The 55,954-nt window shown below is 71.6% G+C and carries 52 protein-coding genes, 1 tRNA gene and 1 pseudogene (2 of these 54 only partly in view); 21 read left to right on the forward strand and 33 right to left on the reverse strand.

The features are described 5' to 3' along the window. A protein-coding gene (locus IO30_RS0117490; protein WP_031144061.1) for a hypothetical protein crosses the window boundary here: on the reverse strand, nucleotides 1-1,625 show its 5' portion. It extends 739 nt beyond the left edge of the window; 1,625 of the gene's 2,364 nt are visible here — the first part of the coding sequence; its start codon is at nucleotides 1,623-1,625; the stop codon falls past the left edge of the window. A gap of 243 nt (nucleotides 1,626-1,868) precedes the next feature. On the opposite strand from IO30_RS0117490, the gene gabT reads away from it, so the two are divergent. Further along, nucleotides 1,869-3,203 carry a 4-aminobutyrate--2-oxoglutarate transaminase gene (gene gabT / locus IO30_RS0117495; RefSeq protein ID WP_031144063.1) on the forward strand — a complete coding sequence of 445 codons (1,335 nt, stop codon included), beginning with the start codon at nucleotides 1,869-1,871 and terminating at the stop codon, nucleotides 3,201-3,203. Nucleotides 3,204-3,613: 410 nt separating this feature from the next. Beyond that, nucleotides 3,614-4,135: a phosphatase PAP2 family protein gene (locus IO30_RS0117500; protein ID WP_308443093.1), complete on the forward strand. Its 522-nt coding sequence runs from the start codon at nucleotides 3,614-3,616 to the stop codon at nucleotides 4,133-4,135. Here IO30_RS0117500 and IO30_RS0117505 read toward each other — a convergent pair. The 8 genes from IO30_RS0117505 to IO30_RS0117540 all read right to left on the reverse strand — a co-directional run bounded on the left by IO30_RS0117505 (nucleotide 4,101) and on the right by IO30_RS0117540 (nucleotide 13,936). Beyond that, nucleotides 4,101-5,915: a chitinase gene (locus tag IO30_RS0117505; RefSeq protein ID WP_031144067.1), complete on the reverse strand. Its 1,815-nt coding sequence runs from the start codon at nucleotides 5,913-5,915 to the stop codon at nucleotides 4,101-4,103. The two genes, IO30_RS0117500 and IO30_RS0117505, sit on opposite strands and share 35 nt — an antisense overlap. 109 nt (nucleotides 5,916-6,024) lie before the next feature. Further along, a complete protein-coding gene (locus IO30_RS0117510; RefSeq protein WP_031144070.1) occupies nucleotides 6,025-6,489 on the reverse strand; it encodes a hypothetical protein in 465 nt (154 codons plus the stop codon). Between the two features lie 198 nt (nucleotides 6,490-6,687). Continuing rightward, nucleotides 6,688-8,106 (reverse strand): NAD(P)/FAD-dependent oxidoreductase, encoded by a 1,419-nt coding sequence (locus IO30_RS0117515; protein WP_031144071.1) that lies wholly within the window; start codon nucleotides 8,104-8,106, stop codon nucleotides 6,688-6,690. 40 nt (nucleotides 8,107-8,146) lie between these two features. Then, the gene (locus tag IO30_RS0117520) at nucleotides 8,147-8,953 is read right to left on the reverse strand and encodes an ABC transporter permease (RefSeq protein ID WP_031144073.1); all 807 of its coding nucleotides are present in this window, start codon (nucleotides 8,951-8,953) and stop codon (nucleotides 8,147-8,149) included. Continuing rightward, entirely contained in the window at nucleotides 8,953-9,861 is a 909-nt protein-coding gene (locus IO30_RS0117525) for an ABC transporter permease (RefSeq protein WP_031144075.1), read from the reverse strand. Before IO30_RS0117525 ends, IO30_RS0117520 begins: the two co-directional genes overlap by 1 nt. Nucleotides 9,862-9,887: 26 nt before the next feature. Continuing rightward, nucleotides 9,888-11,036 carry an ABC transporter ATP-binding protein gene (locus IO30_RS0117530; RefSeq protein WP_031144076.1) on the reverse strand — a complete coding sequence of 383 codons (1,149 nt, stop codon included), beginning with the start codon at nucleotides 11,034-11,036 and terminating at the stop codon, nucleotides 9,888-9,890. An 85-nt stretch (nucleotides 11,037-11,121) separates the two neighbouring features. Beyond that, on the reverse strand, nucleotides 11,122-12,369 hold the full coding sequence (locus IO30_RS0117535) for a polyamine ABC transporter substrate-binding protein (protein WP_031144077.1): 1,248 nt from the start codon (nucleotides 12,367-12,369) through the stop codon (nucleotides 11,122-11,124). A gap of 52 nt (nucleotides 12,370-12,421) precedes the next feature. Next, nucleotides 12,422-13,936 (reverse strand): gamma-aminobutyraldehyde dehydrogenase, encoded by a 1,515-nt coding sequence (locus tag IO30_RS0117540; protein ID WP_031144078.1) that lies wholly within the window; start codon nucleotides 13,934-13,936, stop codon nucleotides 12,422-12,424. 194 nt (nucleotides 13,937-14,130) lie between these two features. Here IO30_RS0117540 and IO30_RS0117545 point away from each other — a divergent pair, with 194 nt between their 5' ends. From IO30_RS0117545 to IO30_RS0117550, 3 genes are all read left to right on the forward strand, one after another. Beyond that, the gene (locus IO30_RS0117545) at nucleotides 14,131-14,709 is read left to right on the forward strand and encodes a riboflavin biosynthesis intermediates N-glycosidase (protein WP_037894381.1); all 579 of its coding nucleotides are present in this window, start codon (nucleotides 14,131-14,133) and stop codon (nucleotides 14,707-14,709) included. Between the two features lie 58 nt (nucleotides 14,710-14,767). Beyond that, nucleotides 14,768-14,829 (forward strand) — tRNA-Ser (locus IO30_RS45480). Nucleotides 14,830-15,168: 339 nt separating this feature from the next. Further along, nucleotides 15,169-16,776 carry a TROVE domain-containing protein gene (locus tag IO30_RS0117550; RefSeq protein WP_031144080.1) on the forward strand — a complete coding sequence of 536 codons (1,608 nt, stop codon included), beginning with the start codon at nucleotides 15,169-15,171 and terminating at the stop codon, nucleotides 16,774-16,776. Between the two features lie 66 nt (nucleotides 16,777-16,842). Here the strand turns inward: IO30_RS0117550 and IO30_RS0117555 are convergent, their stop codons facing one another. Continuing rightward, on the reverse strand, nucleotides 16,843-17,532 hold the full coding sequence (locus IO30_RS0117555) for a DUF4190 domain-containing protein (protein ID WP_037894383.1): 690 nt from the start codon (nucleotides 17,530-17,532) through the stop codon (nucleotides 16,843-16,845). Between the two features lie 107 nt (nucleotides 17,533-17,639). On the opposite strand from IO30_RS0117555, the gene IO30_RS0117560 reads away from it, so the two are divergent. The 5 genes from IO30_RS0117560 to IO30_RS0117580 all read left to right on the forward strand — a co-directional run bounded on the left by IO30_RS0117560 (nucleotide 17,640) and on the right by IO30_RS0117580 (nucleotide 22,614). Beyond that, nucleotides 17,640-18,665 (forward strand): adenosine deaminase, encoded by a 1,026-nt coding sequence (locus tag IO30_RS0117560; RefSeq protein WP_031144089.1) that lies wholly within the window; start codon nucleotides 17,640-17,642, stop codon nucleotides 18,663-18,665. A gap of 21 nt (nucleotides 18,666-18,686) precedes the next feature. Beyond that, nucleotides 18,687-19,376: a glycerophosphodiester phosphodiesterase gene (locus tag IO30_RS0117565; protein ID WP_031144091.1), complete on the forward strand. Its 690-nt coding sequence runs from the start codon at nucleotides 18,687-18,689 to the stop codon at nucleotides 19,374-19,376. Beyond that, nucleotides 19,373-20,587, forward strand: coding sequence for an ATP-binding protein (locus tag IO30_RS0117570; RefSeq protein WP_425338109.1), 1,215 nt, complete (start codon nucleotides 19,373-19,375; stop codon nucleotides 20,585-20,587). The genes IO30_RS0117565 and IO30_RS0117570 overlap by 4 nt, the downstream gene beginning before the upstream one ends. Continuing rightward, nucleotides 20,584-21,258: a response regulator transcription factor gene (locus tag IO30_RS0117575; protein ID WP_031144095.1), complete on the forward strand. Its 675-nt coding sequence runs from the start codon at nucleotides 20,584-20,586 to the stop codon at nucleotides 21,256-21,258. Before IO30_RS0117570 ends, IO30_RS0117575 begins: the two co-directional genes overlap by 4 nt. A 147-nt stretch (nucleotides 21,259-21,405) precedes the next feature. Further along, nucleotides 21,406-22,614 carry a serine hydrolase domain-containing protein gene (locus IO30_RS0117580; RefSeq protein ID WP_031144097.1) on the forward strand — a complete coding sequence of 403 codons (1,209 nt, stop codon included), beginning with the start codon at nucleotides 21,406-21,408 and terminating at the stop codon, nucleotides 22,612-22,614. 3 nt (nucleotides 22,615-22,617) lie between these two features. On the opposite strand, the gene IO30_RS0117585 is transcribed toward IO30_RS0117580, so the two are convergent. The 3 genes from IO30_RS0117585 to IO30_RS0117595 form a co-directional block, all read right to left on the reverse strand. Beyond that, nucleotides 22,618-23,133 carry a hypothetical protein gene (locus IO30_RS0117585; protein WP_031144098.1) on the reverse strand — a complete coding sequence of 172 codons (516 nt, stop codon included), beginning with the start codon at nucleotides 23,131-23,133 and terminating at the stop codon, nucleotides 22,618-22,620. Nucleotides 23,134-23,217: 84 nt separating this feature from the next. Then, nucleotides 23,218-24,396: an ABC transporter substrate-binding protein gene (locus IO30_RS0117590; RefSeq protein WP_031144100.1), complete on the reverse strand. Its 1,179-nt coding sequence runs from the start codon at nucleotides 24,394-24,396 to the stop codon at nucleotides 23,218-23,220. A gap of 92 nt (nucleotides 24,397-24,488) precedes the next feature. After that, nucleotides 24,489-25,928, reverse strand: a complete 1,440-nt coding sequence (locus IO30_RS0117595; protein ID WP_031144102.1) for a gamma-aminobutyraldehyde dehydrogenase — start codon at nucleotides 25,926-25,928, stop codon at nucleotides 24,489-24,491. Nucleotides 25,929-26,097: 169 nt separating this feature from the next. Here IO30_RS0117595 and IO30_RS0117600 point away from each other — a divergent pair, with 169 nt between their 5' ends. From IO30_RS0117600 to IO30_RS0117645, 10 genes are all read left to right on the forward strand, one after another. Then, a complete protein-coding gene (locus tag IO30_RS0117600) occupies nucleotides 26,098-26,601 on the forward strand; it encodes an Lrp/AsnC family transcriptional regulator (protein ID WP_031144106.1) in 504 nt (167 codons plus the stop codon). Next, on the forward strand, nucleotides 26,586-27,965 hold the full coding sequence (locus IO30_RS0117605; RefSeq protein WP_031144108.1) for an aspartate aminotransferase family protein: 1,380 nt from the start codon (nucleotides 26,586-26,588) through the stop codon (nucleotides 27,963-27,965). Before IO30_RS0117600 ends, IO30_RS0117605 begins: the two co-directional genes overlap by 16 nt. Before the next feature lie 180 nt (nucleotides 27,966-28,145). After that, nucleotides 28,146-28,910 carry an ABC transporter ATP-binding protein gene (locus IO30_RS0117610; protein ID WP_031144110.1) on the forward strand — a complete coding sequence of 255 codons (765 nt, stop codon included), beginning with the start codon at nucleotides 28,146-28,148 and terminating at the stop codon, nucleotides 28,908-28,910. Further along, on the forward strand, nucleotides 28,892-29,971 hold the full coding sequence (locus tag IO30_RS0117615) for a hypothetical protein (RefSeq protein ID WP_031144112.1): 1,080 nt from the start codon (nucleotides 28,892-28,894) through the stop codon (nucleotides 29,969-29,971). Before IO30_RS0117610 ends, IO30_RS0117615 begins: the two co-directional genes overlap by 19 nt. Before the next feature lie 26 nt (nucleotides 29,972-29,997). Continuing rightward, complete coding sequence (locus IO30_RS0117620; RefSeq protein WP_031144114.1) at nucleotides 29,998-31,095, forward strand: LOG family protein; 1,098 nt, start codon at nucleotides 29,998-30,000, stop codon at nucleotides 31,093-31,095. 80 nt (nucleotides 31,096-31,175) lie between these two features. After that, complete coding sequence (locus IO30_RS0117625; protein WP_031144116.1) at nucleotides 31,176-32,081, forward strand: DMT family protein; 906 nt, start codon at nucleotides 31,176-31,178, stop codon at nucleotides 32,079-32,081. Nucleotides 32,082-32,180: 99 nt separating this feature from the next. After that, a complete protein-coding gene (locus IO30_RS0117630) occupies nucleotides 32,181-32,837 on the forward strand; it encodes a hypothetical protein (RefSeq protein ID WP_031144118.1) in 657 nt (218 codons plus the stop codon). 121 nt (nucleotides 32,838-32,958) lie between these two features. Beyond that, nucleotides 32,959-33,219 (forward strand): ferredoxin, encoded by a 261-nt coding sequence (locus IO30_RS0117635; RefSeq protein WP_031144120.1) that lies wholly within the window; start codon nucleotides 32,959-32,961, stop codon nucleotides 33,217-33,219. After that, a complete protein-coding gene (locus tag IO30_RS0117640; RefSeq protein WP_031144122.1) occupies nucleotides 33,216-34,622 on the forward strand; it encodes an NAD(P)/FAD-dependent oxidoreductase in 1,407 nt (468 codons plus the stop codon). The genes IO30_RS0117635 and IO30_RS0117640 overlap by 4 nt, the downstream gene beginning before the upstream one ends. 51 nt (nucleotides 34,623-34,673) lie before the next feature. Further along, nucleotides 34,674-35,918: a cytochrome P450 gene (locus IO30_RS0117645; protein WP_031144124.1), complete on the forward strand. Its 1,245-nt coding sequence runs from the start codon at nucleotides 34,674-34,676 to the stop codon at nucleotides 35,916-35,918. A 21-nt stretch (nucleotides 35,919-35,939) separates the two neighbouring features. On the opposite strand, the gene IO30_RS0117650 is transcribed toward IO30_RS0117645, so the two are convergent. From IO30_RS0117650 to rpsB, 9 genes are all read right to left on the reverse strand, one after another. Further along, nucleotides 35,940-36,977 carry an ABC transporter ATP-binding protein gene (locus tag IO30_RS0117650; protein WP_031144125.1) on the reverse strand — a complete coding sequence of 346 codons (1,038 nt, stop codon included), beginning with the start codon at nucleotides 36,975-36,977 and terminating at the stop codon, nucleotides 35,940-35,942. Further along, nucleotides 36,977-38,593 carry an ABC transporter permease gene (locus tag IO30_RS0117655; protein ID WP_031144126.1) on the reverse strand — a complete coding sequence of 539 codons (1,617 nt, stop codon included), beginning with the start codon at nucleotides 38,591-38,593 and terminating at the stop codon, nucleotides 36,977-36,979. Before IO30_RS0117655 ends, IO30_RS0117650 begins: the two co-directional genes overlap by 1 nt. Nucleotides 38,594-38,693: 100 nt before the next feature. After that, complete coding sequence (locus IO30_RS0117660) at nucleotides 38,694-39,791, reverse strand: thiamine ABC transporter substrate-binding protein (protein WP_031144127.1); 1,098 nt, start codon at nucleotides 39,789-39,791, stop codon at nucleotides 38,694-38,696. A gap of 253 nt (nucleotides 39,792-40,044) precedes the next feature. Continuing rightward, entirely contained in the window at nucleotides 40,045-41,157 is a 1,113-nt protein-coding gene (gene rlmN / locus IO30_RS0117665; protein WP_031144129.1) for a dual-specificity RNA methyltransferase RlmN, read from the reverse strand. 101 nt (nucleotides 41,158-41,258) lie between these two features. Next, complete coding sequence (locus IO30_RS0117670) at nucleotides 41,259-42,335, reverse strand: phosphatidate cytidylyltransferase (RefSeq protein ID WP_031144131.1); 1,077 nt, start codon at nucleotides 42,333-42,335, stop codon at nucleotides 41,259-41,261. Continuing rightward, nucleotides 42,335-42,892 (reverse strand): ribosome recycling factor, encoded by a 558-nt coding sequence (frr, locus tag IO30_RS0117675; RefSeq protein ID WP_031144133.1) that lies wholly within the window; start codon nucleotides 42,890-42,892, stop codon nucleotides 42,335-42,337. The genes IO30_RS0117670 and frr overlap by 1 nt, the downstream gene beginning before the upstream one ends. 85 nt (nucleotides 42,893-42,977) lie before the next feature. Further along, on the reverse strand, nucleotides 42,978-43,757 hold the full coding sequence (gene pyrH, locus IO30_RS0117680) for a UMP kinase (protein WP_031144135.1): 780 nt from the start codon (nucleotides 43,755-43,757) through the stop codon (nucleotides 42,978-42,980). A gap of 162 nt (nucleotides 43,758-43,919) precedes the next feature. Then, entirely contained in the window at nucleotides 43,920-44,756 is an 837-nt protein-coding gene (gene tsf / locus IO30_RS0117685) for a translation elongation factor Ts (protein WP_031144136.1), read from the reverse strand. A 135-nt stretch (nucleotides 44,757-44,891) separates the two neighbouring features. Continuing rightward, on the reverse strand, nucleotides 44,892-45,830 hold the full coding sequence (rpsB, locus tag IO30_RS0117690; RefSeq protein WP_031144138.1) for a 30S ribosomal protein S2: 939 nt from the start codon (nucleotides 45,828-45,830) through the stop codon (nucleotides 44,892-44,894). 251 nt (nucleotides 45,831-46,081) lie between these two features. On the opposite strand from rpsB, the gene IO30_RS0117695 reads away from it, so the two are divergent. Beyond that, on the forward strand, nucleotides 46,082-46,558 hold the full coding sequence (locus IO30_RS0117695) for a murein hydrolase activator EnvC family protein (RefSeq protein WP_031144140.1): 477 nt from the start codon (nucleotides 46,082-46,084) through the stop codon (nucleotides 46,556-46,558). A gap of 18 nt (nucleotides 46,559-46,576) precedes the next feature. Here the strand turns inward: IO30_RS0117695 and IO30_RS0117700 are convergent, their stop codons facing one another. The 11 genes and pseudogenes from IO30_RS0117700 to lepB (IO30_RS0117750) form a co-directional block, all read right to left on the reverse strand. Next, nucleotides 46,577-47,134 (reverse strand): TetR/AcrR family transcriptional regulator, encoded by a 558-nt coding sequence (locus tag IO30_RS0117700; RefSeq protein WP_031144142.1) that lies wholly within the window; start codon nucleotides 47,132-47,134, stop codon nucleotides 46,577-46,579. 52 nt (nucleotides 47,135-47,186) lie between these two features. After that, nucleotides 47,187-48,023, reverse strand: a complete 837-nt coding sequence (whiG, locus tag IO30_RS0117705; RefSeq protein WP_031144143.1) for an RNA polymerase sigma factor WhiG — start codon at nucleotides 48,021-48,023, stop codon at nucleotides 47,187-47,189. A 209-nt stretch (nucleotides 48,024-48,232) separates the two neighbouring features. Further along, nucleotides 48,233-49,513: a DNA-processing protein DprA gene (gene dprA, locus IO30_RS0117710; RefSeq protein ID WP_051902382.1), complete on the reverse strand. Its 1,281-nt coding sequence runs from the start codon at nucleotides 49,511-49,513 to the stop codon at nucleotides 48,233-48,235. After that, the gene (locus tag IO30_RS0117715) at nucleotides 49,510-51,144 is read right to left on the reverse strand and encodes a YifB family Mg chelatase-like AAA ATPase (RefSeq protein WP_031144147.1); all 1,635 of its coding nucleotides are present in this window, start codon (nucleotides 51,142-51,144) and stop codon (nucleotides 49,510-49,512) included. The genes dprA and IO30_RS0117715 overlap by 4 nt, the downstream gene beginning before the upstream one ends. Next, nucleotides 51,144-51,515 carry a YraN family protein gene (locus tag IO30_RS0117720; RefSeq protein ID WP_031144148.1) on the reverse strand — a complete coding sequence of 124 codons (372 nt, stop codon included), beginning with the start codon at nucleotides 51,513-51,515 and terminating at the stop codon, nucleotides 51,144-51,146. The genes IO30_RS0117715 and IO30_RS0117720 overlap by 1 nt, the downstream gene beginning before the upstream one ends. Before the next feature lie 108 nt (nucleotides 51,516-51,623). After that, nucleotides 51,624-51,932, reverse strand: coding sequence for a DUF2469 domain-containing protein (locus IO30_RS0117725; protein ID WP_005311352.1), 309 nt, complete (start codon nucleotides 51,930-51,932; stop codon nucleotides 51,624-51,626). Between the two features lie 55 nt (nucleotides 51,933-51,987). Next, nucleotides 51,988-52,479: an NUDIX hydrolase gene (locus IO30_RS0117730; RefSeq protein ID WP_031144151.1), complete on the reverse strand. Its 492-nt coding sequence runs from the start codon at nucleotides 52,477-52,479 to the stop codon at nucleotides 51,988-51,990. A gap of 43 nt (nucleotides 52,480-52,522) precedes the next feature. Further along, nucleotides 52,523-53,305, reverse strand: a complete 783-nt coding sequence (lepB, locus tag IO30_RS0117735) for a signal peptidase I (RefSeq protein ID WP_031144153.1) — start codon at nucleotides 53,303-53,305, stop codon at nucleotides 52,523-52,525. Between the two features lie 44 nt (nucleotides 53,306-53,349). Continuing rightward, nucleotides 53,350-54,252 (reverse strand): signal peptidase I, encoded by a 903-nt coding sequence (gene lepB / locus IO30_RS0117740; protein WP_031144155.1) that lies wholly within the window; start codon nucleotides 54,250-54,252, stop codon nucleotides 53,350-53,352. After that, nucleotides 54,188-55,246: pseudogene (lepB, locus tag IO30_RS0117745) on the reverse strand (signal peptidase I). The gene lepB (IO30_RS0117740) and the pseudogene lepB (IO30_RS0117745) overlap by 65 nt, the downstream one beginning before the upstream one ends. Beyond that, a protein-coding gene (lepB, locus tag IO30_RS0117750; RefSeq protein ID WP_037894399.1) for a signal peptidase I crosses the window boundary here: on the reverse strand, nucleotides 55,239-55,954 show its 3' portion. The gene runs 16 nt beyond the window's last position; the window shows 716 of its 732 coding nt (coding positions 17-732); its start codon lies off the right edge, out of view; it ends in the stop codon at nucleotides 55,239-55,241. The pseudogene lepB (IO30_RS0117745) and the gene lepB (IO30_RS0117750) overlap by 8 nt, the downstream one beginning before the upstream one ends.

Below are 55,954 nucleotides of genomic sequence, written 5' to 3' on the forward strand. Positions count from 1 at the left end.
TCCGCGGGGGTGCCGTGCTGACGTTCCCGGGCGTCGAGCTCGCGGAGCATGGGCTGCTGCCCGGCCGCCTCCAGCGTGCGTCGCAGCCCGTCGAGGGCGGGGCGGACCTGGTCGAGCAGCTCGCGCAGCTCGGGCACGGCCGGGAAGCGGCCGTACGCGGTCCGGAACGGCCCGAGCAGCTGGGCGAGGGCCGTCGCGGCCCGGCGCACGTCGACGCCGGGGATGTCGCCGACGAAGGCCTCCGCTAGGAGGGTGGCGGCCTCGTCGGGGTCGGTGGTGCCGCCGTAGAGGTCGAGGTCGTAGACGGAGGCCGGGTCGCCGACGCGGACGACGACGTCGTAGGCGGTGTCCGGGCCGAGCCGGGCCCCGGCCGCGCCGACGGCGACGACGGCGGCCTGGCCCGCGAGGGCCTGCAGGGCCAGGGACTCCACGACGGGCCGCACCAGCCGGGCGGTCTTGCCCGCGCCGGAGGGACCGACGGCCAGCAGGGAGGTGCCGAGGACCTCGGGGTCGAGGGCGAGGGCGGTGCCGCGGCGGGCGTAGGGGTTCTGCACCCCGTCCTCGACGGTGCCCAGGAGCACCTGGCGGGCCAGCAGGTCGTGCCGGGCGGAGCGCGCGGGCAGGTCCCGTGCGCCGGAGGGGTGGGCGCAGGCCGCGGCGCCCTTGTCGCGTACGGCGTCGGCGAAGGCGCGCAGCCGTGAGGGGTCGACGCGCACGGAGTCCCAGGCGCGGCGGATGCGCGCGTAGTCCACGTCGTTCATCCGCCCGGCGGCGATCTCCCCCCCGAGCCTCTCGGCAGCCTCGACCAGCCCGGCGTCCCGCACCTGAGGCCAACCGACTGGGTCCTGGGCCGGTTCCGCGGCGGCGGACGTCCCCGTGCGGTCCGGAGCGGCCGGCCGGAAACGACGCAGCAAGGCCACCGCGCCACCGAGCCAGGCGAAGGCCAGCACGACGGTCACGTCGACCACGGTCTTCGCCGTGTCGTCGAGCACGAGGTTGGCTGCCTTGTCGCTGGTGTACGGCAGGAAGGAGAAGACCAGTTGGCGCAACGGCAGCTGGTAGTTGTCGACGAGCAGGAGAGTGACGTAGACGAGGGGGAGGACCGCGAGCGCCCGGACCCAGGGGCCGCGCGCGACGACCAGGCGGTTCCAAGCGGTCCGCCAGCTCCCGAGTCGGCCGAATCCGTAGAGGAGCGCCGATACGAAGATCAGTTCGTAAATCGGCTTGGCCTTCATCCCGCCCGTCCCGTTGATGGGCTCGCCGTTCGCGGCGTACCAGCTGTCGGGCGTGAACAGGTCCAGGGGGGCGTCCCAGAACGGGATGTAGGTATTGCGCATCAGCGACCAGACCAGCACGCAGGCCAGGAAGGAGATGACGGCGCCGCTGGCGAGCGCCCGGTCAGGGGCCTTCGCGGGTTCCTCCCCCTCCCGCGGCTCGTGTCCGAACCTCCAGACACCGGGCTCGGCCGCAGGCCGCGGGGTGCGCAGCCAGTCCGCGAGCGTGGGTCCCGTGGCCGGGGCGTGGAGCGGCCTCGGGGGGGTCTGTGGGGTGGGTGGGGGGCCGGCCGGTCTCGGGACGTGGCCCGCGCGGGTCGCCTGGCCGTCGTGCGTGCCCTCGGTGTCCATGAAAACCCCTGCCCCCTGACCGTGCCGTGCGCTGCGGCGCTCAATCTAGTGCCCGCCACCGGGGACGGGGCCCGTACCACGGCACTCTCCACAAGACACGCGCCCGGTCCTTCCTATGGCCGTCACGGACAAGGACACGCGGACACCACTCCCGAACGGAGCATGCAGTACCCCCTCCCCCGGGCCTAGCCTGCGGACAAAGACACAAGTGCGTCCGAAAACACCCCCCCCCAGGAGCCCCCTATGACCGCTGTCCCGCAGGAGCGCCGCATCGTCACCGCGATCCCCGGCCCCAAGTCGCAGGAGCTGCAGGCCCGCCGCCTCGGCGTGGTGGCCGGCGGCGTGGGCTCCGTGCTCCCCGTGTTCACGGCCCGCGCGGGCGGCGGCATCATCGAGGACGTCGACGGCAACCGCCTGATCGACTTCGGCTCCGGCATCGCCGTGACCTCGGTCGGCGCCTCCGCCGAGGCCGTCGTGCGCCGTGCCTCCGCGCAGCTCGCGGACTTCACCCACACCTGTTTCATGGTCACCCCGTACGAGGGCTACGTCGAGGTCTGCGAGGCCCTCGCCGAGCTGACCCCGGGTGACCACGCCAAGAAGTCCGCGCTGTTCAACTCGGGCGCCGAGGCCGTCGAGAACGCCGTCAAGATCGCCCGTTCGTACACCAAGCGCCAGGCGGTCGTCGTCTTCGACCACGGCTACCACGGCCGTACGAACCTGACGATGGCGCTGACCTCGAAGAACATGCCGTACAAGCAGGGCTTCGGTCCGTTCGCCCCCGAGGTCTACCGCGTCCCGGTCGCGTACGGCTACCGCTGGCCCACCGGCGCCGAGAACTGCGGCCCCGAGGCCGCCGCGCAGGCCATCGACCAGATCACCAAGCAGATCGGCGCCGACAACGTCGCCGCGATCATCATCGAGCCGGTCCTCGGTGAGGGCGGCTTCATCGAGCCGGCCAAGGGCTTCCTGCCGGCCATCGTGAAGTTCGCCAACGACAACGGCATCGTCTTCGTGGCCGACGAGATCCAGTCCGGCTTCTGCCGCACCGGCCAGTGGTTCGCGTGCGAGGACGAGGGCATCGTCCCCGACCTGATCACCACGGCCAAGGGCATCGCGGGCGGTCTGCCGCTCGCCGCCGTGACCGGCCGCGCCGAGATCATGGACTCCGCCCACGCGGGCGGTCTGGGCGGCACCTACGGCGGCAACCCGGTGGCGTGCGCCGGTGCGCTCGGTTCCATCGAGACCATGAAGGAGCTCGACCTCAACGCCGCGGCGAAGAAGATCGAGTCCCTCATGAAGGCCCGCCTGACGGCCATGCAGGAGAAGTACGACATCATCGGCGACATCCGCGGCCGCGGCGCCATGATCGCGATCGAGCTGGTCAAGGACCCGGTCTCCAAGACCCCCTTCCCGGAGGCGGCCGGCGCGCTCGCCAAGGCCTGCCACGCCGAGGGCGTCCTCGTCCTCACCTGCGGCACCTACGGCAACGTGCTGCGCTTCCTGCCGCCGATCGTCATCGGCGAGGACCTGCTGAACGAGGGCCTGGACGTCATCGAGGCCGCGTTCGCGGCCATCTGATCGAACGGCTAGAACGCCCGATCGCAGCGCCCGGCCGGTACCGCCGGTAACCGTCGGGCTTCTGTGAAGAAGGTGTGGGGGGCCGATGGCGGGAGCGCGATCCTGCTGTCGGTCCCCCTTTTGCTGCCGTACGGTTTCTGCAGATGAGTGAGACACCCCGCTCCCGGGACACCGGGGGCGATTCCAGTACCGGGCTTCCCCAGCGCCGCACTGGGCATGCGTTCGCGCACACTCCTCACCGATCGGACAGTCGTACGCCCCAAACCCCCCGGGGCGGACGGCAACCCGGTCCGGGCGGCCGTCCCGGAACCATCCCCCCTGTTCCGGGACGGCCGGCCACTCTCCCCGGATCCGCCCTCCTCGCGGCGGCCTGCCTGCTGGCACTCTCCCTGATCACCTGGCAGGTCCTGGTGACGGGCCCCCTGCTGGTCCCCGACGAGCGCCTGAGCCGCGCCCTGCTGCGCGCCGTGCCCGACGCCGTCACCGAACGCCTCGCGGACCTCGGCAACATCCCGGTCGCCGTGCCCGTGCTCGCCGTGGCCATGGCGTACGCGGCCTGGCGCGGCAACCGGCGCGGGGCCGTCGCTGCGGGTGTGGCCATGGCCCTGGTCCCGGCGCTGGTGGTGCCGCTCAAGGAGTGGACCGCGCGGCCGGGCCCGCTGGAGCCCTGGGCGGCCGGCTACTACCCCTCGGGCCACACGGCCACCTCGGCCGTCGCCTACGTCGGCGCCGCCCTGCTCCTCTCCCCGTACACCCGCCGGAACTGGCCGATGGCCGTCGCCCTCCTGCTGGCGGGGGCGACGGCCGTCGGGCTGGTGCTGCGCGGCTTCCACTGGCCGCTGGACGTCCTGGCCAGCTGCTTCCTGTGCGTGCCGCTGCTGCTGGCGGTGCGGTGGGTCAGCCGCCGAAGTAGCCGTCGAAGTTCCGGCTGAACTCCCAGCCGCCGAAGCGGTCCCAGTTGATCGACCATGTCATCAGCCCGCGCAGGGCGGGCCAGGTCCCGTGGGTCTGGTAGCTGCCGCAGCCGGTCTTCTTGGTGAGGCAGTCCAGGGCCTTGTTGACCTCGGCGGGCGAGGTGTGGCCGTTGCCCGCGCCGGTGGTGGCGGGGAGGCCGATGGCGACCTGTCCGGGGCGCAGCGGCGGGAAGACCCGGGAGGTGTTGCCCGCGACGGGGAAGCCGGTGAGCAGCATGTCGGTCATGGCGATGTGGAAGTCGGCGCCGCCCATGGAGTGGTACTGGTTGTCGAGGCCCATGATCGGGCCCGAGTTGTAGTCCTGGACGTGGAGCAGGGTGAGGTCGTCGCGCAGGGCGTGGATGACCGGGAGGTAGGCGCCCGCGCGCGGGTCCTGGCCGCCCCAGGGGCCGGAGCCGTAGTACTGGTAGCCGAGCTGGACGAAGAAGGTCTCCGGGGCCATGGTCAGGACGAAGTCCGGGCCGTACTTGGCCTTCAGGGTCTTCACGGCCGAGATCAGGTTGACGATCACCGGCGTGGTGGGGGCGCGGAAGTCGGTGTCGCCGGTGGCCAGGGACAGGGAGTGGCCCTCGAAGTCGATGTCGAGGCCGTCGAGCCCGTACTCGTCGATGATCTTGCTGACGGAGGAGACGAAGGTGTCGCGGGCCGCCGTGGTGCCGAGCTGGACCTGGCCGTTCTGGCCGCCGATCGAGATCAGCACCTTCTTGCCGGCGGCCTGCTTGGCCTTGACGGCCGCCTTGAACTCTGCGGGCGACTCGACGTTCGGGCATTCGGCGACCGGGCAGAGCTGGAAGCGGATGTCGCCGGAGGTCACGGAAGTCGGTTCGCCGAAGGCGAGGTTGATGACGTCCCAGGAGGCGGGTACGTCGGCCATCCGGACGTAACCCGAGCCGTTGGCGAAGCTGGCGTGCAGGTAGCCGACCAGGGCGTGGGCCGGGAGGCCGCTGCCGGGGTCGCCGGGGTCGACCGGGCCGCTCGTCGTGGCGGCGGAGACGGTCGCGCTCCGCGGGGACTCGCCCGCCGCGTTCACGGCGCTGACCTGGAAGGCGTACGTGGTGGCGGCGGCGAGGCCGGTCACGGTGGCCGAGGTGCCGGTGACGGCCAGGGGCGCGGCGCCGTCGCGGTGGACCTTGTACGAGGTGGCACCCGGGACCGCCGTCCAGGACAGGTTCAGGCTGCTCGGTGTGGCGCCGGAGGCGGTCAGGCCGGTGGGGGCGGCCGGGGGCTGGGGCTGGCCGGGGCCGCCGGGGTCGGGGCCGACGAGGGTCAGGTCGTCGGTGAGGTGGGCGGGCTGGCCGTACCAGCCGTGGGTGTAGACGGTCACGGAGGTGGTGGCCGGGCCGGTGCGGAAGCTGGTGGTCAGCTGCTTCCAGGCGCCGGGGGTCTGCGTCCAGGTGGACACGTCGGTGGTGCCGGTCCCGGTCGCGCCGAGGTAGACGTAGGCGCCCTGGACCCAGGCGCCGAGGGTGTAGGTGGAGTCGGGCTTGACCGTGACGGCCTGGGAGCAGCGGGCGTTGTCCTGGCCGGCCGGGGTGGCCTTGAGGGCGGAACTGCCGCCGTGGACCGGTGTGGTGACGGTGGCTCCGCTGCCCGCCGAGCAGCTCCAGCCGTCGAGGCCGGCCTCGAAGCCTCCGTTGCGTACGAGGTCGGCGTCGGCTGCGGCGGCGGGTGGTCCCGCGGCGAGGAAACCGGCCGCGGCCAGGGCGGCGGCGGTGAGGACGGACCAGGTTCTGCGCACAACTGCCTCCGGGGCATGGGGGGATGGAGGGCGTCAGGAGCGCCTCCCAGCGGTGACTGGGAGAGGCGCCCAACATGGTCCAGACCAATGCCCTTGTCAAGACCTCTGGTCAAGACTTCGGGCCCTCCTGCGCCAGTACGCGCGCGGCCGCCTCGTGCATCGCGAGCTCCAGTACGGCCGGGTCGGTGAGCGTCCCCGACCCGTCGGGGAGCACCACCCAGCGCACCCCGCCGGTCGCCCGGCCCGGGTACGGGACCACGACCCAGGCGCCGCGCCCCGCGCCCCGCACCCCCGTCCCGACCCAGCGGGACGCCGTGCCCGCGGGCACGAAGAAGCCCAGCCGGGAGTCGCCGAAGTCGGCGAGCACCGGGCCGGGCCGGTCGAGGAGCAGGTACAGCACGTCGAGGGTGGCCTGCCCCAGCTCCCCCGGCAGGACCAGCACGTCCCAGCGCCGGCCGGCGGGCAGCAGGGCGACCCCGAGGGGGTTGCGCTCCCACTCCCACCGGCAGGCTTCGGGGTCCGGCGCCGCCGATACGAGCCATTCCACTGCCGTCTTGGCCTCCGGGTCGGTCATCGCCCGGCCTCCGTTCGTCTCGTGCGCGGTGAGGGTCTCACCGGGAGAGAGCGGGGCCGGGGGCGACTATGACGCGGGTTCCGTTACTCCGTAGTAGTGAACCGGGTCACACGGAGAGAGGCGGGGTGCGCCGGGCGTGCGGCCCTCGATCAGCAGATGAACCGATCGGCTGCCTTTCGGCTGTCGGTCTGCGGCCGGTCAGCTGTCGAAGCCGAGGCCGAGGCGGTCCATCGTCTTGAGCCACAGGTTGCGGTGCCCGCCGTGGGTGTCGGCGCGGGCCAGCGACCACTTGGTGAGGGTGATCCCGGTCCAGGCGAACGGCTCGGGCGGGAAGGGCAGCGGCTTCGTGCGGACCATCTCCAACTCGGTGCGCTCGGTGCGCTCCCCCGCCAGCAGGTCCAGCATCACGTCGGCGCCGAACCGGGTGGCTCCGACGCCGAGGCCGGTGAAGCCCGCCGCGTAGGCGACCTTCCCGGAGTGCGCGGTGCCGAAGAAGGCCGAGAAGCGCGAGCAGGTGTCGATCGCCCCGCCCCAGGCGTGGCTGAAGCGCACCCCCGCCAGCTGCGGGAAGCAGGTGAAGAACTGCTCCGCGAGCTTGAGGTAGGTCTCGGGCCGGTGGTCGTGGGCGGGGTCGAGCTTGCCGCCGTAGGGGTAGATCGCGTCGTAGCCGCCCCACAGGATCCGGCGCTCGGGGGTGATCCGGAAGTAGTGGAACTGGTTGGCGCTGTCCCCGAGCCCCTGCCGGTTGTGCCAGCCGACCGAGTCCAGCTGGGCCTCGGTGAGCGGTTCCGTCATCAGGGCGTAGTCGTAGACCGGCACGGTGAGCGGGCGGATCCGCTTGACCAGCGAGGGGAAGACGTTCGTGCCCAGCGCCACGCGCCGGGCGAAGACACGGCCGTACGGGGTGCGTACGGCCGTGCCCGCCCCGGAGGAGACCAGGTCGAGGCCGCGGGTGTTCTCGTAGATCCGCACCCCGAGGCCGAGGCAGGCCTGCTTGAGGCCCCAGGCCAGCTTCGCCGGGTTGAGCATCGCCACGCCGTCGCGGTCCCAGACCCCGCCGAGGAAGGTCGGGGAGTCGACCTCTGCGCGCAGCGCGTCGCGGTCCAGCCACTGGGACCCGCCGGCCAGGCCCAGGCGCTCCGCCTCCTGGTGGAGTTCGCGCAGCTCCTCGACCTGGTGCGGCTCGGTGGCCACGTCGATCTCGCCGCTGCGCTCGAAGTCGCAGTCGATGCCGTACCGGGCCACGGCAGCCTCGATGGCGTCGAGGTTGCGCGCGCCCAGCTCCTCCAGCTGCGCCAGTTCGTCCGGCCAGCGGGCCAGGCCGTTGCCCAGGCCGTGGGTGAGGGAGGCGGCGCAGAAGCCGCCGTTGCGGCCCGAGGCGGCCCAGCCCACCTCGTGGCCCTCGATCAGTACGACGTCCCGGGCGGGGTCGCGCTCCTTGGCGAGCAGCGCGGTCCACAGGCCGCTGTAGCCGCCGCCGATCACCAGCAGGTCGCAGTGCTCGTCCTGGGTGAGGGCGGGCTGCGGTGCGGGCTTGCCGGGGTCGTCCAGCCAGTACGAGACCGGCAGTGCTTCGGAAAGGGATCGTGCAGCGGTGCGCATGGCGTCTGGGGCCATGTCTTCCAACTCCCTACGGAACTGTCGGCGCGCCCTCGGGCTACTTGGGCTGCGCCTTCTTGCGGCGGTTGCCGACCATCTGGCCGGCGAGGACCACCAGCACCGCGATGACGAACATCGCCGTGCCGATGACGTTGATCTGCACGGGCGTACCGCGCTGGGCCGATCCCCACACGAACATGGGGAAGGTGACGGTGTTGCCCGAGTTGAAGTTGGTGATGATGAAGTCGTCGAAGGAGAGCGCGAAGGAGAGCAGCGCTCCCGCCGCGATACCGGGCGCCGCGATCGGCAGGGTGACGCGCAGGAAGGTCTGCACGGGCCCCGCGTAGAGATCGCGGGCGGCCTCCTCCAGCCGCGGGTCCATGGACAGGACACGCGCCTTGACGGCGGCGACGACGAAGCTGAGGCAGAACATGATGTGGGCGATCAGGATCGTCCAGAAGCCCAGCTGGATGCCCATGTTGAGGAAGAGCGCCAGCAGCGAGGCGGCCATCACGATCTCGGGCATCGCCATGGGCAGGAAGATCAGCGAGTTGACCGGGCCGCGCGCCCGGAACCGGTAGCGCACGAGCGCGAAGGCTATGGCGGTGCCCAGGGCGGTGGCGGCGAGCGTGGACCACAGGGCGATCTGGAGCGAGAGGGAGAGCGAGCCGCACAGGTCGGCGACCCCGCAGGGGTCCTTCCAGGCGTCGAGCGAGAACTCCTGCCAGGCGTAGTTGAACCGCCCGGTGGGGTTGTTGAAGGAGAAGACGGTGACGACGACGTTCGGCAGGATCATGTACGCGAGCGTGCCGAGGCCCGCGATGACGACCAGATTGCGCCGGAGCCACGTGATGGGTGTGCGCATCAGACCAGGTCCTCCGTCCCCGCTCGGCGGATGTAGATGGTGACCATGATCAGCACGATGGCCATGAGGATGAAGGACAGCGCGGCCGCCGTCGGGTAGTCGAGGATCCGCAGGTACTGCGACTGGATGACGTTTCCGATCATCCGGGTGTCCGTGGAGCCGAGCAGTTCGGCGTTGACGTAGTCGCCGCTCGCCGGGATGAAGGTGAGCAGGGTCCCGGAGACCACGCCCGGCATGGACAGCGGGAAGGTGACCTTCCGGAAGACCGTGGCGGGACGGGCGTACAGGTCTCCGGCCGCCTCGTGGAGACGGGTGTCGATGCGCTCCAGCGAGGAGTACAGCGGCAGGATCATGAACGGCAGGAAGTTGTACGTCAGACCGCAGACGACCGCGAGCGGCGTGGCCAGCACCCGGTCCCCCTGGGTCATGCCGAGCCAGCTGGTGACGTCGAGGAAGCCGATGCTGTTGAGCACCGCGACCACCGGGCCGCCGTCCGCCAGGATCGTCTTCCAGGCGAGCGTGCGGATCAGGAAGCTGGTGAAGAAGGGGGCGATGACCAGCACCAGCAGCAGGTTGCGCCAGCGGCCGGCCTTGAAGGCGATCAGGTAGGCCAGCGGGTACCCCAGGAGCAGGCACAGGGCCGTGGCGGTGCCCGCGTAGAGCAGGGAGCGCAGGAACTGCGGGTAGTACTCGGTGAAGGCGTCCCAGTAGGTCTGGAAGTGCCAGGTGACCTGGAAGCCCTCTTCCAGGGAGCCGGTCTGCACCGAGGTGGAGGCCTGGTAGACCATGGGCAGGACGAAGAAGACCAGCAGCCACAGGATGCCGGGCAGCAGCAGCCAGTACGGGACCAGCCGCTTGCGCAGGGCCGGCCGGTGCACCGGGGGGTCGGCGGGGGCGGGCGCCTTCAGCGGCGCTGTCTGTACGGCGGGCCCGCTCACGCGCTCTCCTCGACCGTCTCGACACCGGCGTCGATGTCCTGGGAGGCGTCCAGGCCGAAGGTGTGCTCCGGGTTCCAGTGCAGGATCACCTCGGCGCCCGGGACGAGGCGGGCGTCCCGCTCGATGTTCTGCGCGTACACCTCCAGCTCGGGGCAGACCGGGCTGTCTATGACGTACTGGGTGGAGACGCCGATGAAGGAGGAGGCGGCGATGCGTCCCGGGACCTTGTTGCGGCCCGCCGCGACCATGTGCTCCTCGTCGGCGTGGACCAGGGAGATCTTCTCCGGGCGCACTCCGACCAGCAGCTTTCCGCCGGTGGAGGGGGTGGTCGCGCACCGGGCCGCGGGCAGCCGCAGCTTCGTGCCGGAGGCGGAGACGACGACCTCGGAGCCGGCGGACTCCACGGCGGCCTCGATGAGGTTCGAGGTGCCGAGGAAGTTGGCGACGAAGGTGGTGCCCGGGTTCTCGTACAGCTCGGCGGGGGCGCCCAGTTGTTCGACGCGGCCGCCGTTCATCACGGCGACGGTGTCGGCCATGGTCATGGCCTCCTCCTGGTCGTGCGTGACGTGCACGAAGGTGATGCCGACCTCGGTCTGGATGCGCTTGAGCTCCAGCTGCATCTGACGGCGCAGCTTGAGGTCGAGGGCGCCGAGGGGCTCGTCGAGGAGGAGCACCTGGGGGTGGTTGATCAGGGCGCGGGCGACGGCGACGCGCTGCTGCTGGCCACCGGAGAGCTGGTGCGGCTTGCGCTGGGCGAACTGGCCGAGCTGGACCAGCTCCAGCATGTCGTCGACCTGCTTCTTGACGGACTTGATGCCGCGGCGGCGCAGCCCGAAGGCGACGTTCTCGTAGATGTTCAGGTGCGGGAAGAGCGCGTAGCTCTGGAAGACGGTGTTGACCGGGCGCTTGTACGGCGGCAGGTCGGTGACCTCGCGGTCGCCGAGGTGCACCGTGCCGGTGGAGGGCTCCTCCAGGCCGGCGATCATGCGCAGGGTGGTGGTCTTCCCGCAGCCCGAGGCGCCGAGCAGGGCGAAGAAGGAGCCCTGGGGAATGGTCAGGTCCAGCGGGTGCACGGCGGTGAAGGTGCCGTAGTGCTTGCTGATCCCGGTGAGGCGGACATCGCCGCCCGCGGTCTTGTCAGTCATGGGTGGGTCCCGGGGTTTGGGTTGGGGAAGGGTCGAGGAGCGCGGGGCACTGGCGCCGGATGCCGACGCCGGGCCCTGGGCGCTGCTAGGCGCCGATGAGCTTGGCGAACTTCTCTTCGTACGCCGTCTCTTCCTCGCTGCTCAGCGAGCGGAAGGCGCGGGCCTTGGCGGACATCGCCTTGTCCGGGACGATCAGCGGGTTGTCCGCGAGGGCGGGGTCGATCTTGGCCAGCTCTTCCTTGACGCCTTCGACCGGGCACACGTAGCTGATGAAGGCGGCCAGCTGGGCGGCGACCGGGGGCTCGTAGTAGTAGTCGATGAGCTTCTCCGCGTTGGCCTTGTGCCGGGCCTTGACCGGCACCAGCAGGTTGTCGCTGGAGGTGATGTAGCCGGGCGCCGGGATCGCGTACTGGATGTCCGGGTTGCCGGCCTGGAGCTGGATGACGTCGCCCGCCCAGGCGAGGCACGCGGCGAGGTCGCCCTTGTCCAGGTCCGCCGTGTAGTCGTTGCCGGTGAAGCGGCGGATCTGCTTGGTGTCCACGCCCTTCTGGAGCCGCCCTATCGCCCCGTCGAAGTCGGCGGTGGTGAAGTTCCCCGGGTCCTTGCCCTGGTCCAGCAGGGTCATGCCGACGCTGTCGCGCATCTCGGTGAGGAAACCGACCCGGCCCTTGAGGGTGGGGTCGTCGAGCATCTGCGTGACGGAGTCGACCTTCTTCCCGCCGGTGGCCTTGGTGTTGTAGGCGATGACGGTGTCGATGCCCGTCCAGGGGTAGCTGTAGGAGCGGCCCGGGTCCCAGTCGGGGGTGCGGAACTGCGGGATCAGGTTGGCGTAGGCGTGCGGCAGGTGGGAGGGGTCCAGTTTCTGCGCCCAGCCGAGGCGGATGATGCGGGCGGCGAGCCAGTCGGTGACGACGATCAGGTCGCGGCCGGTGTCCTGGCCGGCCGCGAGCTGCGGGCGGATCTTGCCGAAGAACTCGACGTTGTCGTTGATGTCCTCGGTGTACTTGACCTTGATGCCGGTCCGCTGCGTGAACTCCTCCAGCGTGGGCCGGGACTTCTCGTCCTCGCTGGTGTCCATGTACTCGGTCCAGTTGGAGAAGTTGATCTCCTTCTCCTGTTCCGAGTGGTCGTCGGAGGCCACGGCCTCCCCCTCGCGCTTGGCGGGCGGGATCCCGCAGGCGGTGAGGGAGGACAGGCCTGCGACGGTGAGCGCTCCGACTCCGGAGGCGCGCAGCAGCGAGCGGCGGGTGAGGGCGCCGCGCCCGCTGGTGAGGCTGCGCCGCATCGCGGCGAGTTGCGCCGCCGAGAGGCGGTCGGGCTCGAACTGCTCCATGCGCGTTGCCCTTTCGGGATGGGTGCGTGGCCGCTGGTCCGGCGGCAGGTGGCTATCTGTCCCCGAAGACGGTGCGGTGCCAGTCCTTCGCGGCGACCGCGGTGTTGTCGTACATCACGTGCTTGACCTGCGTGTACTCCTCGAAGGAGTAGGAGCTCATGTCCTTTCCGAAGCCGCTCGCCTTGTAGCCGCCGTGGGGCATCTCGCTGATGATCGGAATGTGGTCGTTGACCCAGACGCAGCCCGCCTTGATCTCGCGGGTGGCCCGGTTCGCCCGGTAGAGGTCGCGGCTCCAGGCGGAGGCGGCGAGTCCGTACGGGGTGTCGTTGGCCAGCGCGATGCCCTCGTCGTCGGTGTCGAACGGCAGGACCACGAGGACCGGGCCGAAGATCTCGGACTGGACCACCTCGCTGTCCTGCGCGGCGCCCGCGATGAGGGTCGGCCGGTAGTAGGCGCCCCCGGCGAGTTCGCCCCCCGGGATCTCGCCGCCGGTCACCACGGTCGCGTAGGCGCGGGCGCGCTCGACGAAGCCGGCGACCCGGTCGCGCTGGGCGTGGGAGACCAGCGGGCCCAGGTCCGTGGTCGCGGCGAAGGGGTCGCCCAGGCGGACGGTCTCCATCAGCTCGGCGACGCGGGCGACGAAGGCGTCGTGCAGCGGGCGCTGGACGTAGGCGCGGGTGGCGGCGGTGCAGTCCTGGCCGGTGTTGATGAGGGAGGCGGCGACGGCGCCGTGCGCGGCGGCCTCCAGGTCCGCGTCGTCGAAGACGAGGAAGGGGGCCTTGCCGCCGAGTTCCAGGTGCAGCCGCTTGACGGTGGCGGTGGCGATCTCGGCGACGCGCTTGCCGACGGCGGTGGAGCCGGTGAAGGAGGTCATGACCACGTCGGGGTGGCCGACCAGGTGCTCGCCGGCCTCCCGGCCCGCGCCGGTGACGATGTTGATCACTCCGTCGGGCAGGCCCGCGTCCTTGGCCGCCTGCGCGAACATCAGGGAGGTCAGCGGGGTCAGCTCGGCGGGCTTGAGGACGACGGTGTTGCCCGCGGCGATCGCCGGGAGGATCTTCCACGCCGCCATCTGGAGGGGGTAGTTCCAGGGTGCGATGGAGCCGACGACCCCGATGGCCTCGCGGCGCACGTAGGAGGTGTGGTCCCCGGAGTACTCGGCGGCCGCCTGCCCCTGGAGGTGGCGTGCCGCCCCCGCGAAGAAGGCGGTGTTGTCGATGGTCCCCGGTACGTCGAACTCCGTGGACAGCTTGACCGGCTTCCCGCACTGGAGGGACTCGGCGTACGCGAAGTCCGCCGCCTGCTCGCTCAGCACGGCGGCCAGCCGGTGCAGGGCGTCGGAGCGCTCGCCGGGGGTGGCGCCGGACCATCCGGGGAAGGCCCGGACCGCGGCGGCCACGGCCTCGTCGACGTCCGCGGTGCTCGCGAGTTCGTAGGTGAGGACCTCGTCACCCGTGGCCGGGTCGACCACGGTGTGTGACTGCCCGGAGGTGCCGGACCTCAGCCGTCCGTCGATGTACTGCGCGCCGTCCGCGAAGCGGTCCTTGACCTGGAAGCGATTGCCCATCACGCTCTCACGCTCTCCGTAGCTACAGTTCGAGCTACAGCTCGAATTGAGTGCCGATCCTGGCAGAGGCGGTGCCCTCGGCCAAGTGATTCCGTTGTTGCCTTTTGATTACGCGACGGAATCGGTCGACCATGTGTCGAGGCGCGCCCGAAATCCCGTACGAAGTGTCCGTGGCTACTGCCACACTCGCGTGCATGGAGAAGATCGACGAACTGATCAAGCAGGTCAGCAGTGGTGGGCGGGTGAAGTTCCTGCCGTTCTGGGGCCACCGCCCCCGGCCCGACGGGACGCTCGGACCGAGCTGCCTCAGCCAGTGGTGGCCGTCGGAATTCACTGTGGGTGACGTCCGCTACGCCACGGCGGAGCACTGGATGATGGCCGGGAAGGCCCGGCTGTTCGGGGACGAGCAGGCCGTACGCGCCGCCCTGGAGGCGAAGACTCCGGCGGAGGCCAAGAACGCCGGGCGCCTCGTGCGCGGCTTCGACGACGCGGTGTGGCAGCGGGAGCGCTTCGCCCTGGTCGTGGAGGGCAGCGTGCACAAGTTCGGCTCCGACCCGGCCCTGAGCTCGTACCTGCTGGCCACCGGGGACCGGGTGCTCGTCGAGGCCAGTCCGATGGACCGGATCTGGGGCATCGGGCTCGCGGCCGACGACGAGCGCGCCCTGGACCCGGCGCGCTGGCGCGGGCTGAACCTGCTGGGCTTCGCCCTGATGGAGGCGCGCGGGCGGCTGCGCGCAGAGCTCCGCGGGGAGCTGAGCGCAGACGGCGCCTGACGGTAAATGCGTGGCGGCGGCCGGTGCCCCCGGCCTAACGTGATCCTTGTCCAGGTGCGCAGGTGAGACCTACTTCCACTGTTAATGGGGCGGCCGCGGGTTCGAGTCCCGTCACCGGCTTCGGGCCGGTGTAGCTCAGTCGGTAGAGCACCACGTGGTTTCGCCGCACTCGATCTCTGGACACTGCATCACGCACCTCCCGGTGCGCGGGCTGCGGCTACTTCTTCCACGAAACCATGCCGCCGCCACCTTGATCTCGGGAGGCGCACGTGCGGGAGGCCCGGTGCGCAGGCAACGGTTACTTCTCGGGATCAGCAGGTGGCGGGTTCGAGTCCCGCCCGGCTCCGGCCGGTAGCTCAGACGCGTAGAGCAGCTGACACAAGTCCGTCGCCGACTTCGATCTCGGGCCTCCCGCACGTCACGCCTCCCCCTGCTTCCTTTGAATTCGGGGGGATTCACATGGCTCGTTTCAACCTGCTCCGCTCCAAGGCGGCGCCCGCATCGCCCACTTCGCCGACCTCGCCCGTCCGCTCCACCGGCGCCCGTGCGGCCAACCACCACGGCAGCCGGGGACACCTGCGCGATCCGCGCTCCGAGCTGTTCCTGCTCGCCGTCGCCAACTTCGTGACGCAGCGGACCGCCTACGAGAGCGGCGAGGCCCGCGACGGCCGCTTCGCGGCGCTCGTGCGCACCCTCGCCGTCGAGGACCCGCAGTGGACCGCCGGCCTGCTGGGCTGGCTGCGCGGGGAGGGCAACATGCGCACCGCCTCGCTGGTCGGAGCCGCCGAGTACGTCAAGGCGCGCCTCGACGCGGGTGCCACCGACGGGCCCTCGAACCGCCAGGTCGTGGACTCGGTGCTGCGGCGCGCGGACGAGCCCGGTGAACTGCTCGCCTACTGGACGGCCGCGTACGGGCGCAACGTGCCCAAGCCCGTCAAGCGCGGCATCGCCGACGCCGTGCGCAGGCTCTACAACGGGGCCTCGCTGCTGAAGTACGACTCCCCCTCGGGCCGGCAGGCGTACCGCTTCGGTGACGTCCTCAACCTCGTGCACGCCTCCCCCGACCCGGCCAAGGCCTGGCAGGGCGAGCTGTTCCGGTACGCCCTCGACCGGCGGCACCACCCGGAGGCCGCGCGGGTCCCGGAGGGCAACCGCACCCTGGTCGCCCACCGGGCGCTGATGGACCTGCCGGTGGAGGAACGCCGGGCCGTGGTCGTCTCCCCCGAGGGCGCGGAGCGGTTCGCCGCGGCGGGCATGACCTGGGAGGCGCTGGCCGGATGGCTGCAGGGCCCGATGGACGCGGCCGCCTGGGAGGCGGTCATCCCGTCCATGGGCCCGATGGCGCTGCTGCGGAACCTGCGCAACTTCGACCAGGCCGGGGTCTCGGACGAGGTCGCGGCCGAGGTGGCGGCGAAGGTCTGCGACCCGGAGGTCGTGGCCCGGTCCCGGCAGTTCCCCTTCCGCTACCTGGCCGCCTACCAGCACGCGCCCTCGCTGCGCTGGGCGTACCCGCTGGAGCAGGCGCTCGGCCACTCGCTGGGCAACGTCCCGGCGCTGGCCGGGCGGACGCTGATCCTCGTCGACCGGTCGGGGTCCATGTGGAGCCCGCTCTCGGACCGCTCCCAGCTCAACCGGGCGGACGCGGCGGCGGTCTTCGGTGCGGCGCTGGCCCAGCGGGCCGAGCGCGCGGACCTCGTGCAGTTCGGTACGAAGAGCCACGCGGTCGCGTACCGGCGGGGCGAGTCCGTGCTGAAGGTGCTGGAGCGGTTCGGGGACCTCGGCGGCACGAACACCTCCGAGGCCGTCCGGCAGCACTACAAGGGGCACGACCGGGTCCTGATCGTCACCGACGAGCAGGGCGACCACCGCTACTACGGCGGCGACCCGACGGAGCTGGTCCCGGACACCGTCCCGGTCTACACCTGGAACCTGGCGGGCTACCGGGTGGGCCACGCGCCTTCCGGTTCGGCGAACCGGCACACCTTCGGCGGGCTCACCGATGCGGCCTTCCGCATGGTGTCCCTGATCGAGGGCGGCCAGGACGCCGACTGGCCCTGGGCCGCGTAGGCCGCGGGCCCTACGCCCCGCACCCCGCACCCGTTGCCATCGGGTGCGGGGTGCGGGTGCGAGCCGTCAGGCCTTCTCGCGGACCTGGGAGTTCGAGTACGGGCTCCGGTCGTCGAACTCCGGGTCGTCGTCCCAGCTGTCCAGCCAGAACCCGGAGAACATGAGTGTGGTGATCAGGGCGCCCAGGCCGATGCCCACCGACCCCGTGATCAGGCCGGCCAGCGCCATGCCCCCGTTGTCCGCCTCACCGCGGGCGGCCTTGCCCCTGCCGAGCACTCCGTAGACGACGGCCCCGATGCCGATCGGGACCGCCAGGAACGCGGTGATGCAGCCGAAGGCCGCGACCACGGCGAGGATGCCGAGGACCAGGGCGGTGATGCCGAAGCCGTTGCTCAGCTGCCGGCCGCCGTACGGGTACCCCCCGTAGGCCTGCTGCCCCGGGTACCCGGGCGGGCCCGGGTAGCCCGCGTCGCCCGGGAAGCCGTACCCCGTCTGGGCGGGGGGCGGTCCGGGGTAGCCGTAACCGCCGGGGTCCGGCTGGGCCGGGTAACCGTACGCGGCCGAGGCCGGCCCGGGTATCTGCTGCGGGGCGGCCGGAGGCGGCCCGGCCAGGTCTTCCCCACCGGCGAGCGTCGGCTGGTCGTGCACGGACGGCGGCCCCGACACGCCCGGCGTGCCCTGCGGCTTGCCCAGGTCCGTAGCGGGACGCTCGGGCGGTGCCCACGGGTCTCGCTGCCCAGGACTGTTCTCGGTCATGCGGCCCCCTCTCGTCCAGCCATGCTAAGCGCTGGCGCCGACACTCCCGGGCCTGCCTACGATGAAGCCGGAACACCCGCACCTGCGCCATCCCGGAGGCATCCCCCATGACCGACCTGCACCCCTTCATCGCGGGGCTGCCCAAGGCCGAACTGCACGTCCACCACGTCGGCTCCGCCTCCCCCCGCATCGTCGCCGAACTCGCCTCCCGGCACCCCGACTCGAAGGTGCCCACCGACCCCGAGGCCCTCGCCGACTACTTCACCTTCACCGACTTCGCCCACTTCATCGAGCTCTACCTCTCGGTCGTGGACCTGGTCCGTACCCCCGAGGACGTCCGCGACCTGACCTTCGAGGTCGCCCGTGACATGGCCCGGCAGAACATCCGCTACGCGGAACTGACCGTCACCCCGTACTCCTCCACCCGCCGCGGCATCGACGAGAACGCCTTCATGGAGGCCATCGAGGACGCCCGCAAGGCCGCGGAGAGCGAATTCGGCGTCATCCTGCGCTGGTGCTTCGACATCCCCGGCGAGGCCGGCCTGGCAGCCGCCGAGGAGACCTGCCGGCTCGCCGTCGAGCTGCGCCCCGAGGGCCTGGTCTCCTTCGGCCTCGGCGGCCCCGAGATCGGCGTCCCCCGCCCGCAGTTCAAGCCGTACTTCGACCGGGCCCGCGCCGCCGGACTGCACAGCGTGCCGCACGCCGGCGAGACCACCGGCCCGGAGACCGTCTGGGATTCCATCCGCGAGCTGGGCGCCGAGCGCATCGGCCACGGCACCAGCTCCACCCAGGACCCGGAACTGCTCGCCTACCTCGCCGAGCACCGCATCGCGCTGGAGGTCTGCCCGACCTCCAACATCGCCACGCGCGCGGTGGCCGACCTCGACCAGCACCCGGTCAGGGAGATGGTCGAGGCGGGCGTGCTCGTCACCATCAACAGCGACGACCCGCCGATGTTCGGCTCCGACCTCAACAACGAGTACGCGGTGGCCGCCCGGCTCCTCGGCCTGGACGAACTCGGTCTCGCCCGGCTCGCCAAGAACGCCGTCGAGGCCTCCTTCCTGGACGAGACGGGCAAGGCGAAGCTCAGCGCGGAGATCGACACGTACACGGCGCAATGGCTCGCGCGCTGAAGTCCCCCTGAGAATGGGGCCATGCGCACCCTGACTGCCGTCGGCCACCGCGGCGATCCCTACCGTGTCCGTGAGAACACCCTGTCCTCGATCCGCTCCGCGTTCGCGCGCGGGGCGGACGCGGTCGAGATCGACGTACGGCTGACCCGTGACGGGGTACCGGTCCTGCTCCATGACGATTCGCTCCAGCGGCTGTGGGGCCACGACGTCCGGCTCGACGAGGTGTCGGCCGCGCAGCTCAAGGAGATGACGCAGGGCGGGGTCCCGACCCTGCGCGACGCCCTGATGGAGGCGGGCGCCGGCCGGCTGATGCTCGACCTGCCCGGCGCCTCGCCCGGGACGGCACGGACCGTGGTCGGCCTGGTCCGCGAGTGCGGGGCGCGCGAGCGGACGTACTACTGCGCCGGCCCGCGCACGATGCTGGCGGTGCGCGCAGCCGATCCGGCGGCGGAGATCGCGCTGACCTGGACCACGCTGTCGCCGCCGCGCCGGGTGCTGATCGACGCCGTGGCGCCGCGCTGGCTCAACTACCGCTTCGGGCTGGTCGACCGGGAGCTGACGGACGCCCTGCACCGGGACGGGCTGCTGGTGTCCGCCTGGACGGCCGACACCCGGCGCACCATGCGGGGGCTGGTGCGGGCCGGGGTGGACTCGGTCACCACGAACCGCCTGGACGCACTGACCGCCGTACGGGCCGAGCTCGGACGGTGATACCGAACCCCGCCGCGCTGCTGCGCCGGGCCCGGCCGTGGCTCGTGGACCTGGGCCTGGCCGTGCTGGTGCAGCTGGCCGTCTCGATGCCGTTCGTGCTGCCGCGGGAGGCCCCGCTGCCGCCCGCGACCTGGACCTCGTACGCGATGACCACCCTGGCCGTGGTGCCGCTGGTGTGGCGGCGCCGGTGGCCGGTGACCGTGCTGGTGCTGAACCTGCTGGCCGGCGGGGTCTACCGGGTGGCGTTCGAAGGGCCGGGGCAGCCGCTGCCGTACGCCGGGCTGATCGCCTTCTACACGGTCGCCCTGCTGTGTCCCGCGCGGGTTCGGGCCGCCGTCGGGGGGCTCGCGGTGCTGACGGTGGCCGTGTCCGCGGGGCTGCGGACGGGGACGGCCAGGGAGCTGTCCTTCACCCTGTTCTGCGCGGGCGCCGCGTACGTGCTCGGCCGGCTCCAGCACACGCGGCAGGCCTACACCGCGGCCGTGGAGGACCGCGCGGCGCAGCTGGAGCGGGCCAACCGGATCGAGTCGGAGCAGGCCGTGGCGCGCGAACGGGCCAGGATCGCGCGGGAGATGCACGACATCCTCTCGCACGCCGTCAGCATCATGATCGTGCAGGCGGAGGCCGGGCCGGTGGCGGTGCGGCGGGCGCCGGAGCGGGCCGAGGCGGCTTTCGAGGCCATCTCGGAGACGGGCCGGGACGCGATGGTGCAGCTGCGCGCGATGCTCGGGCTGCTCAGGGAGGACGGTCCCGCGCCCCGCGAGCCGCAGCCGGGGGTGGCCGCGCTGCCGCGGCTGCTGGACCGGGTGCGCCAGGGCGGGCCGCAGATCGCGTACGAGGAGACGGGCGAGGTCCGGGCGCTGGCCCCGGCGGTGGACACGGCCGTGTACCGGATCGTGCAGGAGGCCCTGACGAACGTGGTCAAGCACGCGGCGGCGGACCGGGTGTCGGTACGGCTCCACCACACGGCCAGGGACCTGACGGTCACGGTGGCGGACGACGGCCGGGGCCCCGCGCGGGCCAGGGGCGGTGGGGGTACGGCCGGCGGGGACGCGGCCGGCGGGCACGGGAGTGGCGGGCACGGGCTGATCGGCATCCGGGAGCGGGCGGCCGCGCACGGCGGGACGGCCACGGCGGGTCCGGGACCGGACGGCCGCGGGTTCCGCCTCAGCGCCGTGCTTGTAACCTCGCGCCAGGAGGTGGGGAGTTGACGATCCGCGTGGTGGTGGCCGACGACCAGGAGCTGGTGCGCAGCGGTTTCGCGATGATCCTCGACGTCCAGGAGGACATCGAGGTCGTGGCGGAGGTCGGCGACGGCGCGGCGGCCGTGGAGGCGGTGGACCGGCTGTCCCCGGACGTGGCCCTGCTCGACATCCGGATGCCGGTGCTGGACGGGATCGAGGCCTGCCGGACGATCTCGGGGCGCGGCGCCTGCCGGACGGTGATGCTGACGACCTTCGACTCGGACGAGTACGTGTACGAGGCCCTGCACGCGGGGGCGAGCGGGTTCCTGCTCAAGGACGTGCGGCGGGACGACCTGGTGCACGCGGTACGGGTGGTGGCGGCGGGCGAGTCCCTGCTGGCGCCTTCGGTGGCGCGGCGGCTGATCGAGGAGTACACGGCGGCCACGGCGTCGGCGCGGCCCGCCCTGGCGGCGGACCGGCTGGAGGTGCTGACGGCGCGGGAGCGGCAGACGCTGCTGCACCTGGGGCGGGGGCTGTCGAACGCGGAGATCGCGGCGGCGCTGGTGGTGAGCGAGCACACGGTGAAGTCGCACGTGGGGAACGTGCTGGCGAAGCTGGGGCTGCGGGACCGGATCCAGGCGGTGATCTGCGCGTACGAGACGGGCCTGATCGCGGCGGGTACTCCCGCTGGGGAGTGAGGTGACGGCGTGCCGGCTCCCTCGCGCGGGGGACTTGTCGTACCGGTGAAGACGGCTCTCACGGGTGATCCGCGCATACCCCTGTGACCAGCAGCATTGAGGTCATCGGGGCAGCACGGCCCCGGGACTTCACAGGGGGAAGACACCATGAACGCGAAGACCCGCACGCTGATCGCCGCCGCTCTGGTCCTGGGCATCGCCGCCGGTCCGGCCGTGGCCCACGCGGCGCCGGCCGCGCGCACGGGACCGGCCCCGGCGGCCCCGGCGCCGACGGCGCCCTCGGTAGCGACGCCGCCGAATGCGAAGGCCCTGGAGAAGGCGATCGCCGGGCTGGGTGCGCAGCACCCGGACGCGACCGCCGCCCTGGTCCGGGTGGGCGGTACGAGCGGGAGCTGGAGGGGGAGTTCGGGTGTCGCGGACATCCGCACGGGGCGCGAGGCGATCGCGGAGGGCCACTTCCGGGCGGGTTCGGTGACCAAGACCTTCACCTCCGCGGTCGTCCTGCAACTGGTGGCCGAGGGGCGGGTGGAGCTGGACCGCCCGGTGGAGGACTACCTGCCGGGCCTGTTCCCCGACAGCTTCGAAAAGCCCGTCACGGTGCGCCAGTTGCTGAACTACACGAGCGGCATCCGGCCGGCGGACGGGCCGGATTCCTTCGAGGAGGAGTGGGAGCAGCGCTTCGATGTCACCGATCCGCGTGAGCAGATCGCGGGTGCCCTGGCCAAGGGGCCGGAGTCCACCGCCGGCACGGCCCAGCACTACCTGAACATCAACTACACGATCCTGGGCGTGCTGATCGAGAAGCTGACGGGCACGACGTACGAGCGGGCGGTCTCGGAGCGCATCCTGCGGCCGCTGGGCCTGCGGGACACCTCGCTCCCGGGCCGTTTCCAGACGCGGATACCGGGTCCTCACAACCACGGCTACCAGGCGCTCACCCGGCCCGACGGGTCGCGGGAGCTGCGCGACGTGAGCGTGTGGAACTCTTCGGACCGCTGGGCGGCGGGCGATCTGATCTCGACGACGGCCGACCTGGAGCGTTTCACCGTGGCTCTGTTCGCCGGGCGGATCGTGCCGAAGGCCCTGCTCAAGGAGACGATGTTCGCGCTTCCGGCGGTGGCCGACTTCGAGAGCGGCAAGCCCGCCCAGCTCTCCGCCGGCTTCTCCCGGGTGGTCCTGCCGGACGGCACGGAGGCCTGGGGCAAGACGGGCGGACGGCACGGCTACAACACGGCGATAGGCGGGACGCTCGACGGGTCGCGGACGCTGGTCTATTCGGTGAACTCCACCGATGCCAAGGGCAAGGACATGAATCCGGTGGCCCTCGCGGTCTTCGGGGCGGCGTTCGCCAAGTAGCGGTCAGGCGGCGACCGCGGACCGGGGCCCGGTCCCGGCCTCGGCCTCGGCCTCCGGCTCGGGCATGGCCTCCAGGCGCTTGATCATGCGGCGCAGGATCAGCAGCGGGATCACTCCGAAGACGCCGAACGCCATGTCGATGAGGCTCCAGGCGAAGGGGATCCCGCGGATGGGGCCGCAGATCAGGGCCAGCGGGATGATGCCCGCACAGGCGATCATGCCGGCTTCGACGACCCAGATGTTGCGGACGGGGTCGCGGTGGACCCCGTAGAAGAAGACGGCGATGCAGAGGTGGGCGAAGGCGAGCCAGTCGGTGCCGTAGAGGAGGAAGGGGTATTCGGCGTCGGCCTGGTCCAGCCCGTCGCCGACCCGGCGCAGCCACTCGTTGTCCACCAGGGCGTTGCCCCAGCGGACTTCGCTGACCAGGGGGAAGGCGGTGAGTCCGCTGATCACCAGGCAGACGAGGAACAGGACCAGCCAGGCACGGATCCGCCGCTGAAGGGCGCTTCTCTCGCTCATGGCAGCAGCGTACGCCCATTTCTGAACACGTTCAGCCAAATTCCTGAAGGAGTTCAACTCTGGCGGGTGGCGTCTGGGGTGCGGTCAGAGTCCGACGATGGCGTTCCAGCGGAGGGCGAGGGAGCGGCGTTCGGCGGAGGAGATGTCCCGGGCCACGACGAGCCGTCGGCGCATGTCCTCGTCGGGGAAGATGAGCGGGTTCTCGGCCAGTTCGGCCGTCTCCCTGTCCTCGGATCCGGCCAGGACCTCGCGGGCGGCCGGGACCGGGCAGACGTAGTTGACGGAGGCCGCGAGCTCGGCCGCCACCTCCGGGTCGTAGTAGTGGTCGATCAGGGCCTCGGCATTGGCCTTGTGCCGGGCGAGGTTGGGCACGAGCAGGCTCTCCGCCCAGAGTTCGGCCCCTTCCTCGGGGACCACGAACTCGATGTCGGGGTTGTCCGCCTGCAACTGGATGGCGTCGCCCGAGTAGGCCTGACAGGCCAGCACGTCGCCCTTGCTGAGGTCGGAGGTGTAGTCGTTGCCGGTGAAGCGGCGGATGTGCTTCTTCTTCACCATGCTCTCGACGTGGTCGCACATCCGGTGGAAGTCGGACTCCGTCCAGCGGGTGACGTCCACGCCGTTGCCCTGCATCAGCAGGGCGAAGGACTCGTCGAGCCCGGAGAAGAGGGTGATCTTGCCGGCGAGTTCGGGCCGCCACAGGTCCTGGACCGACTTGATCTCCCGGCCGAGGGCCTTGCGGTTGTACGCGATGCCGGTGATCCCCGACTGCCAGGGGACGGTGTGCAGCCGGCCTTCGTCGAAGGCGGGGGAACGGAGCTGCGGGTCCAGGTAGCGGGTCACGTTGGACTGGGCCGAGCGGTCCATCTTCTGCGCCCAGCCGAGGTGGACGAAGCGCGCGGCCATCCAGTCGCTGACCACGACCAGGTCGTGCCCCGTCTCCTGGCGGTTCATCAGGGCCGGGCTGACCTTGCCGAAGAACTCGTCGTTGTCGTTGATCTCCTCGGTGTAGCGGACCTCGATGCCGGTCTGCTCCGAGAAGGCCTCCAGGGTCGGACGCCGCTCCTCGTCCTCCTCGTCGGTGTCGATGTACAGCGGCCAGTTGGAGAAGGAGACGGTGCGGTCCCGCTCGGACCTGTCGAGTCCTTCCCGCCGGCCCTCGGGGACGTAGGCGGCGGGCACCCCGCAGCCGGTCAGGGCGGCCAGCAGGCCCGTGGCACCGAGGCCGCGCAGCGCGGCGCGGCGGGAGAAGGCGAGTTCAGGCATGGCCACAGCCTCGGGGAACGCGAAGGGGCGGGCAATAGACATGTTGTCTACTGCCCGCCCCTGCGACACCGTGCTGTGGTCGGTGCGGTCGGTCAGCCGTCGAGCGAGGTCATCACGTGCTTGATGCGCGTGTAGTCCTCGAAGCCGTAGGCGGAGAGGTCCTTGCCGTAGCCGGACTTCTTGAAGCCGCCGTGCGGCATCTCGGCGACGAGCGGGATGTGGGTGTTGATCCACACGCAGCCGAAGTCGAGGTTCTTGGACATCCGCATCGCGCGGCCGTGATCCTTGGTCCACACGGAGGAGGCGAGGGCGAACTCGACGCCGTTCGCGTACTCCAGCGCCTGGGCCTCGTCCGCGAAGGACTGGACGGTGATGACGGGGCCGAAGACCTCGTTCTGGATGATCTCGTCGTCCTGCTTGAGGCCGGAGACCACGGTCGGGGCGTAGAAGTAGCCCTTCTCGCCGACCTGGTGGCCGCCCGCCTCGACCTTGGCGTGGGCGGGGAGGCGCTCGATGAAGCCCGCGACCTGCTTGAGCTGGTTCGGGTTGTTCAGCGGACCGTAGAGCACGTCCTCGTCGTCCGGCTGGCCGGTCTTCGTGTCGGCGGCGGCCTTGGCCAGCGCGGAGACGAACTCGTCGTGGATCGACTCGTGCACCAGCACACGGGTGGCGGCCGTACAGTCCTGGCCCGCGTTGAAGTAGCCCGCGACCGCGATGTCCTCGACGGCCTTGGCGATGTCGGCGTCCTGGAAGACCACGACCGGGGCCTTGCCGCCGAGCTCCAGGTGGACGCGCTTGACGTCCTTCGAGGCGCTCTCGGCGACCTGCATGCCCGCGCGCACCGAGCCGGTGATGGAGGCCATCGCCGGGGTGGAGTGCTCCACCATGGCCTTGCCGGTCTCGCGGTCACCGCAGATGACGTTGAAGACGCCCTTGGGCAGCACCGAGTCGATGATCTCCGCCATCAGGACGGTGGAGGCCGGGGTGGTGTCCGAGGGCTTGAGCACCACGGTGTTGCCCGCGGCGATGGCCGGGGCGAACTTCCACACGGCCATCATCATCGGGTAGTTCCACGGCGCGACCTGGGCACAGACGCCGACCGGCTCACGGCGGATGATCGAGGTCATCCCCTCCATGTACTCGCCGGCCGAGCGGCCCTCCAGCAGACGGGCGGCGCCCGCGAAGAAGCGGATCTGGTCCACCATCGGCGGCAGCTCCTCGCTGGCCGTGAGGCCCAGCGGCTTGCCGGTGTTCTCCGACTCGGCGGCGACCAGCTCGTCCGCGCGCGCCTCGAAGGCGTCCGCGATCTTCAGCAGGGCCTTCTGGCGGTCCGAGGGCGTGGTGTCGCGCCAGCCCGGGAAGGCGGCCGCGGCGGCGGCCATGGCGGCGTCGACATCGGCCTGGCCCGAGAGCGGGGCAGTGGCGTACGCCTCGCCGGTGGCGGGGTTGACCACCTCGGTGGTCCGCCCGTCGGCGGCGTCCTTGAACTCCCCGCCGATGTAGTTGCGCAGACGACGCAGTTCGGTGGTCACTCCAGCCACACTCCTGATCACATGTCCAACGGTTGAGACAACTCCCAAGCCTAGCCCCTATGCCGACGCTTTCGACAGGGCCGGACGCCACGAACTACGAAATCAGTGAGATTCAAGCTCCCAAACAACGGATTTCATCGATTCCGTCTTGCGGAACAGACGACTCCTCGTGCACAGTGAGGTCGTGGTCAGTCGAAGCGCAGATTCCAGGAACAGACAACCGTCCCCTTCGGTCGATGCTGTGTCCCTGGCGATCATCGAGCAACTGCAGGAGGACGGTCGCCGTCCCTACGCAGCGATCGGCAAGGCAGTCGGTCTGTCGGAAGCGGCGGTGCGCCAGCGCGTACAGAAGCTCCTCGACCAGGGCGTCATGCAGATCGTCGCCGTCACCGACCCGCTCACCGTGGGCCTGCGACGCCAGGCCATGGTCGGGATCAACGTCGAGGGAGACCTCGACCCGGTGGCCGACGCACTCACCGCAATGGCCGAGTGCGAGTACGTGGTGATGACCGCCGGATCGTTCGACCTGATGGTGGAGATCGTCTGCGAGGACGACGACCACCTGCTCGAGACGATCAACAAGAAGATCCGCACGCTCCCCGGCGTGCGATCAACCGAAAGCTTCGTTTACCTGAAGCTGAAGAAGCAGACCTACATGTGGGGAACCCGATAACCGTGAGCCAGGACCTCTCCAAAACCGCGTACGACCACCTGTGGATGCACTTCACCCGCATGTCGTCCTACGAGAACTCCCCCGTCCCCACGATCGTCCGGGGCGAGGGCACCTACATCTGGGACGACAAGGGCAAGCGCTACCTGGACGGTCTCGCCGGACTGTTCGTGGTCAACGCCGGTCACGGCCGCAAGGAACTGGCCGAGGTCGCCTACAAGCAGGCCCAGGAACTCGCGTTCTTCCCCATCTGGTCGTACGCGCACCCCAAGGCCGTGGAGCTCGCCGAGCGCCTCGCCCACTACGCCCCGGGCGACCTGAACAAGGTCTTCTTCACCACCGGTGGCGGCGAGGCCGTCGAGACCGCCTGGAAGCTCGCGAAGCAGTACTTCAAGCTCCAGGGCAAGCACACCAAGTACAAGGTCATCTCGCGTGCGGTCGCCTACCACGGCACCCCGCAGGGCGCCCTGTCCATCACCGGCCTGCCGGCCCTGAAGGCCCCCTTCGAGCCGCTGGTCCCCGGCGCGCACAAGGTGCCGAACACCAACATCTACCGCGCCCCGATCTTCGGCGACGACCCCGAGGCCTACGGCCGCTGGTGCGCCGACCAGATCGAGCAGGAGATCCTCTTCGAGGGCGCCGACACCGTCGCGGCCGTCTTCCTGGAGCCGGTGCAGAACGCCGGCGGCTGCTTCCCGCCGCCGCCCGGGTACTTCCAGCGGGTCCGCGAGATCTGCGACGAGTACGACGTGCTGCTCGTCTCCGACGAGACGATCTGCGCCTTCGGCCGCCTCGGCACGATGTTCGCCTGTGACAAGTTCGACTACGTGCCGGACATGATCACCTGCGCCAAGGGCATGACCTCGGGCTACTCCCCGATCGGCGCCTGCATCATCTCGGACCGCCTCGCGGAGCCCTTCTACAAGGGCGACAACACCTTCCTGCACGGCTACACCTTCGGCGGTCACCCGGTGTCCTCCGCGGTGGCGCTGGCCAACCTCGACATCTTCGACAAGGAAGGCCTGAACCAGCACGTGCTGGACCAGGAGGGCAACTTCTTCAACACCCTGAAGAAGCTGCACGACCTCCCGATCGTCGGCGACGTCCGCGGCAACGGCTTCTTCTACGGCATCGAGCTCGTCAAGGACAAGGTCACCAAGGAGTCCTTCACGGACGAGGAGACGGAGCGCGTGCTCTACGGCTTCCTCTCCAAGGCGCTCTTCGAGAACGGCCTGTACTGCCGCGCCGACGACCGTGGCGACCCGGTCATCCAGCTCGCGCCGCCGCTGATCGCCGACCAGGGCACCTTCGACGAGATCGAGGGCATCCTGCGGAGCGTGCTCACCGAGGCGTGGACCAAGCTCTAAAAGCCTCCGGACCAGGCTTCAAATCGTCCGACCACACGGCCCGGATCCTCCGTTCGAGTGAGAACGCGGGGGTCCGGGCCGTGTGCTGTCACCATCCAAGCGGTTCATCTCTTTACATCGCAGTGCGGCGCCAGTGACCGAACCGGTTCCGCTTCGTTCCCCCGGACGGAGGTGTACGCCATGGTGGCTCCCCCTGACAGTGCCCCGCCCGACAACGATGTGCTGTGGGCCCGGTCCCTTCACTACTCCCACAGCGGTTCCCCCGGCCTCATCGGGGTCTCGGTCGGAGTCCGCCAGGGCGAGATCCTGGCCCTGACCGGCCCGCGCGGCAGCGGGAAGACCACCCTGCTGCGCTGCCTGTCCGGACAGCTCCGCCCCGAGCAGGGCGAGGTCTGGTTCAACAGCGTCCCCGTCCACACCATGGGCGCCCTCGCCCGCGAACGGCTGCGCCGCGACCGGTTCGGCTGGATCGGCCCCGAGCCCCAGCTGCTGCCCGAGCTGAAGGTCTGGGAGAACGCCGCGCTCCCGCTGCTGATCTCCGGCGCCTCCCACCGCGCCGCCAAGCACGCCGCCTGCGAATGGCTGGAGCGCCTCGACATCGGCGCCTTCGCCCGCAAGCGGCCCACCGCCCTGAACCGGGCCGAATCCCAGCGCGTGGCCCTGGCCCGGGCTCTGGTCAACGTGCCCGCGGTGATCTTCGCGGACGAGCCCACGGCCCCGCTGCACCGGGCCGAGCGCGCCCAGCTGCTCCGCACGCTGACCACCGCGGCCCGCTCCCACTCCATCACCGTGGTGCTGGCCACCCATGACGAGGAGAGCGCCGCCGCGGCCGACCGCCGCCTGGCCCTGCTCGACGGCCGGCCCGCCTCAGCGGCCGCCGCGTACCCGGGGCCCACCACCCCCGAGACCACGGAGGACCAGGACGCGTGCTCGCTCTCCGCCTAGCCCGCGGCTCCCGGCCGCTGGTCCAGCTGCGCAGGCTGCTGGTCGCCGTGGCCTCGGCCGGCACCGGATTCCTCCTGCTCTACGTGCTCGCAGGAGCCCTGGACCGGCCCGCCGGATCGTTCCCTCGGCTGCTGTGGGCCCTGGTCCCGCTGGCCGCCACCGTCCAGTTCGCGGTCGCCGTGGCCCGGACGGACCCCTCGACCCGGCCCCGGGAGGGCCTGGACGCCGTCGGGCTGGGCCCCGTACGCCTCACCCTGGTCGCGGCGATCTCCACCGCCGTGGCCTGCACCCTGGGCAGCGCCCTGGCCCTGGCCGCCTTCCTGCACCTGCGCGGGGACCTGGCCGGGCTGCCCTTCGACGGAGCGGGGGCCGCGCTGCTGCACGCCGACCGGCCGCTGCCCGTGGCCGCCGCCCTCACCCTCCTGGCCCTGGTCCCGCTGAGCGCCTCGGCCGCCGCGGGCCTCGCCCTGCGCCCGGGCACCCGCCGCCCGCTCGCCCCGCAGACCGCCCTGCCCTGGGGCATCGCCCTCACCGCGTGCGGGCTGGCCGTCGAGGCGTACGCGGGACGCGGCGGGGCGGGGATGCTGACCGGCTGGTCCCTGACCGCGGTCGGACTCGCCCTCGCCGGACCGGGTCTCGCCTACGCCTGCGGGACGCTGGTGCAGGCCGTGCGCCCCGGCGCGCTGCGGCTGCTCGCCGGGCGGGCCCTCCAGCAGGAGGCGTCCCGGCTGGGCCCGCCGCTGGGGGTGCTCTGTGCGATCGGCGCCGGAGCGCTCAGCGCCCTGGCCCTGCGTGACCGGGGCGGGCTGCTCCTGCCGCTGGGTCCGCTGTCCGGACCGGCCGCCGTGCTGGTCGCCCTGTGCGCCGCCGCGACCCTTCTCACATCCGCGGCGGAGGCCCACCAGTCCCGCGCCGCCGCGCAGGGCGCCCTGTTGGATCTCGGCGCCCCGGCCAAGGTCCTGCGCTCGGCAGCGAGTTTGCGGGCCTCGGCGCTGATCGTCGTGTGCGCACCGGTCAGCTGGGGTGTGGCGCAGCTGACGTCCATGGCCCTGACCCGCTGACCCGGGCAGCCCTTAGGGTGGGCCGAATGGTCAACGGACACATCGACACCGAGATCGAGACGCTCGCGGAATTCGACCGGGTCGCGGCGCTGGGCTCCCTCAGCGGCTACCGGATCCAGTCGGTCAACCTGCTGGAGCGGACCTTCGCGCTGCTCTCCGCCGACACCTCGGCAGCCGTGTTCCTGGGCTGCCCGATGGAGCCCGACGCCTCGGTGAAGGTGCGCGCGGACGGCGCCCTGGTCTTCCCGCCGGTGCCGGACCTGCCCTTCAACCCGTACCGGGGGCTGCTCTACAGCCCCGAGGAGCTCTTCTCGGGGCTGCCGAACGGGTACGAGGCCACCCCGGACGCCCTGGCGTACGCCTGGTTCCAGGAGACCAAGTCCGACGGGGACGTCTTCTCCTCGATGCTGCGCTCCGTGCACGACGACGCCGTCTCCGACGCCCTCGACGAGCACCTGGCCGGTGCCCGGGTCGTGGGCGTGATGGGCGGCCACGCCATGTCCCGCGGCGGCACGGAGTACCGCGGCGCGGCCGAGCTGGGCCGGGCCCTGACCCGGTCCGGGCTGACGGTCGCCACCGGCGGCGGCCCTGGCGCCATGGAGGCGGCGAACCTCGGCGCGTACCTGGCCCCCGCCCCGGACGAGGCCCTCCCGGAGGCTCTGGAGATGCTCGCCAAGGCCCCCTCCTTCACCCCGTCGGTGTCCGACTGGGCCCGCGCGGCCTTCGCCGTACGGGAGCGCTGGCCCTCCGGGGGCGACTCGGTGGGCATCCCGACCTGGTTCTACGGGCACGAGCCGCCGAACGCCTTCGCGGCCCACATCGCGAAGTACTTCGCGAACGCCACCCGTGAGGACGGGCTGCTGGCCCGTTCCACCGCCGGCGTGGTCTTCCTGCCGGGCGCGGCGGGCACGGTCCAGGAGGTCTTCGACAACGCCACGCCCAATTACTACGAGTCCCGCGGTCCGGCGACGCCGATGGTCCTGGTCGACCGGGCCCACTGGACCGAGCACCTCCCGGTGTGGCCGCTGCTCCAGGCCTTGGCCCGCGGCCGGGCGATGGAGTCCCGGATCGCGCTCGTCGACTCGGTTGACGAGGTCCCGGAGGTACTCGCCGGAATGCGTTGACCCGGCGAGGCAACTTCGGGGCCCGATCCCACGTCTGGCAGAGGTACCGCAAAACCTGCCAGACGTGAACGGAGCCCTTGGTGCTCATAGGCCTGCTGACCGCTGTCGCGGCGTCCATCTGTTACGGAACGGGATCCGTCCTGCAAGCCGTCGGATCGCGCCGCGCCGCCCGGATGTCCCCGACGGCCGCCGGGGTGACCGCGCACGGCGGCCCCAACCTGTCGTCCACCGCCAAGGCCGCGATGACCTGGGAATTCATCGTCGGGACGATCCTGGACTTCGTGGGCTTCGGGCTGGGTGCGCTCGCCGCCCGGATGCTCCCGCTGTTCCTCTCCCAGACCGTGATCAGCGCCAACCTGGTGATCACGGCCGTGCTGAGCGTGAAGATGCTCGGCATCCGCCTCACCCGCAAGGAATGGGCCTCGATCGGCGTCGTCTGCACCGCGCTGGTGCTGCTGGCGACCGCCGCGGGCCACGAGGGCGGCCACCACGCGCCGATGTCCACCCACTGGTGGCTGCTCGCCGTGACCCTGCTGATCATCGTGGGCGGCACCGTCGCCGTACGCTTCCTCGGCGGCCGGGCCGCGATCCTGGCGGGTCTGCTGTCGGGCCTGGCCTTCGGCGCGCTGGGCGTCGGGGTCCGGATCCTGAACGGCGTCGACCCGTTCGACCTGGGCTCCTTCCTCTCCGACCCGGCCCTGTACGCCATCTTGATCGCGGGCTTCGGCGGGATGTACCTGCACACGGTCGCCCTCCAGATCGGCTCGGTGAACGGGGCCACCGCGGCCCTCGTCGTCGGCGAGACCGTGCTCCCGGGGGCGATCGGCGTCCTGTGGCTGGGCGACGCCTCCCGCCCGGGCCTGGCCTGGCTCGCGGTGCTCGGCTTCGTGCTGGCGGTGGCCGGTGCGGTCGCCGTGGCCTGGTTCGGCAACCACGAGGGCGCCGAGGAGGAGACCGAGGCCCCGGTCCCGGCTCCGGTCGGCTGACCTCGCGGCCGGCCGGGCAGGTCACCCGGTCGGCCGTCCCCGGTGGTGGCGCGGCGGCGGCTGCCGCTTGCTGGACCCGGGGGAGAGAGCGAGGGGCCCATGGAGCCCACGACCGACCGGATGAAGACGCCGCGGGCCGCCGGGATGGCCGGAATCGCCTTCGCCCTGCTCCTGGCGGCGGCGATCGTCCTGATGCGGCTCGCCGTCCCGTCCGGGGACGCCGCCACCGGCCCCATCGACCCCGACCGGCGCTGGGCGATCCGGGTGGCCCTGGAGATCGTGCCCTTCGCCGGCATCTTCTTCCTGTGGTTCATGGGCGCCCTGCGCGCCCACACCGGTGAGGCCGAGGACCGGTTCGTCGCCACCGTGTTCCTCGGCAGCGGCTTCGTCTTCGCGGCCACCCTGTTCGGCGCCGCCGCCGCTGCGGGCACCGTGCTGAACGAGGACACGCCCTCCGACTTCGGCCGGAGCTACGCCTACACCCTGCTGGCGACCTACGCTCTGCGCATGGCGGCCGTCTTCGTCCTCGCGACCTCGACCATCGGACGGCGGCTCGGTGTCTTCCCCCGGCCGCTGGCCCTGCTGGGCACCGTGGTCGGCCTGGTGCTGATCGTGGTGGGGTCCGGCATGCCCTGGTCCGAGCTGGTGTTCCCGGCCTGGGCCCTGATCGTCAGCGTGTACATCCTGCGGGTCCGGCGCGGCAGCCCCGATGCGGAACCGGCCGGACCGGGCCCGGCCCCGTCCGCCCCTTCCTGAACTGGCCGTATCCGCTCCAGCAGGCGCTCCCCCGGTCCCGCGCGCATGCTGGTGGAAAGGAAGGGGACGGGGGTCCCGGGGGGTGACGGGGATGACCAGGCCAGCGAAAGGCAGATCCGTCATGAGGCTTGTCGTCGACCTCAACCGCTGCCAGGGATACGCCCAGTGCGCGTTCCTCGCTCCCGACGTGTTCGCCATGCACGGCGACGAGTCGCTGCTGTACAACCCGGAGGCCGCTGCCGAGCACCGCGAGGACGTGCTGCGCGCCGTGGCCGCCTGTCCGGTCGGTGCGATCCTCCTCGAACTCACCGACGAGGACATGGCATCGGTCACCCAGGAGTCCGCTGCCGGGGCGGGTGCCCCCTCCGGAGGCGCGCGGTGAGCGGTCAAGGAGCACACGACGGAGCCCTGGAGCGGCTCAAGCAGGACGGCCGCATCGTCGTCGTCGGCGCTTCGCTCGCCGGTCTGCGGGCCGCCGAGACCATGCGCGAGAAGGGCTTCGCCGGTTCGCTGACGATGATCGGCGACGAACCGTACGAGCCGTACGACCGGCCTCCGCTGTCCAAGCAGGTCCTGCTGGGCCATGCCGTCGCGGACCACACCGCGCTCCCCCGCCGCCGGGCGATCGACGCCGACTGGCGCCTCGGGGTCCCCGCCACCGGCCTGGACATGGCCGCGCGCCGGGTCCGGCTCGGCAACGGCGACGAGGTCGAGTACGACCGGCTGCTGATCGCGACCGGTGTACGGGCACGGCCGTGGCCCAACGAGGACGAGGGCGCGCTCGACGGGGTCTTCGTCCTGCGCACCCGGGACGACGCCGAGGGGCTGCAACGGGCCCTGGCAGCCGGCCCGCGCCGGGTCCTCGTCATCGGAGCCGGGTTCACCGGGTCCGAGATCGCCTCCGCCTGCCGGGAACGCGATCTGCCCGTGACCGTCGCCGAACGGGGCGCGGCCCCGCTGGTCGGCGCGCTCGGCGGGGTGATCGGCGAGGTCGCGGCCGAGATGCACCGCGAGCACGGGGTGGATCTGCGTACCGGGGTCATGGTGACCGCCCTGGAGGGCGACCCCGCGGGCCGGGTCCGCGCCGCCCACCTCTCCGACGGGTCCACCGTCGAGGCCGATGTGGTGGTGGTCTCGCTGGGCGCGCAGCGCAACACCGAATGGCTCGCCGGTTCCGGGCTCGGTTCGGGTCCCCGGGGCATCGCATGTGACGCGGGCTGCCGGGCCTTCGACATCCGGGGCATCGTCACCGACGACATCTATGTGGCGGGTGACGTGGCACGTTCGCCGCACGCCCTGTTCGGCTACCAGTTCCTTTCGCTGGAGCACTGGGGCAACGCCGTCGCCCAGGCCGACACGGCGGCGCACAACATGCTCAGCGAGAGCGCGGACCGCCGCCCGCACCTGTGGGTCCCGGCGTTCTGGTCCTCCCAGTTCGGCGTGAACATCAAGTCGGTCGGAGTGCCGCCGATGGGGACGGAGATCCTCATCACGCAGGGTTCGCGCGCCGAGCGCCGGTTCGCGGCCGTGTACGGCTACCAGGGACGCGTGATCGCCGCCGTGACCTTCGACCAGTGCCGGTGGCTCCAGTTCTACGAGCAGCAGATCGAGACGACCGCGCCCTTCCCGCCGCCCTTCTCGACGGTGGACCGCAGGCCGGAGGGGAACAAGCCGATGCCGGCGGACTTCCCCGACCCGTCGGTGCCGACCCACGGACCGACCATCACCCTCAGCGGCTACTCCCCGGCCGACCGGAAGATGACCTTCACTCCGGCGCACCACTGACGACCGCACCGCGCCCTCCCCTGAGGATCACGAGGATCACGAGGACCCGCCATGACACAAGCCCTCCTGCGGGAGATCATCGACTACGCGAACCGCGCCGACCCGTACCCGCTGTACGAGGAGCTCCGCAAGACGCCGGTCTCCCAGGACGGGGACGGCCCGTACGTCATCAGCACGTACTACGAGATCCAGAGCCTCCTGCACGACCCCCGGATCAGCTCCGACGCCCGGAACCTGAAGTCGACCGGTGACGACCCGCTGGGCCAGGCCGAGGACGAGGGGACGACCCTGCCCCCGTCCTTCCTCAAGCTCGACCCGCCGGACCACGACCGCCTGCGGCGGATGACGAACCGGCCGTTCGGGCCGCCGACCGCCCCGCACCGGGTGCACGACATGCGCGAGGAGCTCGGCGGCCTCGTCTCCGAGCTGATCGACGCCATCGTCGACACCGGGAACCTCGACCGGATCGACCTGGTGGACCAGTTCGCCTACCCCTTCCCGGTCACGGTCATCTGCCGGCTGCTCGGGGTGCCGCGCGAGGACGAACCGCGCTTCCACGTCTGGGCCGAGACCCTCGCCGCCAGCCTGGACCCCGACCCGGACGCGGACCCGGCCCAGCACGGCAAGGGCGCCATGGACGCCCGGATGGAACTGGGCATGTACCTCGCCGGACTGATCGAGGAGCGCCGCAAGAACCCCGGCGACGACATGCTGTCCCAGCTGGCGACGGCGGACGGCCCGGACGGGTCGATGACCACCATGGAGGTGCTGAGCACCTCGGCGCTGCTGCTGATCGCCGGCCACGAGACCACCGTCAACCTGATCACCAACGGCATGCTGACGCTGCTGCGCCACCCGGACGTCCTGGCGCGGCTGCGCGAGGACCCGCAGCTGTCCGTGCAGATCGTCGAGGAACTGCTGCGCTACGAGCCGCCCGTGCAGCTGCTGCCCCAGCGCAGCACCCTCTCCGACATCGAGGTGGCCGGTGTCACCATCCCCAAGGGCGCCTCGCTGTGGCTGATGCTGGCGTCGGGGAACCGGGACCCGAAGCGCTTCGAGAACGCGGACCGCTTCGACCCGGACCGGGGGGACATCCAGCACCTCGGCCTCGGCAGCGGCATCCACAGCTGCTTCGGTGCCCCGCTGGCCCGCCAGGAGGCCCAGCTGGCGCTGAGCGAGCTGGCCCGGCGGCTGGAGAACCCGCAGCTGCTGGAGGACCCGCCGCAGTACCGCCAGAACGCGGTCCTGCGCGGCCCCCGCCACCTGCAGGTCTCCTGCACCGGCATCCGCTCCTGAGCGGCGCCCGCACCGGCCGGCCTAAGCCGGGTCGCCGGTCTCCGCGGGCAGTACGACCACCTCGGCCGGGGCGAAGGTCACCGCGACCCGGTCTCCCGGGGACGGCGCCCCGGCGAGCCCGCACTCCGCCTCCAGCAGCGGTCCCGCCTCGGGCCGCAGCAGCAGCGCCACGTGCGTGCCCCGGAAGGTGCGCGACTGGACGACGCACCGCAGCCCGTCCTGCGCGAGGAGCACCCCGGCGGGCCTGACCAGCAGCTTGCGTTCGCCCTCCGCGGCCCCCTGGGGCACCGCCACCTTGCCCCACGGGGTGTCGGCGGCGCCGCCCGACACCGTCGCCGGGACCACGTTCTCGAAGCCCAGGAACCGGGCCACGAACTCCGAAGCCGGCTGCTGCCACACCTCCAGCGGGGTCCCGGCCTGCGCGATCCGGCCGTCCCGCATCACCACCACCCGGTCGGCCAGCGCGAAGGCCTCCCCCTGGTCGTGGGTGACGGCCAGCACCGTCGTGCCGAGCCGGGAGAACAGCCCCCGCAACTCCACCACGAGCCTCTCCCGCAGCCCCCGGTCCAGCTGGCCCAGCGGCTCGTCCAGCATCAGCAGCCGCGGCGAGGGCGCCAGGGCCCGGGCCAGTGCGACCCGCTGCTGTTCGCCGCCCGACAGGGAGGCCACCGCCCGGCCCTGCGCCCCCGGCAGCCCGACCAGTTCGAGCAGCTCCGCGACCCGGGCCTCGTAGGAGGCCCGGCCCGCGCCCCGCATCCGCAGCCCGAAGGAGACGTTCGCCCCGACGTCCCGGTGCGGGAACAGCTGGTGGTCCTGGAACATCAGGCCGAGGCCCCGCCGGTGCACGGGGACCCCGGCCTGGTCGGCGCCGCCCAGCAGAACCCGGCCGCCGGACACCGGCTGGAGCCCGGCGACGACCCTCAGCAGGGTGGACTTCCCGCTCCCGCTCGGCCCCAGTACGCAGACGGTCTCGTGCTCGGCGACCGCCAGGTCGACGCAGTCCACGACCGCACGCTCACCGAAGCGGACCGACACCCCTTCCAGCTGAAGCAGGGTCATCAGAACTCTCCGGAGGTCTTGTCGGGACGCAGCCGCTCCAGCGCCAGCAAGGACACCGCGCACACCAGCATCAGGATCGTGCTCAGGGCCATCGCCTGCCCGTAGTTCAGCTCGCCGGCCCGTCCCAGCAGCCGGGCCACCGCCACCGGCAGCGTCGGCTGGTCCGGCCGGGCGATGAAGACGGTCGCACCGAACTCGCCGAGCGAGACCGCGAAGGCGAAGCCCGCGGCGATCAGCAGGGCCCGCCGCACCAGCGGCAGGTCCACCTCCCGCCAGGCCCTCAGCGGGGACGCGCCGAGCACGGCGGCCGCCTCCCGCAGCCGCCCGTCCACGGCGCGCAGGACAGGCAGCATGGTCCGTACGACGAACGGCACGCCCACCAGCGCCTGCGCCAGCGGCACCAGGATCCACGAGGTCCGCAGGTCCAGGGGCGGCTCGTCCAGGGTGATCAGGAACCCGAAGCCCACCGTCACGGCGGACACCCCGAGCGGCAGCATCAGCAGCGCGTCGAAGCCGCGTACGAAGCTGCCGCCGCGCCGGGTCAGGGCCGCGGCGGCGAGCCCGCCGATGAGCAGGGCGATGGCGGTCGCGGCGAGCGCGTACCGCAAGGAGTTCCAGATGGCCTCCAGCGGCGGCACCAGGAAGGTCCCGCCCCCTGCGGCGACGTCCTGCAGCGCCCGGTAGAAGCCGAGGCCGTACCCGCCCGGGGCGTCGAAGGACCGCTCCACGAGGACGGCCAGCGGCGCCACGATCAGCAGGAGCACCGTCAGCAGCACCCCGCCCAGCAGGGCGCGCTGGGCCCAGCCGGACGGCCGGTGCGCGGTGCGGCCCGGGTCCACCAGCCGCAGCGCCGTCTCCCGCTTGCGCACGGTCCAGGCGTGCACGGCGAGGATCCCCCCGACGGCCGCGAACTGCACCATCGTGAGCACGGCGGCGGTGGGCAGGTCCAGGAGCTGCGCCGTCTGCCGGTAGACCTCCACCTCCAGGGTGGAGTACGAGGGTCCGCCCAGGATCTGCACGACGCCGAAAGAGGTGAAGGTGAAGAGGAACACCATCAGCGAGGCGGCAGCCACCGCCGGGCCCAGCGCGGGCAGCGTCACCCGCCGCCAGGCGGCGAAGCGGCCCGCGCCCAGCACCCGGGCGGCCTCCTCCTGGCGCGGGTCCAGCTGCGCCCAGAGCCCGCCGACGGTCCGTACGACGACGGCGTAGTTGAAGAAGACGTGCGCGAGCAGAATCGCCCAGACGGTGGTGTCCAGGCGCACGCCCCACAGTTCGTCCAGCAGTCCGCCGCGGCCGACGAGCGCGAGGAAGGCCGTACCGACGACCACGGTCGGCAGCACGAAGGGAACGGTCACCACGGCGCGCAGCAGCTGCTTGCCGCGGAACTCGAAGCGCGCGAAGACGTAGGCGCCGGGGAGTGCGACCAGCAGGGTGAGCGCCGTGGAGGCGAAGGCCTGCCAGGTGGTGAACCACAGCACGTCGGCGATGTCGGGCCGGGCCAGCACCTCGCCGATGCGGCCGAACTGCCAGCCGTCGTCGGTCTTGAGTCCGCGGCCGACGATCGCGGCGACCGGGTAGGCGAAGAACAGCCCGAAGAAGACCATGGGCAGGGCCATCAGGGCGAGGCGCACCGCTGTCGCCCGCCCGCCCCCGCGGGGGCGGGGTCCGGGGCCCGGCACGGCGCCCCCCGCGCCGTGCCCGACTCCTTCGTGCCGCCTACTTCACGACGGTCGAGGTCCATGCCTTGACCCACTGCTCACGGTTCTTGGCGATGGCGTCCGGGGTGACGGCCTCCGGCTTCTCGATCACCACACCGTGCTTCGTGAACAGCTCCGGCAGGGCAGCGTCCTTGGTCACCGGGTTCACGAACATCTGGAGCGGCATGTCCTCCTGGAACTTCTTGCTGATCAGGAAGTCCAGGAGCGCCTTGCCGCCCTCCTCGTTCTTCGCTCCCTTGAGCAGACCGGCGAACTCGGTCTGGCGGAAGCAGGTGCCGGTGGAGACGCCCGTCGGGGCATCGGCCGGCTGCGGGTCGGCGTACAGGACCTCGACCGGCGGGCTGGAGGCGTAGGAGACGACCAGCGGGCGGTCGCCCTTGGCCTTCTTGCCGCCCGCGGAGCCGGAGAAGCGCTCGTTGTAGGCCTGCTCCCAGCCGTCGACGACCTCGACGCCGTTGGCCTTGAGCTTGCTCCAGTAGTCCTTCCAGCCCTCCTCGCCGTACTTGCCGACGGAGGCGAGCAGGAAGCCGAGGCCGGGCGAGGAGGTCGCGGCGTTCTCGGTGACCAGCAGGTTCTTGTACTCGGGCTTGATCAGGTCGTCCAGCGTCTGCGGCGGGGCGAGCTTCTTGTCCGCGAAGTACTGCTTGTCGTAGTTGACGCAGATGTCACCGGAGTCGATGGGGGTGACCCGGTGCTCCTTGTCGAGATGGAACTCCGGCTTCACCTCGCCCAGGCCCTTGGCCTCGTACGGCGTGAAGATGCCGTTGTCGAGGGCGCGCGAGAGGAGCGTGTTGTCGACGCCGAAGAAGACGTCGCCGCGCGGGGAGCCCTTGGTGAGGATCTCCTGGTTCAGGGCCGCTCCCGCGTCCCCGGACTTGAGCACCTTGACGGTGTAGCCGCTCTGCTGCTCGAACTCCTTGAGGACCGTGTCGGTCACGTTGAAGGAGTCGTGGGAGACGAGCGTGACGTTCTTGGACTTGGGGGCGTCGCTCGCGCCCGCGGACTTGTCCTCGGCGTCGCCGCCGCAGGCGGCGAGCGTGGTGACGCCCAGCGCCGCCGCGAGCGCGGCGCCCGCGATCTTCTTGGTGGTGCTCACTGGTGAATTCCTCCTGGGATGACCAGGAGAAGACGCGGCCCTGCCCGGCGCTCTGTGAGGAGCGGACGCCGGGCAGGGCGCAACAGCTTGAGTGATGACCGAACTTCCTACCCCGAATGACCGGGGCGAGGTTCAGAGGGTCTGCGGATGACGGTCCCGCACTCTCAGCGCTGTGGCGCTCCCCTGTCGGAATATGAAATTGGTTCGGCCACAGGGTACCCCGCGGCCGAATCTGTTCGGCCAAAAGCGGAAGTTAGCGCTCCGAAGCGGCCAGCTGACCGCATGCGCCGTCGATCTCCTGGCCGCGGGTGTCCCGTACGGTCACGGGCACGCCGTGCCGGGCGATCGCCTCCACGAAGGCCTTCTCGTCCTCGGGCCGCGACGCGGTCCACTTCGAGCCCGGCGTCGGGTTCAGCGGAATCAGGTTGACGTGCACGCGCTTGCCCTTGAGCAGCTTGCCGAGCAGGTCACCGCGCCAGGCCTGGTCGTTGATGTCGCGGATCAGCGCGTACTCGATGGAGATCCGGCGGCCGGACTTCTCCGCGTACTCCCACGCCGCGTCCAGCACCTCGCGGACGTTCCACCGCGTGTTCACGGGGACGAGGGTGTCGCGCAGCTCGTCATCGGGCGCGTGCAGCGAGACCGCGAGGCGGCACTTGAAGCCCTCGTCGGCGAAGCGCAGCATGGCCGGGACCAGGCCGACGGTGGACACGGTGATGCCGCGCTGCGACAGCCCCAGGCCGTCGGGCTCCGGGTCGGTGAGGCGGCGGATGGCGCCGACGACGCGCTTGTAGTTGGCCAGCGGCTCGCCCATGCCCATGAAGACGATGTTCGACAGCCGGGCCGGGCCGCCGGGCACCTCGCCGTCGCGCAGGGCGCGCATGCCGTCGACGATCTGGTGGACGATCTCGGCGGTGGACAGGTTCCGGTCCAGGCCCGCCTGGCCGGTCGCGCAGAACGGGCAGTTCATGCCGCAGCCGGCCTGCGAGGAGATGCACATGGTGACGCGGTCGGGATAGCGCATCAGCACGGACTCGACGAGCGTGCCGTCGTGCAGCTTCCACAGGGTCTTGCGGGTGGTGTCGTCGTCGCAGCTGATGTGCCGGATGACGTTCATCAGGTCCGGCAGGAGCTCCTGCTGGAGCTTCTCGCGGGACCCGGCGGGGATGTCCGTCCACTGCGCCGGGTCGTGCGCGTAGCGGGCGAAGTAGTGCTGGGAGAGCTGCTTGGCCCGGAACGGCTTCTCGCCGATCGCTGCGACCGCCTCGCGGCGCTCCTCCGGAGTGAGGTCGGCGAGGTGCCGGGGAGGCTTCTTGGCTCCGCGGGGGGCGACGAAGGTGAGCTCTCCCGGAACAGGGCGGGCCATGGCAGGTACTCCTCGTAAGACGAAAGGCGCGCCGCAGAAGCAGCGCGCCCTCCAAGAGTAACCGCCCGGCGTATCACGCCGCCTTCTCGCAGGTCAACGGGTCAGCCGGTACCGACGAACGCGGCCAGCAGCAGCCACACCACCGGAGCGGTCGGCAGCAGGGAGTCCAGCCGGTCCATGATGCCGCCGTGACCGGGCAGCAGGGTGCCCATGTCCTTGATGCCCAGGTCCCGCTTGATCATCGACTCGCCGAGGTCGCCCAGAGTGGCGCTGACCGCGACCGCGAGCCCCAGCAGGAGGCCCTGCCACCAGGCACCGCCCTCGATGAGGAACTCCATGCACAGCGCGCCGGCGGCCATCGCGAAGCCCACCGCGCCGAGCAGGCCCTCGCGGGTCTTCCCGGGGCTGATCCGCGGCGCGAGCTTGTGCTTGCCGAAGCGCCAGCCCACCGCGTAGGCCCCGGTGTCGCTGACCACGGTCAGGACCAGGAAGGTGACCACGCGCTGCGGCCCGTCGTCGGCGGTGAGCAGCATCGCCACGAAGGTCGCCAGGAAGGGCACGTAGAACGCCGCGAACACGCCGGCGGTGACGTCCTTGAGGTAGTCCTCGGGCGGTTCGGTCATCCGCCAGACCAGGACCGCCAGCGCGGTCAGGGCCATGGCCACCCAGGCGCCCTCGGCCCCGCGGACGTATCCGGCGATGACCATGGCCGCGCCGCCGACCGCGAGCGGCACGAGCGGGGCCTTGATGCCCTTCTGCTCGTGGAGCCGGGAGGTGAGCTCCCACAGGCCCACGACGACCGCGACGACGACGACGCCGACGAAGACGGCCTTGACGATGAACAGCGAGGCGAAGATCACCGCGCCGAGGCCGACACCCACCCCTATGGCGGCACGCAGGTCCCGCCCGGCGCGCTTCTTCGGCGGCGGGGGCGAGGCGTCCTGCGGCTGCGGGGCATGCGGAGGCGGGGGGCTGGGCATGGGCTCCTGCGGCGGCGTCTCGGCGCGGAAGAGGGGGCCGCGGTCTGCGGCGGCCCCCCGATCGCGTGCTTCCCGGTCGTCGAAGTCACGGCCGGCGGCATCGGGCACGATGGGCATGGGCCGAGTGTGCGGGCCCACCTGCGCATCGTATGCGGGACCCGCCGGAACCGGCTCCGGCTGCCAGGAAGAGTCGTTCATCAGACTTCGAGGAGCTCGGCTTCCTTGTGCTTGAGCAGCTCGTCCACCTGCGCGACGTACTTCGCGGTGGTGTCGTCGAGCTCCTTCTCGGCGCGGCGCACCTCGTCCTCGCCGGCTTCCTTGTCCTTGACGAGCTTGTCGAGGGCGTCCTTGGCCTTGCGGCGGACGGCGCGGATCGAGACCTTGGAGTCCTCGGCCTTGGTGCGCGCGACCTTGATGTACTCCTTGCGGCGGTCCTGCGTCAGCTCGGGGAAGGTCACCCGGATGATGCTGCCGTCGTTGCTCGGGTTGACACCGAGGTCGGAGTCGCGGATGGCCTGCTCGATGTTGCGCAGGGCGCTCTTGTCGAACGGGGTCACGATCGCCATGCGCGGCTCGGGAACCGAGAAGGAGGCGAGCTGGTTGATGGGCGTGATGGCGCCGTAGTAGTCCGCCACGATCTTGTTGAACATCGCCGGGTGCGCACGGCCGGTGCGAATCGCGGCGAAGTCTTCCTTGGCGACGACGACGGCCTTTTCCATCTTCTCCTCGGCCTCGAGGAGGATCTCTTCGGTCACCACGTGCTCCTGCATGTCTTGAATGGATGGTTCGGGCGGACGGGACGGGCCGAGCCGGGCAGGGCTCGGCCCGGCAGCGGACTGCTCAGGCCCGGGTTCCCTGATCGCTGACGAGCGTGCCGATCTTCTCACCCTTGACGGCGCGGGCGATATTGCCCTCGGCGAGCAGCTCGAAGACCAGGATCGGCAGCTTGTTGTCGCGGCACAGGGTGATGGCGGTGGCGTCGGCGACCTTGAGGTCGCGCGAGAGGACCTCGCCGTACTCCAGCGCGTCGAACTTCACCGCGTCGGGGTTCTTCTTCGGGTCGGAGTCGTAGACCCCGTCGACCCCGTTCTTGCCCATGAGCAGGGCCTCGGCGTCGATCTCCAGGGCGCGCTGGGCGGCCGTGGTGTCGGTGGAGAAGTAGGGCATGCCCATGCCGGCGCCGAAGATGACGACGCGGCCCTTCTCCAGGTGCCGTACGGCACGCAGTGGGATGTACGGCTCCGCGACCTGGCCCATGGTGATGGCGGTCTGCACGCGGGAGTCGATGCCCTCCTTCTCCAGGAAGTCCTGGAGGGCGAGGCAGTTCATCACGGTGCCGAGCATGCCCATGTAGTCGGACCGGGCCCGGTCCATGCCGCGCTGCTGGAGCTCGGCGCCGCGGAAGAAGTTGCCGCCGCCGATCACGACGGCGATCTCCGCGCCGTCGCGGACCACCGCGGCGATCTCGCGCGCGATGGCGTGGACGACGTCGGGATCGACGCCGAGCCCTCCGCCACCGGAGAAGGCCTCGCCCGACAGCTTCAGCATGAAGCGGCGGCCCTTCTTGTGCTGGTCGCTCTTGTCGTCGGAAGCGGTGTGGGGGTCCACGCCCTGATTCATGGAGATCTCCTCGTGCACATACGAAGAAGGCCATTGCCGGTGGGTCCTTGCGGTTCCCTCTACGGCAATGGCCTCCTCGTCAGATCTGCGGTCGCCTCGCGCAAGCGCGGACGACTGCTTCAGACCCTACCGGGGTCCGGTGTCCGTCGCGTACGGACGGACTCAGATGCCGACCTTGATGCGCGAGAAGCGCACCAGGGTGACACCGGCCTCGTCCAGAACCTTCTGGACCGACTTCTTGTTGTCCAGCGCGTAGGCCTGGCCGAGCAGCGTGGCGTCCTTGAAGAAGCCGTTGACGCGACCCTCGACGATCTTCGCGATGGCAGCCTCGGGCTTGCCCTCCGCGCGGGTGACCTCTTCGGCGATGCGACGCTCGGACTCGACCTTCTCGGCCGGGACGTCCTCGGCGGACAGCCACTGCGGGGCGAACGCGGCGATGTGCTGCGCGACGCCGCGGGCGACCTCCGCGTTCTCCTTGTCGAGCTCGACCAGGACGCCGATCTGGAACGGCAGGTCGGGCATCGTGCGGTGCATGTACGAAGTCACGTAACCGCCGGTGAACTGCGCGAAGCGGTCCAGGACGATCTTCTCGCCGAGGTTGGCGTTGGCCTCGTCGACGAAAGCGGTGACGGTCTTGCCGGGCTCGATCTCGGACGCGAGGAGCGCCTCGATGTCGGCCGGGGAGGTGGCGGCCACGTGGGCGGCCAGCTGGTTGGCGACGGCCAGGAACTTCTCGCCCTTGGCGACGAAGTCGGTCTCGCACTTCAGCTCGACGAGGACACCGGAGGTGTTGTCGTCGGCGATGAGGGAGACGACCGCACCGTTCTCGGCAGAACGGCCCTCGCGCTTGGCGACGCCCTTCTGGCCCTTGATGCGGAGCGCTTCCTGGGCCTTGTCGACGTCACCGTCGGCGTCCACGAGCGCGTTCTTGCAGTCCAGCATGCCGGCGCCGGTGAGCTCGCGGAGCTTCTTGACGTCAGCGGCGGTGTAGTTCGCCATGAGTCTGTGATTCTCTCTCGAAGTCGTAGATCTACGGGTGAACGGCGGAGGTGCCGCGCTCGTGGCGCGGCTCCCCCGCCGTCATCGTCCGTACTGCGAGTGCCCGGCGGGTGAACGCCGGGCCCCCTCAGAGGGTCAGGCCTGCTCGGCGTCGGCGGCCGGGGCCTCGACAGCCTCGGCGGCCGGGGCCTCGGTGGCGTCGGCGGCCGGGGCCTCGGTGGCGTCGGCGGCCGGGGCCTCGACGGTCTCGGCGGCAGCCTCGGCCGGAGCGGCCTCAGCGGCGTCGTCGGCCTTCTTGTCGCCCTCGAGCAGGTCGCGCTCCCACTCGGCGAGCGGCTCGGCGGCGGCCTTCTCGCCCGGCTTCGAGTCGCCGGTCGCAGCGCCGGAGCGGGCGATGAGGCCCTCGGCGACGGCGTCGGCGATCACGCGGGTGAGCAGGGTGACGGAGCGGATCGCGTCGTCGTTGCCCGGGATCTTGTAGTCGACCTCGTCGGGGTCGCAGTTGGTGTCGAGGATCGCGACGACCGGGATGTGGAGCTTGCGCGCCTCACCGACGGCGATGTGCTCCTTCTTGGTGTCGACGATCCAGACGGCGCTGGGGACCTTCGACATCTCGCGGATACCACCGAGGGTCTTCTCCAGCTTGGTCTTCTCGCGGGAGAGGACCAGGAGCTCCTTCTTGGTGAGACCCGAGGCGGCGACGTCCTCGAAGTCGATCGCCTCAAGCTCCTTCAGACGCTGAAGGCGCTTGTAGACGGTGGAGAAGTTGGTGAGCATGCCACCCAGCCACCGCTGGTTGACGTACGGCATACCAACGCGCGTCGCCTGCTCGGCGATGGCCTCCTGGGCCTGCTTCTTGGTACCGACGAACATGATGGAGCCACCGTGCGCGACGGTCTCCTTCACGAACTCGTAGGCGCGGTCGATGTACGACAGCGACTGCAGCAGGTCGATGATGTAGATGCCGTTGCGCTCCGTGAAGATGAAGCGCTTCATCTTCGGGTTCCAACGGCGGGTCTGGTGACCGAAGTGGACGCCGCTTTCCAGCAGCTCCCGCATCGTGACGACGGCCATGGCCATCTCCTTGTTTCTCGGTTTGGTTCCTGACGCCCCGCCGCGCCCTGCCCCCATGAAGGGGACCGAGAGACGCTGTCACCTGGCTCTTTCGGGCTGGTGCTGGGGCGTGCGAAGTCGACCCGGTGACCCGGATCGCCACAAGAAGTGTACGGGACCCGGTGGTATGCCGGGTGACGCACTTGTCCACACCCGGCGGGCCGTCCACAGGCCCGCACGCCGCGTCCCGCGCGCGGACCACGCTGTGGAGCATGACGACACTGCTGATCAGCCTGCTGATGGTGCTGGCCCAGGCGGCCCTGCCGGGGGTCCGCCCGCTGCCCGCGCCCCTGACCGTGGCCCGCTGGTGGGACCCGCCCCCGACGCCGTACGCGGCCGGGCACCGCGGGGTGGACCTGTCCGCGCCGGTGGGCACCGAGGTACGTGCCGTGGCGGCCGGACGGGTCCACCACGCGGGCCCCGTCGCCGGGCGCGGGGTCCTCTCCCTGGCGCATCCCGGCGGCCTGCGCACGACCTACGAGCCGGTCCGCCCGCTGGTCGCGGAGGGCGAGGAGGTCACGGCCGGGCAGGTGGTGGCGGTCCTCGCCGAGGGTGGCCACTGCCCGGCCCCGTGCCTCCACTGGGGCCTGCTGGCGGGCGAGGCCTACCTCAACCCGCTCGGGCTCCTGCCACCCCCGGCTCCGCGCCTGCTGCCCGTACCGGCCCGGGCCGGTACGGGAGGAGGCTGAGCCGTGTGCGGCCGGGGCTCAGCCCCGTACGCCGCGCAGGGCCATCGCCACGGCGGCCTCGGTCACCACGGACGGGTCCTCGGCCGCGCCGAGCTCGATCCGCCGGACGGCCGCGTCGACGACCCCCTGGAGCAGCATCGCGGCCAGCTTCGGCTCCGCCTGCCCCAGCGCGCCCAGCGCCTCGACGATCATCGCCACCAGGCCGCCGTGGGCCGCGCGGATCTTCTCCCGCGCCCCGGCATCGAGCTCGCTGGCCGAGATCGCCACCACCGCCCGGTGGCGCCGGTCCCCGACCAGGCCCAGCTGGCTCCGCACATAGGCCTCGATCTTGGCCTCGGGCGACGGGGCCTCTTCCATGGCCGCCTCGATCTCGGCGGCCCACACGGGGAAGTCCACCGCGCACAGCTCTTCGACCACGGCCGCGCGGGAACGGAAGTACTCGTAGACGGAGGACCGGGCCAGCCCGGTCCGCTCCGCCAGAGCGGGGAAGGTCAGCGCCTCCGTCCCGCCTTCGGACAGCAGGGAACGCGCAGCGTCCAAGAGGGCGCCGCGCTGCATCGACCGGTGCTCGGCCACGGAGGCCGCTCGAATCCTGGGCACATCTCCACTCTACGGAGGTACCGCAAGCTCACCGCCCGACATCCGCCAGCTTGGCCCGCAGTTGGAGCACCGACTTGGTGTGGATCTGGCTGACCCGGCTCTCGGTGACGCCGAGCACGTTGCCGATCTCGGCGAGCGTGAGCCCCTCGTAGTAGTAGAGGGTCACCACCGTCTTCTCCCGCTCGGGCAGCGTGTTGATCGCCCGTGCCAGCAGGCGCCTCAGCTCCCGGTCCTCCGCCACCTCGACGGGGTTGTCGGCGGCGGTGTCCTCCAGGGTGTCCATCAGCGAGAGACGGTCGCCGCCCTCGCCTCCGACGTGCAGCAGCTCTTCGAGGGCGACCACGTTGGCGAGCGACAACTGGCTGAAAACGGCGTGGAGATCGTCCACGCCGATCCCCATCTCACCGGCGACCTCGCCCTCCGTCGGGGTGCGCCGCAGTTGCGCCTCCAGCGTGGCGTAGGCCCGCTCCACGGCCCGCGCCTTCTGCCGGACCGAGCGCGGGATCCAGTCCAGCGCCCGCAGCTCGTCGATCATCGCGCCGCGGATCCGGGTGATGGCGTACGTCTCGAACTTGATCGACCGCTCGATGTCGAACTTCTCGATGGCGTCGATCAGCCCGAACACCCCGGAGGAGACGAAGTCGGCCTGCTCCACATTGGGCGGCAGGCCCACACTGACCCGGCCGGCCACGTACTTCACCAGCGGCGAGTAGTGCAGGATCAGCTGCTCCCGCAGCCGCTCGTCACCCGAGTCCTTGTACGAGCGCCACAGCACCTCCAGGGACGAGGGTGCGGTCGACCGCACGCTGCCACGGGCAGCGGGGGGCACCGCAGCGCGGTCAGACCCTGAGGTGTGCTGGGGCATGCTTCGCCTTTGCCGGAGCCGGATTCGTTGGGAGCGTAGCGTGACGGAACTGTCGCGGTGCGCGAAGAGTACGGGATCGCGCGGGGGCCCAGGCGCGTCCCGGCTCGCGCGGGCGACCCGGGACCGGCGCCTGGCGCTCGGTCCCGTCGACTGCCACCGGGAAGACCGCGTCTCTCATCGGTTTCACTCTTTCACCGGAACGCCCCAGGTCAACCACCGCCTCGCCGGGGAGCTCCGGTTTGCGTGCCCTCGGCAGCCGTTCCCCTGCTCAACTCCCAGCCGTCGCCCTGCCGTTCGACGAACCCCAGAGAGTGAAGTTCGTACAGTCTGCCGATGACTTCATCGGTGCCGATGCCCGCGGCAAGTGCCAACTGCTCGGGCTGCGCGGGCCGCCCGGCAGGCAGCGCTTCGAGCACACGGGCGGCCGCCGGCCGGAGCAGGTCCCGGGCGAGTACCGGCCCGCGCCGCTCGGGGGCCAGCTCGCCCATGCCGCCGACCAGTTCGACCACCTCGGCCGCATCGGTGACCAGGACGGCCTCGCCCCGCAGCAGTTCGTGCACCCCGGCGGAGAGCGCGCTGGTCGCGGGGCCGGGGACGCCCATGGTGAACCGCCCGAGGTCCTGGGCCCGCCGGGCGGTGACCAGGGCCCCGCTGCGCAGGGCCGCCTCCACCACGACCGTGCCCCGGGTCAGGGCGGCGATGACCCGGTTGCGCAGGAGGAACCGGCTCCGGGTGGGATGGCTCCCGGGCGGCAGTTCACCGAGGACCAGCCCCTGCCCCGCGATCCGGCCGAGCATCCCGGCGTGTCCCCGCGGGTAGGCGACGTCCACCCCGCAGGCCAGCACCGCGACCGTGGCCCCGCCCGAGGCCAGGGCTCCCCGGTGGGCGGCGCCGTCGATCCCGTACGCCGCGCCCGAGACGACGACCCAGCCCCGCTCGGCCAGCCCGGCGGCCAGGCCCTGGGCCATGTGCGCGCCGTACGGGGTGCAGGCCCGGGCCCCTACGAGCGCCACCGAACGCAGCGCCCAGGCGCGCAGGTCCGGCATGCCCCGCACCCACAGCCCGACCGGACGGGCGTCGCCGAGGTCGTCGAGCTGGGTGGGCCACTCCGGCGAGCCGGGCACGACGAACCGCACGCCCGCCTCGGCGGCCGCCGCCAGGTCCCGCCCGGGGTCGGCCCGCGCAGCCCGTCCGCGGTACCCGGCGAGCCGCTCCGGCCCCACCCCGGACAGCAGCCCCGCCTCCGCCTCGGGCCCGCTCAGCAGCCGCATCAACTCCACGGCCCCGAACTCCCGCAGCCACCGCCCCCCGCACGCGTCCCCAGGCTCGACGACCCGCGTCAACGCCACCCGCGCCAGCAGGGCTTGCTCCTCGGCCCGGCACCCGCTGCCGGCCTCCCGGCCCTCGGCCGCCTGCGCCGAAGGACCGGGCCGAGGCTCCGTCAGCGGCACTGGCAGCAGCCGCGGTTCCGGCTGCTCGGCCCCGGTCATGACCGGGCCTGCTCGGACACCGTCGCCCCGCGGGCGATCCCCGTGCGCAGCTCCAGGGCCACGGCCATGTCCATCGCCTCGGGGCGGTCCCTCCCCCGCAGGTCCGCCACGGTCCACGCCACACGTAGCACCCGGTCCAGCCCACGGGCGGTGAGCAGCCCGCGCTCCAGATCCCGCTCGGCCTGCGCCATCGCCCCCGCGGCCGCATGCCAGCGGGTGCGCAGTTCCTGTCCCGGCACCTCCGAGTTGAGCCGCCAGGGAGTGGTGGCGAGCCGCGCCTCGGCCCGCTCCCTGGCCTCGCGGACCCGGTCGGCGACCACCGCCGTGGATTCGCCCCGGCCGCCCTGCCCCAGCAGATCGGACCGGGTCACGGGCTCCACCTCCACCCTCAGGTCCACCCGGTCGAGCAGCGGGCCGGACACTCTCGCCTGATAGCGGCGGATCACCGAGGGCGGGCACTCGCACCCGGCCCCGAGCAGCGTGTGCCGCCCGCACGGGCACGGGTTCGCCGCGAGGACCATCAGGAACCGGGCCGGCAGCCGGACCACCCCTGCGGCTCGGGCGATGACCACGTGCCCCGATTCGAGCGGCTGCCGCAGCGCGTCCAGCGTCCGGCTGTGGAACTCGGCGGCCTCGTCGAGGAACAGCACGCCGCGGTGGGCCAGGGAGACGGCCCCCGGCCTCGGGATCCCGTTGCCTCCGCCCACCAGGGACTGCAGGGTCGCCGAATGGTGCGGCGCGCAGTAGGGCGGCCTCGTGATCAGCGGCTGGCCGGGCGGGAGGATTCCCGCGACCGAATGGACGGCGGTGACCTCCACGGAATCCCGGCGGGTGAGATCGGGCAGCAGGCCCGGCAACCGCTCGGCCAGCATCGTCTTGCCGGCCCCGGGCGGGCCGCTCAGGAAGAGGTGGTGTCCGCCTGCTGCCGCCACCTCCAGCGCCCGGCGGGCGCAGTGCTGCCCGGCCACGTCGGCAAGGTCGGGGCCGTCCGCACCGTCACCCTGGCCGGAGCGCCCGCCCGCCAGCCCCGCGCTCAGACCCGTGCCCGGGAGGAGGAGACCGGCCAGTATCGGGTCCGGGCGGCCGGGTGGGTCCGGCGGGAGGTCCTCGGGGACGACTGCGTCCGTCAGGACCGCGATCAGCTGGCGCAGGCTGCGCACGCCGAGCACGGAGACCTCCGGCACGAGCACGGCCTCCGCCGCGCACTGCTGCGGCACCACCACCTGCCGGTACCCGGCCTCCGCCGCGGCGAGCACCGCCGGGAGGATCCCCCGCACGGGACGTACCCGCCCGTCGAGCCCCAGTTCCCCGATGAGCACGAGGTCGGCGATCGCCGCCGGGTCGACCACCTCGGCGGCGCCCAGCACGGCCGCCGCGACGGCCAGGTCGAATCCCGAGCCCCCCTTGGGCACCGAGGCGGGGCTGAGGCCGACCGTGAGCTTCTTCTGCGGCCACGCCGCGCCCGAGTTCACCACCGCGGCCCGCACCCGGTCCCGGCTCTCGACCAGGGTCTTGTCCGGCAGTCCCACCAGGGTGAAGGCCGCGACCCCCGGTTCGAGATCGGCCTGGACCTCCACGACCACCCCCTCGACGCCCACCAGGGCCACCGAGCAGGCGCGCGCGAACCCCATCAGGCCACGCCCCTGGCGTGTTCCACCACGGGCGCACCGCGCCGGGGCAGCAGGACGCCGACGAGGTCGATGCGCACCCCGCCCGTCGGCGGTCCGCCGTGGTCGGCGAGCCAGCGCCCGGCCAGCCTGCGCAAGCGCTCGGCCTTGCCGGGCCGCACGGCGGCCATGGGGTGCTCGAAGGGGCCCTCCCGCCGGGTCTTGACCTCGCACACGACGAGGGCGTCACCGTCCCGCGCGACGATGTCGATCTCGCCGCTGCGGCACCGCCAGTTCCTGGCGATCACGGTCATCCCGGCCTCGGTCAGCCGTCGGACCGCCAGCTCTTCGCCGTACCGCCCCAATGCCTGCTGTGCCACGCCCTTCGCGTTCATCCGGCACCACCTCCGGCACCGACGGTCGCGCACCCCCGCCCACCCTGTGGATCTTGGTGGACAACCCCTGCGTTGTGGACAACCCCGTCACCCTCACGGGGTCGGACCTCAGCTGCCGGGCAGTTCGAGATCGCTCTTGTTGAGCTCCTCGATGTTCACGTCCTTGAAGGTCAGCACGCGGACCTGCTTGACGAACCGGGCCGGCCGGTACATGTCCCAGACCCAGGCGTCGGCCATCGAGACCTCGAAGAAGACCTCCCCCTGGACCGAGTGCACCTGCATCTCGTAGTCGTTGGTGAGGTAGAAACGACGTTCGGTCTCGATCACGTACTTGAACAGCCCGACGACGTCGCGGTACTCCCGATAGAGCTTCAGCTCCATCTCGGTCTCGTACTTTTCGAGGTCCTCGGCACTCATGGCATGTTCCCCTTCAGCCGTGCGTCCCCCTATTGTGCGCCAGGCCCCTTCGCCCCTAAACGATTTCCGGGGCCAGGACCACCGGCGTACACGGAGGGCCGTCGTCGAGCAGCGTCCGCAGCAGCTCGGCGAGTCTGGTCGGGTACACCGTCTCATGGGCCGCGAGAAGTTCCTCGGAGGTCCACCACCTTGCTCCGGTGACGCTGCGCCGCTCCAGCTCGGTGAGGCCGCTCATCTCGGTCGCGGTCTGGGCGGTACGGGCGAGGAAGTACCACTCGTCCTGCTCCCAGCGCCGCCCGTCGAACGGGAACGAGCAGTAGCGGTGCCAGAGCACCGGACCCAGCGCGACGTCTGTGATCCCCGTCTCCTCGGCGAGCTCCCGCAGCGCGGCCTGCTCCCGGCTCTCGGCGCCCTCCAGGCCTCCGCCCGGGGTGAACCACCAGTCCTCCGCCGGGTCCGCCGGTTCGAAGCCGTGCAGCAGCAGGATCCGGTCCGCGGGGTCCAGCAGGATCACCCGTGACACCTTCCGTGCCCCGGCCCCACCCACGGGTCCGGGTCCGGGCCCGGCCGACGCCGTACCTGCGGGCCCGTCAGCGGGCACCGGACCGCTCCCTGCGCCTGCCGCGCCCCAGAACCCGTACGAGCGGCCCGTACGCGGCCCCGAGCACCACGAGGACCGCTCCGGCCGCCACCATCACGACCTGGAGCCGCAGCGGCCCCGGCTGCGAGATCCCGCCGGGCAGTGCCGCGTAGGTCTGCGGCCGCTCCAGCATCCGCATGGACGGCCACGCCAAGGCGTCGACGCGGGCGCTGACGGCCGACCGGGCCACGGTCCCCTGCCCGGCCTCCTGGAGGTGGGCACGGGAGTCCAGCGAGGCGCCGCGCCGGTCGCCCAGCAGGAAGAGGTTCCCCTCGGGCACGGTCACCTCGAAGGGCGTCCCGGGCGCCGGGGGCTCCCCGGCCGGGACGGCCAGACCCGATTCCGGCTGGGTGGCGTCGATGAAGGGCTCGTCGAGCGGGACGCCGTTCACGGTCAGCGCGCCGCCCGCGCCGGTGCTCTTCACGGTGTCGCCGCCGATGCCGACGACCCGCTTGACCATGGGCGAATCGCTCCACATGGAATCAGTAAAGATGACCACGTCCCCGCGGCGCACCTCGTCGCCGTCGATGCGCTGCGCCAGCACCCGGTCGCCGGGACGCACGGAGGGCATCATCGAGTCGGTCGGCACCGTGTAGGGCTGGTAGAGCAGCGCCCCCCAGAGGAAGCCGCCGAGGAAGAGGGCAAAACCAATGGCCACGGCGATTCCCGACAGCACGTTGCCGAGACCGCCGTGGCCGTCCCTGCCACTGCGTATTGCTTGTGTCCCGCCCATTCCAGCGCCCCCACACCTCGGAGATCGTCGACCTGGGCGGCACCCTACCCGGCGGTACGCCCCCGGGTCAGCCTCCGCCGCCGCCACATCACGAGCGGAACCGCGCCGGTGAGCCCCAGCGCGGCCGGGCCGAGCCCGACCGGCGCCAGTCCGGAGGCCCCGAGGCCGAGCGCGGCGGCCTCGGCCTGCTTGCCGATGCCCGGCTGGTCGAAGGTGTCCGGGATGGGCAGGGTGGACCAGCGGGTGACCGGCCACGCGACGACGACGGCGCGGCCGACGACCTTGTCGACCGGTACGAAGCCCTGGGTGGAGTCCTGCATGTGGTAGCGGGAGTCCTGGGAGTTCTGCCGGTGGTCGCCCATGACCCAGATCTTGCCCTCGGGCACCTTGATCGGACCGAAGGGGGCGTCGTCGCACGGGGTGTTGCCGGGGAAGATGTACGGCTCGTCCAGCTCCTTGCCGTTGACGACGACCGGTCCCCCCTTCTTGCACTCGACCGTGTCCCCGCCGATCGCGATGGTCCGCTTGATCAGGTCCTTCTCGTCCGCGGACGGCATCAGGCCGATCTTGCTGAGGATCTGCTGCATGAAGTTCGGCTCGGGGGTGGGCTCCCCGGACAGCCAGTTGGCCGGGTCGTGGAAGACGACGACCTCGCCCCGCTCGGGCTCGGAGCCGAACCACGGGGTCAGCTTGTCCACCAGCACCCGGTCGCCCCGCTGCAGGGTGTTCTGCATCGAGTCGGACGGGATCGAGAACGCCTGCACCAGGAAGGTCTTGATCAGCAGGGCCAGCAGCAGGGCGATGCCGATGAGGAGCGGCAGCTCCTTCCAGAAGGACCGGTGCGCATGTGCCTTGGCACCGCCGTCCTCCTCGGCCTCGCGCTCAACGGCGTCGTCGTCCGGCCGCTCCTCGCCCTCGTCGCGTCCGGATCGAGCGCCTACCGCCACATCCCCCACATCCACTCCTCAATCGAGATCGCTGCCCGCGCCGATTCGGACACGGGCCCTCCCCTCCCTTAACGAGCGGGAGTTCCCTAAGGCGCGGGAGACCCAGGACACACTATGCGAACGGCGAGCCCCGACCGCGCCGACGCCGCCCGCGCGCCTCGGGTCCTGCGGCGCGCCGCGCCTCGCGCCGTGCCTGGTCGGGGACCATGCGGAAGGTCTCGGGGGTCTCCAGCCGGCGCCAGTGCCCGAAGGGCCAGGCGATCACCACGGCCTCGCCCACGACCCCGTCCTCGTCGATCGTGCCCTCGAAGGCCTCGTCGAGGTGGTAACGGGAGTCCGCCGAGTTCGCCCGGTGGTCGCCCATCACGAAGAGCCGCCCGGCGGGCACCGTCACCTCGAAGCGGATCTCCGAGGGCGCGTTGCCCGGGTTCACGTACGGCTCATCGAGCGGCGCGCCGTTGACGGTGACCCGGCCCTTGGCGTCGCAGCACTTGACCGTGTCCCCGCCGACCCCGATGACGCGCTTGATCAGGTCCTGCTCGTCCGCCGAGGGCAGCAGGCCGATGAAGGTCAGCGTCTGCTTGACCTGCTTGACCCCGACGGGGTCCGGGGCGGGCCGGGCCTCCTCGCCCTTGAGCCAGCCGCCGGGGTCCTTGAACACGACGACGTCCCCGCGCTCGATCGGGGAGCCGAACCACGGGGTCAGTTTGTCGACCAGGACGCGGTCGCCGATGCGGATCGTCTGCTCCATCGAGCCCGACGGGATGAAGAAGGCCTGGACGAGGAAGGTCTTCAGGACCAGGGCGATGCACAGCGCCACGACCACCAGCAGCGGGATCTCGCCCGCCCGCCGGGTGCGGCGGCGCCGTCGTACCCGGCGGGCGGTCCGGCGCCGCTCGGCCCGGCCGCCCTCCGCCACGGGGGCCCGCTCCGGCTCCGGCTCGGGTTCCGGCTCCGGCTCGCGTGCGCCCCTCGGCCTGCCCCGGCTACCCATGTCCGCCGCCGGCCGAACCCCAGCGCGAGACGGGCCAGCCGATCCAGTCGGCCCGTCCGATCACCTTCTCCACCGGCACCATCCCCCCGCCCGGCTCTCCCAGGTGGTCCCGGGAGTCCCGGGACTGGGAACGATGATCACCCATGACCCAAAGGGTCCCAAGGGGTACGACGACACGGAAGGGCACCTTCGAGGGCGCATCCCCGGGATACAGGTACGGCTCGTCCAGCGGGACACCGTTGACCTCGATGCGGCCCCGCGCGTCGCAGCACACCACGTCGTCGCCGCCCACGCCCACGACCCGCTTCACGAAGTCGGTGTCCGAGGGCTCCGCGAGTCCCAGCGCCGAGGCCGCCCCGTGCAGGGCGTCGCCGACCGCGCTGCCGCCCGCGCGCTCCCGTACGAAGGAACCGGTGCCGTCGAAGACCACCAGGTCACCGCGGGCCGGCCGGTCGCCGAAACGGTACGCCAGCTTGTTGACCAGGACCCGGTCCCCGACCTGGAGCGTCGGCTCCATCGAGCGGCTGGGGATCAGGAAGGGCTGCACCACGAAATTGCTGAGCAGCAGCAGGAAGACGGTGCAGAGCAGACCGATCACGCCGGCCCGCCGCAGGGTCAGCGGCCGCCGGTCCGCGCGGCGCCGGGAGAACGCAGAACGCGGCCGCTCCTCCCCCTTTTCGGGAGAGGAGTGACCGCGCTGCGTGTGAG

This window comes from Streptomyces xanthophaeus, from assembly GCF_000725805.1.
Classification (GTDB): domain Bacteria; phylum Actinomycetota; class Actinomycetes; order Streptomycetales; family Streptomycetaceae; genus Streptomyces; species Streptomyces xanthophaeus.

Excerpts from the sequence above, each read along its gene's own strand:
- IO30_RS0117535 (WP_031144077.1), bottom strand. The coding sequence starts at position 12,369 with ATGGAGCAGTTCGAGCCCGACCGCCTCTCGGCGGCGCAACTCGCCGCG.
- IO30_RS0117530 (WP_031144076.1), bottom strand. The coding sequence starts at position 11,036 with ATGACTGACAAGACCGCGGGCGGCGATGTCCGCCTCACCGGGATCAGC.
- IO30_RS0117635 (WP_031144120.1), top strand. The coding sequence starts at position 32,959 with ATGAGGCTTGTCGTCGACCTCAACCGCTGCCAGGGATACGCCCAGTGC.
- IO30_RS0117565 (WP_031144091.1), top strand. The coding sequence starts at position 18,687 with ATGCGCACCCTGACTGCCGTCGGCCACCGCGGCGATCCCTACCGTGTC.
- IO30_RS0117630 (WP_031144118.1), top strand. The coding sequence starts at position 32,181 with ATGGAGCCCACGACCGACCGGATGAAGACGCCGCGGGCCGCCGGGATG.
- pyrH (WP_031144135.1), bottom strand. The coding sequence starts at position 43,757 with ATGAATCAGGGCGTGGACCCCCACACCGCTTCCGACGACAAGAGCGAC.
- IO30_RS0117510 (WP_031144070.1), bottom strand. The coding sequence starts at position 6,489 with ATGACCGACCCGGAGGCCAAGACGGCAGTGGAATGGCTCGTATCGGCG.
- rpsB (WP_031144138.1), bottom strand. The coding sequence starts at position 45,830 with ATGGCCGTCGTCACGATGCGGGAGCTGCTGGAAAGCGGCGTCCACTTC.
- IO30_RS0117555 (WP_037894383.1), bottom strand. The coding sequence starts at position 17,532 with ATGACCGAGAACAGTCCTGGGCAGCGAGACCCGTGGGCACCGCCCGAG.
- IO30_RS0117720 (WP_031144148.1), bottom strand. The coding sequence starts at position 51,515 with ATGAACGCGAAGGGCGTGGCACAGCAGGCATTGGGGCGGTACGGCGAA.
- IO30_RS0117610 (WP_031144110.1), top strand. The coding sequence starts at position 28,146 with ATGGTGGCTCCCCCTGACAGTGCCCCGCCCGACAACGATGTGCTGTGG.
- whiG (WP_031144143.1), bottom strand. The coding sequence starts at position 48,023 with ATGCCCCAGCACACCTCAGGGTCTGACCGCGCTGCGGTGCCCCCCGCT.
- IO30_RS0117545 (WP_037894381.1), top strand. The coding sequence starts at position 14,131 with ATGGAGAAGATCGACGAACTGATCAAGCAGGTCAGCAGTGGTGGGCGG.
- IO30_RS0117715 (WP_031144147.1), bottom strand. The coding sequence starts at position 51,144 with ATGGGGTTCGCGCGCGCCTGCTCGGTGGCCCTGGTGGGCGTCGAGGGG.
- tsf (WP_031144136.1), bottom strand. The coding sequence starts at position 44,756 with ATGGCGAACTACACCGCCGCTGACGTCAAGAAGCTCCGCGAGCTCACC.
- dprA (WP_051902382.1), bottom strand. The coding sequence starts at position 49,513 with ATGACCGGGGCCGAGCAGCCGGAACCGCGGCTGCTGCCAGTGCCGCTG.
- IO30_RS0117725 (WP_005311352.1), bottom strand. The coding sequence starts at position 51,932 with ATGAGTGCCGAGGACCTCGAAAAGTACGAGACCGAGATGGAGCTGAAG.
- IO30_RS0117580 (WP_031144097.1), top strand. The coding sequence starts at position 21,406 with ATGAACGCGAAGACCCGCACGCTGATCGCCGCCGCTCTGGTCCTGGGC.
- rlmN (WP_031144129.1), bottom strand. The coding sequence starts at position 41,157 with ATGGCCCGCCCTGTTCCGGGAGAGCTCACCTTCGTCGCCCCCCGCGGA.
- IO30_RS0117590 (WP_031144100.1), bottom strand. The coding sequence starts at position 24,396 with ATGCCTGAACTCGCCTTCTCCCGCCGCGCCGCGCTGCGCGGCCTCGGT.
- IO30_RS0117655 (WP_031144126.1), bottom strand. The coding sequence starts at position 38,593 with ATGGCCCTGCCCATGGTCTTCTTCGGGCTGTTCTTCGCCTACCCGGTC.
- IO30_RS0117670 (WP_031144131.1), bottom strand. The coding sequence starts at position 42,335 with ATGAACGACTCTTCCTGGCAGCCGGAGCCGGTTCCGGCGGGTCCCGCA.
- IO30_RS0117645 (WP_031144124.1), top strand. The coding sequence starts at position 34,674 with ATGACACAAGCCCTCCTGCGGGAGATCATCGACTACGCGAACCGCGCC.
- lepB (WP_031144153.1), bottom strand. The coding sequence starts at position 53,305 with ATGGGCGGGACACAAGCAATACGCAGTGGCAGGGACGGCCACGGCGGT.
- IO30_RS0117620 (WP_031144114.1), top strand. The coding sequence starts at position 29,998 with ATGGTCAACGGACACATCGACACCGAGATCGAGACGCTCGCGGAATTC.
- IO30_RS0117515 (WP_031144071.1), bottom strand. The coding sequence starts at position 8,106 with ATGGCCCCAGACGCCATGCGCACCGCTGCACGATCCCTTTCCGAAGCA.
- IO30_RS0117540 (WP_031144078.1), bottom strand. The coding sequence starts at position 13,936 with ATGGGCAATCGCTTCCAGGTCAAGGACCGCTTCGCGGACGGCGCGCAG.
- IO30_RS0117520 (WP_031144073.1), bottom strand. The coding sequence starts at position 8,953 with ATGCGCACACCCATCACGTGGCTCCGGCGCAATCTGGTCGTCATCGCG.
- IO30_RS0117650 (WP_031144125.1), bottom strand. The coding sequence starts at position 36,977 with ATGACCCTGCTTCAGCTGGAAGGGGTGTCGGTCCGCTTCGGTGAGCGT.
- IO30_RS0117585 (WP_031144098.1), bottom strand. The coding sequence starts at position 23,133 with ATGAGCGAGAGAAGCGCCCTTCAGCGGCGGATCCGTGCCTGGCTGGTC.
- IO30_RS0117560 (WP_031144089.1), top strand. The coding sequence starts at position 17,640 with ATGACCGACCTGCACCCCTTCATCGCGGGGCTGCCCAAGGCCGAACTG.
- IO30_RS0117695 (WP_031144140.1), top strand. The coding sequence starts at position 46,082 with ATGACGACACTGCTGATCAGCCTGCTGATGGTGCTGGCCCAGGCGGCC.
- gabT (WP_031144063.1), top strand. The coding sequence starts at position 1,869 with ATGACCGCTGTCCCGCAGGAGCGCCGCATCGTCACCGCGATCCCCGGC.
- IO30_RS0117550 (WP_031144080.1), top strand. The coding sequence starts at position 15,169 with ATGGCTCGTTTCAACCTGCTCCGCTCCAAGGCGGCGCCCGCATCGCCC.